52 protein-coding genes and 1 pseudogene (2 of these 53 running past the window's edge) are annotated in these 57,671 nt (G+C 37.9%); 25 read left to right on the top strand and 28 right to left on the bottom strand.

Annotation, left to right across the window (positions count from 1 at the left end):
• The 6 genes from lptF to rsmA all read left to right on the top strand — a co-directional run.
• Window positions 1–582: the 3' portion of an LPS export ABC transporter permease LptF gene (gene lptF / locus ACFINH_RS01160; protein ID WP_375631736.1), read on the top strand. The gene continues 609 nt to the left of window position 1, outside the view; 582 of the gene's 1,191 nt are visible here — the last part of the coding sequence; the start codon falls outside the window, past its left edge; it ends in the stop codon at window positions 580–582.
• The gene (gene lptG / locus ACFINH_RS01155; RefSeq protein WP_375631734.1) at window positions 579–1,670 is read left to right on the top strand and encodes an LPS export ABC transporter permease LptG; all 1,092 of its coding nucleotides are present in this window, start codon (window positions 579–581) and stop codon (window positions 1,668–1,670) included. Before lptF ends, lptG begins: the two co-directional genes overlap by 4 nt.
• On the top strand, window positions 1,671–4,031 hold the full coding sequence (locus ACFINH_RS01150; RefSeq protein ID WP_375631732.1) for an LPS-assembly protein LptD: 2,361 nt from the start codon (window positions 1,671–1,673) through the stop codon (window positions 4,029–4,031). It begins immediately after the preceding gene.
• 109 nt (window positions 4,032–4,140) lie between these two features.
• Window positions 4,141–5,097 carry a SurA N-terminal domain-containing protein gene (locus ACFINH_RS01145; RefSeq protein WP_375631730.1) on the top strand — a complete coding sequence of 319 codons (957 nt, stop codon included), beginning with the start codon at window positions 4,141–4,143 and terminating at the stop codon, window positions 5,095–5,097.
• Window positions 5,097–6,110: a 4-hydroxythreonine-4-phosphate dehydrogenase PdxA gene (gene pdxA / locus ACFINH_RS01140; RefSeq protein WP_375631728.1), complete on the top strand. Its 1,014-nt coding sequence runs from the start codon at window positions 5,097–5,099 to the stop codon at window positions 6,108–6,110. Before ACFINH_RS01145 ends, pdxA begins: the two co-directional genes overlap by 1 nt.
• Window positions 6,101–6,931 (top strand): 16S rRNA (adenine(1518)-N(6)/adenine(1519)-N(6))-dimethyltransferase RsmA, encoded by an 831-nt coding sequence (rsmA, locus tag ACFINH_RS01135; protein WP_375631726.1) that lies wholly within the window; start codon window positions 6,101–6,103, stop codon window positions 6,929–6,931. Before pdxA ends, rsmA begins: the two co-directional genes overlap by 10 nt.
• 29 nt (window positions 6,932–6,960) lie before the next feature.
• On the opposite strand, the gene gmk is transcribed toward rsmA, so the two are convergent.
• The 7 genes and pseudogenes from gmk to ACFINH_RS01100 form a co-directional block, all read right to left on the bottom strand.
• A complete protein-coding gene (gene gmk / locus ACFINH_RS01130) occupies window positions 6,961–7,638 on the bottom strand; it encodes a guanylate kinase (RefSeq protein WP_375631724.1) in 678 nt (225 codons plus the stop codon).
• A 299-nt stretch (window positions 7,639–7,937) separates the two neighbouring features.
• A pseudogene (mltG, locus tag ACFINH_RS01125) lies at window positions 7,938–9,046 on the bottom strand (endolytic transglycosylase MltG).
• Between the two features lie 96 nt (window positions 9,047–9,142).
• Complete coding sequence (gene fabF / locus ACFINH_RS01120; protein WP_375631722.1) at window positions 9,143–10,405, bottom strand: beta-ketoacyl-ACP synthase II; 1,263 nt, start codon at window positions 10,403–10,405, stop codon at window positions 9,143–9,145.
• A gap of 101 nt (window positions 10,406–10,506) precedes the next feature.
• Complete coding sequence (locus ACFINH_RS01115) at window positions 10,507–10,743, bottom strand: acyl carrier protein (RefSeq protein WP_004860281.1); 237 nt, start codon at window positions 10,741–10,743, stop codon at window positions 10,507–10,509.
• 260 nt (window positions 10,744–11,003) lie between these two features.
• Window positions 11,004–11,741 carry a 3-oxoacyl-[acyl-carrier-protein] reductase gene (gene fabG / locus ACFINH_RS01110; protein ID WP_375631720.1) on the bottom strand — a complete coding sequence of 246 codons (738 nt, stop codon included), beginning with the start codon at window positions 11,739–11,741 and terminating at the stop codon, window positions 11,004–11,006.
• 18 nt (window positions 11,742–11,759) lie between these two features.
• Window positions 11,760–12,704, bottom strand: coding sequence for an ACP S-malonyltransferase (fabD, locus tag ACFINH_RS01105; protein ID WP_375612933.1), 945 nt, complete (start codon window positions 12,702–12,704; stop codon window positions 11,760–11,762).
• A gap of 77 nt (window positions 12,705–12,781) precedes the next feature.
• Window positions 12,782–13,369, bottom strand: a complete 588-nt coding sequence (locus ACFINH_RS01100) for an undecaprenyl-diphosphatase (RefSeq protein ID WP_375631718.1) — start codon at window positions 13,367–13,369, stop codon at window positions 12,782–12,784.
• A 335-nt stretch (window positions 13,370–13,704) separates the two neighbouring features.
• On the opposite strand from ACFINH_RS01100, the gene rpsF reads away from it, so the two are divergent.
• The 9 genes from rpsF to ACFINH_RS01055 all read left to right on the top strand — a co-directional run bounded on the left by rpsF (window position 13,705) and on the right by ACFINH_RS01055 (window position 22,626).
• Complete coding sequence (gene rpsF, locus ACFINH_RS01095) at window positions 13,705–14,112, top strand: 30S ribosomal protein S6 (RefSeq protein ID WP_375612935.1); 408 nt, start codon at window positions 13,705–13,707, stop codon at window positions 14,110–14,112.
• Window positions 14,112–14,360 carry a 30S ribosomal protein S18 gene (rpsR, locus tag ACFINH_RS01090; RefSeq protein ID WP_012754957.1) on the top strand — a complete coding sequence of 83 codons (249 nt, stop codon included), beginning with the start codon at window positions 14,112–14,114 and terminating at the stop codon, window positions 14,358–14,360. The genes rpsF and rpsR overlap by 1 nt, the downstream gene beginning before the upstream one ends.
• A gap of 149 nt (window positions 14,361–14,509) precedes the next feature.
• On the top strand, window positions 14,510–15,490 hold the full coding sequence (locus ACFINH_RS01085) for a hypothetical protein (protein ID WP_375631716.1): 981 nt from the start codon (window positions 14,510–14,512) through the stop codon (window positions 15,488–15,490).
• 25 nt (window positions 15,491–15,515) lie between these two features.
• Complete coding sequence (rplI, locus tag ACFINH_RS01080; RefSeq protein ID WP_273791080.1) at window positions 15,516–16,112, top strand: 50S ribosomal protein L9; 597 nt, start codon at window positions 15,516–15,518, stop codon at window positions 16,110–16,112.
• Window positions 16,113–16,706: 594 nt separating this feature from the next.
• The gene (locus ACFINH_RS01075; RefSeq protein ID WP_375610161.1) at window positions 16,707–18,197 is read left to right on the top strand and encodes a replicative DNA helicase; all 1,491 of its coding nucleotides are present in this window, start codon (window positions 16,707–16,709) and stop codon (window positions 18,195–18,197) included.
• Between the two features lie 6 nt (window positions 18,198–18,203).
• The gene (radA, locus tag ACFINH_RS01070) at window positions 18,204–19,580 is read left to right on the top strand and encodes a DNA repair protein RadA (protein WP_375612937.1); all 1,377 of its coding nucleotides are present in this window, start codon (window positions 18,204–18,206) and stop codon (window positions 19,578–19,580) included.
• 142 nt (window positions 19,581–19,722) lie between these two features.
• Complete coding sequence (locus ACFINH_RS01065) at window positions 19,723–20,298, top strand: CvpA family protein (protein ID WP_375629260.1); 576 nt, start codon at window positions 19,723–19,725, stop codon at window positions 20,296–20,298.
• A gap of 82 nt (window positions 20,299–20,380) precedes the next feature.
• Complete coding sequence (gene purF, locus ACFINH_RS01060) at window positions 20,381–21,874, top strand: amidophosphoribosyltransferase (RefSeq protein ID WP_375631714.1); 1,494 nt, start codon at window positions 20,381–20,383, stop codon at window positions 21,872–21,874.
• Window positions 21,875–21,876: 2 nt separating this feature from the next.
• A complete protein-coding gene (locus tag ACFINH_RS01055; RefSeq protein WP_375620812.1) occupies window positions 21,877–22,626 on the top strand; it encodes an SDR family NAD(P)-dependent oxidoreductase in 750 nt (249 codons plus the stop codon).
• A gap of 70 nt (window positions 22,627–22,696) precedes the next feature.
• Here ACFINH_RS01055 and pssA read toward each other — a convergent pair whose 3' ends face one another.
• From pssA to cysS, 5 genes are all read right to left on the bottom strand, one after another.
• Window positions 22,697–23,536: a CDP-diacylglycerol--serine O-phosphatidyltransferase gene (pssA, locus tag ACFINH_RS01050; protein ID WP_375611225.1), complete on the bottom strand. Its 840-nt coding sequence runs from the start codon at window positions 23,534–23,536 to the stop codon at window positions 22,697–22,699.
• Window positions 23,537–23,544: 8 nt separating this feature from the next.
• Entirely contained in the window at window positions 23,545–24,243 is a 699-nt protein-coding gene (locus ACFINH_RS01045; RefSeq protein ID WP_375612939.1) for a phosphatidylserine decarboxylase, read from the bottom strand.
• A gap of 117 nt (window positions 24,244–24,360) precedes the next feature.
• Window positions 24,361–26,244 carry an ABCB family ABC transporter ATP-binding protein/permease gene (locus ACFINH_RS01040; RefSeq protein ID WP_375612940.1) on the bottom strand — a complete coding sequence of 628 codons (1,884 nt, stop codon included), beginning with the start codon at window positions 26,242–26,244 and terminating at the stop codon, window positions 24,361–24,363.
• A gap of 115 nt (window positions 26,245–26,359) precedes the next feature.
• Window positions 26,360–27,031 carry a DUF421 domain-containing protein gene (locus ACFINH_RS01035; protein WP_375631812.1) on the bottom strand — a complete coding sequence of 224 codons (672 nt, stop codon included), beginning with the start codon at window positions 27,029–27,031 and terminating at the stop codon, window positions 26,360–26,362.
• Between the two features lie 39 nt (window positions 27,032–27,070).
• Window positions 27,071–28,579, bottom strand: coding sequence for a cysteine--tRNA ligase (gene cysS, locus ACFINH_RS01030; RefSeq protein WP_375612941.1), 1,509 nt, complete (start codon window positions 28,577–28,579; stop codon window positions 27,071–27,073).
• 499 nt (window positions 28,580–29,078) lie between these two features.
• On the opposite strand from cysS, the gene ACFINH_RS01025 reads away from it, so the two are divergent.
• Window positions 29,079–29,447 (top strand): TIGR02301 family protein, encoded by a 369-nt coding sequence (locus ACFINH_RS01025; RefSeq protein ID WP_375612942.1) that lies wholly within the window; start codon window positions 29,079–29,081, stop codon window positions 29,445–29,447.
• A gap of 417 nt (window positions 29,448–29,864) precedes the next feature.
• Here the strand turns inward: ACFINH_RS01025 and ACFINH_RS01020 are convergent, their stop codons facing one another.
• Entirely contained in the window at window positions 29,865–31,193 is a 1,329-nt protein-coding gene (locus tag ACFINH_RS01020) for a dihydroorotase (protein WP_375612943.1), read from the bottom strand.
• Window positions 31,194–31,257: 64 nt separating this feature from the next.
• Here ACFINH_RS01020 and ACFINH_RS01015 point away from each other — a divergent pair, with 64 nt between their 5' ends.
• Both ACFINH_RS01015 and ACFINH_RS01010 read left to right on the top strand, forming a co-directional pair.
• Window positions 31,258–32,130, top strand: coding sequence for a YgfZ/GcvT domain-containing protein (locus ACFINH_RS01015; protein WP_375631711.1), 873 nt, complete (start codon window positions 31,258–31,260; stop codon window positions 32,128–32,130).
• Window positions 32,123–32,740, top strand: a complete 618-nt coding sequence (locus ACFINH_RS01010; protein WP_375610152.1) for a YfbR-like 5'-deoxynucleotidase — start codon at window positions 32,123–32,125, stop codon at window positions 32,738–32,740. Before ACFINH_RS01015 ends, ACFINH_RS01010 begins: the two co-directional genes overlap by 8 nt.
• A gap of 591 nt (window positions 32,741–33,331) precedes the next feature.
• On the opposite strand, the gene panB is transcribed toward ACFINH_RS01010, so the two are convergent.
• From panB to rpoZ, 11 genes are all read right to left on the bottom strand, one after another.
• On the bottom strand, window positions 33,332–34,147 hold the full coding sequence (gene panB, locus ACFINH_RS01005) for a 3-methyl-2-oxobutanoate hydroxymethyltransferase (protein ID WP_375612945.1): 816 nt from the start codon (window positions 34,145–34,147) through the stop codon (window positions 33,332–33,334).
• Complete coding sequence (gene panC, locus ACFINH_RS01000; protein ID WP_375631709.1) at window positions 34,144–35,004, bottom strand: pantoate--beta-alanine ligase; 861 nt, start codon at window positions 35,002–35,004, stop codon at window positions 34,144–34,146. The genes panB and panC overlap by 4 nt, the downstream gene beginning before the upstream one ends.
• A gap of 23 nt (window positions 35,005–35,027) precedes the next feature.
• A complete protein-coding gene (recO, locus tag ACFINH_RS00995) occupies window positions 35,028–35,774 on the bottom strand; it encodes a DNA repair protein RecO (RefSeq protein ID WP_375631707.1) in 747 nt (248 codons plus the stop codon).
• A gap of 28 nt (window positions 35,775–35,802) precedes the next feature.
• Window positions 35,803–36,705 carry a GTPase Era gene (gene era / locus ACFINH_RS00990; protein ID WP_375631705.1) on the bottom strand — a complete coding sequence of 301 codons (903 nt, stop codon included), beginning with the start codon at window positions 36,703–36,705 and terminating at the stop codon, window positions 35,803–35,805.
• Entirely contained in the window at window positions 36,698–37,405 is a 708-nt protein-coding gene (rnc, locus tag ACFINH_RS00985; RefSeq protein ID WP_375631703.1) for a ribonuclease III, read from the bottom strand. The genes era and rnc overlap by 8 nt, the downstream gene beginning before the upstream one ends.
• Window positions 37,386–38,198, bottom strand: a complete 813-nt coding sequence (lepB, locus tag ACFINH_RS00980) for a signal peptidase I (RefSeq protein ID WP_375611213.1) — start codon at window positions 38,196–38,198, stop codon at window positions 37,386–37,388. Before lepB ends, rnc begins: the two co-directional genes overlap by 20 nt.
• Before the next feature lie 79 nt (window positions 38,199–38,277).
• A complete protein-coding gene (gene acpS, locus ACFINH_RS00975; RefSeq protein WP_375612950.1) occupies window positions 38,278–38,679 on the bottom strand; it encodes a holo-ACP synthase in 402 nt (133 codons plus the stop codon).
• Window positions 38,680–38,705: 26 nt separating this feature from the next.
• A complete protein-coding gene (locus ACFINH_RS00970; RefSeq protein ID WP_375631701.1) occupies window positions 38,706–39,314 on the bottom strand; it encodes a DUF2062 domain-containing protein in 609 nt (202 codons plus the stop codon).
• 93 nt (window positions 39,315–39,407) lie between these two features.
• Window positions 39,408–39,986 (bottom strand): orotate phosphoribosyltransferase, encoded by a 579-nt coding sequence (pyrE, locus tag ACFINH_RS00965; protein ID WP_375631810.1) that lies wholly within the window; start codon window positions 39,984–39,986, stop codon window positions 39,408–39,410.
• 16 nt (window positions 39,987–40,002) lie between these two features.
• Window positions 40,003–42,228, bottom strand: a complete 2,226-nt coding sequence (locus ACFINH_RS00960; protein WP_375631699.1) for a RelA/SpoT family protein — start codon at window positions 42,226–42,228, stop codon at window positions 40,003–40,005.
• A gap of 128 nt (window positions 42,229–42,356) precedes the next feature.
• Window positions 42,357–42,755, bottom strand: coding sequence for a DNA-directed RNA polymerase subunit omega (gene rpoZ / locus ACFINH_RS00955; protein WP_273791104.1), 399 nt, complete (start codon window positions 42,753–42,755; stop codon window positions 42,357–42,359).
• 572 nt (window positions 42,756–43,327) lie between these two features.
• Between rpoZ and ACFINH_RS00950 the strand changes: the two genes are divergently transcribed.
• Window positions 43,328–43,996: a uracil-DNA glycosylase gene (locus ACFINH_RS00950; RefSeq protein WP_375620809.1), complete on the top strand. Its 669-nt coding sequence runs from the start codon at window positions 43,328–43,330 to the stop codon at window positions 43,994–43,996.
• Window positions 43,997–44,044: 48 nt separating this feature from the next.
• Here the strand turns inward: ACFINH_RS00950 and smpB are convergent, their stop codons facing one another.
• Window positions 44,045–44,521 (bottom strand): SsrA-binding protein SmpB, encoded by a 477-nt coding sequence (smpB, locus tag ACFINH_RS00945; RefSeq protein WP_012231306.1) that lies wholly within the window; start codon window positions 44,519–44,521, stop codon window positions 44,045–44,047.
• An 18-nt stretch (window positions 44,522–44,539) separates the two neighbouring features.
• A complete protein-coding gene (dapA, locus tag ACFINH_RS00940; RefSeq protein WP_375612952.1) occupies window positions 44,540–45,424 on the bottom strand; it encodes a 4-hydroxy-tetrahydrodipicolinate synthase in 885 nt (294 codons plus the stop codon).
• A 250-nt stretch (window positions 45,425–45,674) separates the two neighbouring features.
• On the opposite strand from dapA, the gene ACFINH_RS00935 reads away from it, so the two are divergent.
• Window positions 45,675–47,765 (top strand): lytic transglycosylase domain-containing protein, encoded by a 2,091-nt coding sequence (locus ACFINH_RS00935; RefSeq protein ID WP_375631697.1) that lies wholly within the window; start codon window positions 45,675–45,677, stop codon window positions 47,763–47,765.
• A gap of 1,000 nt (window positions 47,766–48,765) precedes the next feature.
• Here the strand turns inward: ACFINH_RS00935 and ACFINH_RS00930 are convergent.
• Window positions 48,766–49,536 (bottom strand): energy transducer TonB, encoded by a 771-nt coding sequence (locus tag ACFINH_RS00930; protein WP_375631808.1) that lies wholly within the window; start codon window positions 49,534–49,536, stop codon window positions 48,766–48,768.
• Window positions 49,537–49,778: 242 nt separating this feature from the next.
• Here ACFINH_RS00930 and ACFINH_RS00925 point away from each other — a divergent pair, with 242 nt between their 5' ends.
• The 5 genes from ACFINH_RS00925 (at window position 49,779) to ACFINH_RS00905 (ending at window position 56,117) form a co-directional block, all read left to right on the top strand.
• Window positions 49,779–51,956: a TonB-dependent hemoglobin/transferrin/lactoferrin family receptor gene (locus tag ACFINH_RS00925; RefSeq protein WP_375631695.1), complete on the top strand. Its 2,178-nt coding sequence runs from the start codon at window positions 49,779–49,781 to the stop codon at window positions 51,954–51,956.
• A gap of 263 nt (window positions 51,957–52,219) precedes the next feature.
• A complete protein-coding gene (locus ACFINH_RS00920) occupies window positions 52,220–53,263 on the top strand; it encodes a hemin-degrading factor (RefSeq protein WP_375631693.1) in 1,044 nt (347 codons plus the stop codon).
• An 18-nt stretch (window positions 53,264–53,281) separates the two neighbouring features.
• Window positions 53,282–54,184, top strand: a complete 903-nt coding sequence (locus tag ACFINH_RS00915; protein WP_375631691.1) for a hemin ABC transporter substrate-binding protein — start codon at window positions 53,282–53,284, stop codon at window positions 54,182–54,184.
• 5 nt (window positions 54,185–54,189) lie between these two features.
• Window positions 54,190–55,287, top strand: coding sequence for a FecCD family ABC transporter permease (locus ACFINH_RS00910; RefSeq protein ID WP_375617630.1), 1,098 nt, complete (start codon window positions 54,190–54,192; stop codon window positions 55,285–55,287).
• Window positions 55,284–56,117, top strand: coding sequence for a heme ABC transporter ATP-binding protein (locus tag ACFINH_RS00905; RefSeq protein ID WP_375611204.1), 834 nt, complete (start codon window positions 55,284–55,286; stop codon window positions 56,115–56,117). The genes ACFINH_RS00910 and ACFINH_RS00905 overlap by 4 nt, the downstream gene beginning before the upstream one ends.
• 1,121 nt (window positions 56,118–57,238) lie before the next feature.
• On the opposite strand, the gene ACFINH_RS00900 is transcribed toward ACFINH_RS00905, so the two are convergent.
• Window positions 57,239–57,671, bottom strand: the end of a protein-coding gene (locus ACFINH_RS00900) for a tail fiber protein (RefSeq protein WP_375631689.1). It continues 542 nt past the right edge of the window; 433 of the gene's 975 nt are visible here — the last part of the coding sequence; its start codon lies off the right edge, out of view; its stop codon occupies window positions 57,239–57,241.

Below are 57,671 nucleotides of genomic sequence, written 5' to 3'. Positions count from 1 at the left end.
GTTCTCAATAACGGTGAAATAGAAAGAGTCAATCATCAAAATAACAGTGTTTCAATCGTGCAATTTAGCTCATATACTTTTAGCCTAGGAGAGTTTATCCCCAGTGATAAAACACCTACTCTTTATCCAAAAGATCGGTCTCTTTCTTATTTACAAAACCCTGACCCAAAAGATCCCTACTATCAACGAAAACCACTCCAATATAAAGCTGAATTTCACCGCAGATTAACACAATGGCTCTACCCTATTGTTTTTTCACTTATTGCATTAGCAGCGGCAGGGGATGTACGCTCCCATCGACAAGCTCATCATTCCGCAAATCTCTCGGCAATTGCCCTCTCTTTTCTGGTGTATTGGATAGGATATTTTTTCGCAGAAAAAGCAAAAAGCGATCTTGCATACGTTCCTCTCCTTTATATTATACCTATAGGAACAAGTGCATTTGTCTTTTTTATGCTTTTAACGAATCATAAAATTGGGCTTCCCACAAAAGTTAATGAGATACTTCAAATCGCTTTTCAAAAAATAATGAACAAATTTGAACATCGAAAATCTCAAGATTCCTCGGATGAAATATCATGATTGGGTGGACACTTGGACGATATTTTTTTATACGGTATCTTAAAATAACTTGTTATTTCTGGGGAAGCATTTTTGTTCTTGCTCTTTTAATCGATTTCACAGAGAATTCTGGTAGGCTATCTTCCCTTCCGCATTATACAGCAAAAGATGCATTTTTCCTCTCTGCTTTACGCATCCCTTTTATCATGCAACAACTTATCCCTTTCATTGCACTCTTTTCTGCAATGGCAACGCTTATCTCGCTCAACAAAAAACTTGAACTTGTAGTGACTCGTTCAATCGGTGTTTCTGCATGGCAATTTCTTATGCCAGCTTGTTTTGGAGCTTTTCTTTTGGGATTATTTTCAATTCTTCTCATTAATCCACTTGCTGCATGGGGATTTTCTCAAGCAGAAAAAAAGATGACTGAATGGCGCAATCACAATGTACTAACACCTCTTCACAATACAAGTATCCACTGGTTAACACAACATACAAATTTAGGCAGAACAACCATTGGTGCTAAATCTATCACCGATCAAGGACTTTCTCTTCTCGATGCCACCTTTGTACAATACAATGACAATGCAACCGTTAAAAATTGGATTAACGCCCCAAAAGCAACCTTGACTAATGGATTTTGGCTATTAACAAATGGAACAATCTATAAAATAGGGCATCCTCCTGAAAAATTTACCGTGTTGCAAATAAAAACCAATCTAAAACCTGAATTTTTAACGGAACGTTTAGTGAATCCCGCAACTATTCCATTTTACCAATTGCCAAAAAAAATTATGATTGCACGTTCATTTGGCTATTCTGCTCATAATTTTGATATGTATTTTCAATCTTTGATTGCATTACCGGCATTGCTTGTGGCAATGACCCTCATTGCAGCAACTGTATCTTTAAATTTTACACGTTTTGGGCAATCTAGAATGTTGATTCTTGGTGGCGTAATAGCTGGGTTTATGCTTTATGTTATTTCCGTACTTGTTCAAGCTTTCGGTAATGCTGGATATATTCCACCAATTATTGCAGCTTGGACACCCGTTGTTATTGCGTTATTCTTAGGAATCTCTTTTTTACTTCATAAAGAGGATGGCTAAGTGAAAGCATTAACACTTAAAAAAACTATTTTAACAAAATTAAGTGCTCTCGCTTTTAAAAGTGTTGTGGGGGTTATTTTAGGAAGTGCTTTGTCTTATTGTGCGCACGCTCAAAGCCTTCAATCTCCTTCTCAAAGTCGCATTCAAAATCTGGAACCTCCTCTTTTGCTCTCTGCGGATGAACTCATCTACAATCGTGATGAAAACACTGTTTCTGCACACGGTAATGTCCAAATCGAATATGATGGCAATAAAGTTGTCGCTCAAAAAATTATTTACAATCAAAAAACAGGACGGCTTATAGCACAAGGGAACGTTGAAATTACTCAAAAGGATGGTAATAAAATTTATTCCAACCAAATTGATATGACCAAAGATCTTGGCGAGGGTTTTGTAAACGCCTTACGTATTGATACAGCCAACAATGTTCACTTTTCAGCCCAAAATGCTACACGCAAACACAACCACATAACAGTCTTTGAAAATGCAACCTATACAGCCTGTGAACCTTGCTCTTATAAACCAGATCGAGATGTCCTATGGAAAATTAAAGCAAGAAAGATCATATGGAATAATAGCGTCAAAAAAATTCGGTTTGAAAATAGCAGTTTTGAAGTTTTTGGTGTACCGATTATAAAATTTCCAAATTTTGAGATCTATGATCCAACTGTCAGGCGTGCTAGCGGTCTGCTTACTCCTCATTTTTTTTATACTGATTATCTCGGTATGGGGATAAAGAATTCTTATTTCTGGAATCTCGCCCCCCATTATGATTTTACCCTTTCTTCTACGGTTTATACCCAACAAGGGCTTTTAACCGAAGGGGAATGGCGTCAGCGTTTAAAAACGGGACGTTATAACATTCGCTTTGCTCATATATATCAAATGAAACCGCATAGATTTGATAATGATACGATTGATGCCCAACATAAAAACCGTTATATGCTGGCGACAAAGGGGGATTTTCGTATTAACTCACACTGGACTTATGGATGGGATATTCTTGCACAATCGGATCGGCATTTTAGTCGTGCCTATAAACTTGAAAACTATAACAATCCTACACAACTTTCTCAGATCTATTTGAATGGTCTTGCAGGAAAAAATTATTTTGATATGCGTTTTTATCATTTTAAAGTTCAAGATTCAATACTGAATGATCCTCATTATGAACGTCACTCTCGGCAAGCGTGGGTCTTACCACGCATCGATTATTTTTTCACACCAGATGAACCCATTTATAATGGAGAGCTTACCTTCCATAGTAATATGCAATCAGTTTATCGTCGCCATGCTGACTTCAGTTCACCCGACCAGAACGGAAACCCTCTCAACACAGTAAAACTTTCTGGTATGGCTGGAAATAGTTTGCGTTTAACAAACGAGCTTCAGTGGAAAAAGCGCTTCAACACGCACAACGGACTCATCTTAACCCCTCTTCTCTCTCTACGAGCTGATATCATTACAACCAATGCAAGCGAAAATCACACAGATTCTATAGAAAACAATGCCTTATCCGCAATTCATGGTTCAGCAATTCGTGGCATGGCAACAGCAGGGTTGGAACTACGTTATCCCTTCCTCATTACAGCTGATCATTCTACACATATTATAGAACCAACTGCACAAATTTTTATACGCAATAATGAACAATCTATTGGACAAATTCCTAATGAAGATGCTCAAAGCTTTGTCTTTGATGCAACCACTCTCTTTCAACGAGACAAATTTTCTGGTTATGATCGTGTAGAAGGTGGTACAAGAGCCAATATAGGTATAAGATATTCTGGAAGCCTTAATGATAATTGGTCTCTTTATGGTCTCATTGGACAATCCTTCCATCTAGCAGGAAAGAATTCTTTTGCAGAAAAGGACTTTATCAATGTCGGTACTCATTCTAGCTTAGAGGCAAAACGTTCAGACTATGTTGCAATGTTTGGTACAACCCATAAAAGTGGTTTTTCCTTAGAAACGCGTGGACGCTTTGACAAAAAAACAGGAAAAATCCGCCGTAGTGAAATCGAAGCATCACAAAAATGGCAAAATTTTTGGGCGGCTCTACAATATGCCTATATCGCAAAGCAACCAGATTATGAATATTCTCAAGAGCGCCAAGAAATTTCTTTTCAAACAGGACTTAAATTAGCAGATTATTGGTCCATTAATAGCAACGCCGGTTATGATTTAGTATCTGGTACATTTATAAAGCGAGGAATTAGCTTGAGTTATATGGATGAATGTTTCGGGTTAACATTCGGTTATCAACAGGTAACGAATCCAGGCAGGAAAGCACCCTTGCAAAACTTTAATTTCTCTCTTTCATTGCGTACGATTGCAGATATCGGAAAAAAGATAGATTAATTTATAAAGGGAATGTATCAGTCATTTAACTTATCATTGTTTTTATGAAAGAAAGCGTGTATTTTAAGTTGTTGATGAGAATTAATAAACAATGCGAAAGCCTATTTACATGAATAAATTGAAAAAGCGTTTTCTTGCTTTATTTTATATTGCATCTTTGAGCGTAAGTAGCCTGCTAATAAATGGATTTTTGATTCCGACAGTCTTTGCGCAGACTTCTATTGTTGTTACAGTTAATGGCAACCCCATCACAAATTATGATATACAAAGACGCCTTGCTTTTCTCAGGCTACAACAAAAGCAAGGCAATTTGGTGGCACAGGCTAAAAAAGAGCTTATTGATGAAAAGCTAAAAAATATTGAAATAAAACGTCGTAATATTGAAGTAAGCAATGATGAAGTTGATAAAGCTTTTGAGAATTTTGCGACACAAAATAATATGACGATTGATCAGCTCAACCAGATTCTGATCCAAACTGAGATCACAGTGCAACACTTTAAAGATTACATCCGTGGACAAATAGGATGGGGGCGTCTTGTTAGCGCACGCTATCAAGCTGAAACAGGTATGATTAGCGAACAAGAAGCTGTACGCAGAATATTAAAAAATGGTGGTGTAAAACCTTCAACCAACGAATATACATTACAGCGAATTGTTTTTGTCATTCCTGCACATCGTCGTTCAGAGATCTTTGAAAGACGTCAAAGAGAAGCAAGTAATTTTCGCGCACATTTCCGTGGATGTGCCAATGCTCACAATCAAGCAAGAGGTATTTTAGACGTTACTATCCGCCACTTAGGAAAGTTTCTGGAGCCACAACTTCCTAATGCATGGGAACAAGCTATTCTTGAAACGCCTGCTGGAAAAATGACAAAATTACAAGAAACATCTGATGGAATCGAAGCAATTGCTGTCTGCAAAATAAAAAGAGTTTCTGATGATTATGTCGCTCGACTGATATTTTCTCTTCAAGATAGTAAAAAAAGAAGCCCGCAAAAACTTGAAGAATTAAGCGACAAATATTTAGGAGAACTGCGCCGAGTGGCACGCATTCAAAATTCATAATGGCTGCTCTTATTGTTAGCGGTGGTGATCCTGCCGGAATTGGTCCTGAAATAGTACTAAAAGCGTGGAATTTGCGTGTTACACGCCAAATTCCACCTTTTGTACTTCTTGCTGATCCAGATGTTATTCGTTCGCGCGCTCGTTTTTTACAGATTGATGTTGAGGTGCAATCTGTTTTAATCAATAATCCTGCAAAAAATTTTCAAAACGCTCTTCCTATCATACCGTTAAAAAACAAACAAAGTGATCAATTAGGTATACCTTCATCGAAAAATACAGCTGGAATTATTGAAGCAATTAAACGCTGTGTTCAATTGATTCAAAATGGCCATGCATGTGCACTTATCACTTGTCCTATTGCAAAAAAGAGTCTTTATGATGCCGGTTTTCAATTTCCAGGTCATACAGAATTTTTAGCCGATTTAGCCCATAAAGCTTTTCATAAATGTTATCATCCAGTTATGATGTTAGCAGGACCTCGATTAAAAACAGTACCAATAACTGTTCATATTCCATTTAAAAATGTTCCTTCACAGCTTACCCGTGATTTAATTATTCAAACGGTACTTATTACTGAATATGACTTAAAAACAAGGTTTAAAATAACATCACCCCGACTAGCTGTTGCTGGTCTTAATCCTCATGCTGGAGAAGGAGGTGCGATGGGAAAAGAAGATATTGAAGTTATCACTCCTGTTATTGAATATCTTAAAAAGAAAGGACTCAATATTGCAGGCCCGCTGCCTGCCGACACAATGTTCCATGAATGCGCAAGAAAAGCATATGACGTTGCCATTTGTATGTATCATGATCAAGCCCTTATCCCTGTTAAGACATTAGACTTTGATAGCACTGTTAATGTCACGTTAGGTCTACCTTTTATTCGCACGTCTCCAGATCACGGAACTGCTTTTGACATTGCTGATAAAGGGATAGCCTCTCCCGAAAGCTTTATTGCTGCTCTTAAACTTGCAAATCAACTTGCAAAAAATAGTTTAAACCCATGCCAATAGATAATCTCCCTCCTCTGCGTGAGGTCATTGATATATATGGATTACAAGCGCATAAATCTTTGGGGCAGAATTTTCTTTTTGATCTTAATTTAACATCTAAAATTGCTCATCAAGCAGGCAATATAGAAGGAAAACCTGTTCTTGAAATTGGTCCTGGTCCTGGAGGTCTCACACGTGCCTTGCTAGCAAAGGGTGCCATTGTAACAGCAATAGAACGCGATGAGCGCTGCATACCGGCTCTCTTAGAAATAGAAAAACACTATCCTAAAAAATTAAAAGTTATTTGTAATGATGCACTGAAGCAAGACTTCTCAAAACTCTTTGAAACAAGCCCTGTAAAACCGCGCATTATTGCAAATCTTCCCTATAATATTGGGACACAACTCTTATTAAATTGGCTTTTAACTGAACCATGGCCTCCTTTTTATGAATCAATGACATTGATGTTTCAACGTGAAGTTGCCAAACGGATTACAGCTAAACCTCAATCTACTCATTATGGACGTCTTAGTGTCTTAACTGGCTGGCGTACCACTGCTAAAATTGCTTTTGATGTCCCCCCTCAAGCCTTCATACCAATACCTAAAGTAACGTCTTCTGTTGTTCATATTATTCCGCGAACACAACCTCTTGCCTGCTCTGCACAAAAACTAAGCCTCGTTACAAAAACCGCCTTTGGGCAAAGACGAAAAATGCTTCGTCAAAATCTCAAAATACTTGGAGGTGAAGAGCTATTAGAAAAAGCTGGAATTGATGGAACGCGCCGTGCTGAAACGCTCTCGATTTCTGAATTTGTAACTTTAGCGCATCTAGTGCTCTAAAAAATGCACTTTGTGTTATAAAACCTTTTTTAATCACAACATTTATCGATTTTTTCAGCAATAAGCCCATCAACAAAAGAGCCAAGATAAGAACAACGCTCACGTTTTACGGTTTCAGCTAAATAAATTGATTTAATAAAAGATAAAGACTGATCTAAATCTTCGTTAATCACAACATAATCATAAGAAAGCCAATGCTTTAACTCCGTTCGTGCATTTTCCAATCGCAAATTGATGATATCTTGACTATCTTCTGCTCGACGATGTAAACGCGAAACAAGCTCTTTCATTGATGGTGGAAGAATAAAAACAGATACAGTGTCTCCTAGCATCTTTTTTTGCAGCTGCTCGGTACCTTGATAATCAATATCAAATAACATATCTTGGCCAGCATTCAATGCGCTTTCAACAGTTTCACGTAAAGTGCCATAATAATTTCCGTGAACTTCTGCCCACTCAATAAATTCATCCCTATCACGCTTATATTCAAACTCTTCTTTTGAAATAAAGTAATAATGCAGCCCATCTACTTCACTAGGACGCCTTTTCCTTGTAGTCATACTTACGGAAAGCTCTAATTGTCCCTCTTTTAGAAGTAATCGAGAAATTGTTGATTTACCAGCACCTGAAGGCGAAGAGAGAATAAATAAAAAACCGCGGCGTTGATTCATTTTTATAGTACTCAATTTACTTTCAAAGACTGTCATTACATCACTCTACTTTGTTCATAAATGTTTCTCCAAAATTTGAATTATACATTATCTCAACCTCTCTCCTAATCAATGTGTTTTCTTAGCAATTCTCAATGTTATTCTGCTCTTTTTTGAGATAAGGTATTAGCAGTATATTCACTTCTTTCTTAAATATTTTTATCCATACGCCAACCCCACTTGTGACAGACAAGAAAATGATTTTTTATCATTCTCATAAAAAGTTTAAATAGAAAAATTTTACTATATTTGGGATTCTCATTTACGATGCAAAAAGATGTGTTATCACTATAAATTCAATGTTTTGCCTTTAATTCTCGCCACTTGCGAACATTCATATTATGTTCCTCTAAAGTTCGAGAAAAAACATGCCCTCCTGAACCATCAGCAACAAAATAAAGTGCATCACTGCTTGGTGGATGTGCCACCGCTTTTAAAGAATCTCGACCTGGATTTGCAATAGCCGTTGGGGGCAAACCATTAATTTTATAAGTATTATATGGTGTTTCCTTCTCAAGATCTGAACGATAAATTGCACGACCGGATGGTTTTCCTTTTCCTCCGAAGAGACCATAAATTACTGTTGGATCCGATTGAAGACGCATATGCTTTGTAAGGCGGTTATAAAATACCGCAGCAACCATTGGTCTTTCTGCTGCAATTCCCGTTTCTTTCTCAACAATTGAGGCTAATATAACAAATTCATCAATTGATTTAATGGGTAAATCAGGTGAACGCGTAGCCCATATAGCATGAATTAATTTTGTCTGTCCTTCACGCAACCTGTTTACAATCTCTTTACGCGTTGTTCCCCGAATAAAACGAACAGTATCCGTCATTAAATAACCTTCTGGAGGCAAAATTTTTGGAAGGTCTCCAATCAAAATTTCATTCGCAGCTAATCGATCGAAAACTTGCTGAACCGTTAAACCTTCAGGTACTGTAAATGTATACTCTATAGATTTTCCTTTCACAAGAATATCCATAATATCCTGCATCGAAGCATGAGCTGGAATTAAATATTCACCAGCCTTCAGATGCGTTGTTTTTTGGTGATAACCAACCCCATAAACAAAAATATCTGATGATCGAATGAAACCACGTTTTTCTAGCAATGAAGCAATTTCACGAATTCCGGTACCAGGATGGATAAGAACAATTTGTTCTTCCTCAATTTTTCCCTTTTCTTCAAAAATACTTTTTCCAATATAAAGAGGAATACTTATGGCAAAAAGAATAATCACAATCAGCATAAGAAAAAAATGACCGAGAATGACCAACGGATTACGGACGATAGATGATTTCTTTCGTTTTTTATGTATTAACATGTCATAACTATCTGCTAAATGATTCGAAGAGGAATCACTTACGTCCTTTAATGATTTCCATTTTTCACATCGGACATAACCCCTCAATAGCGATTAAGGATAATATTATAATTTCTTATTCACCTTATAATAAAGTAGAAAACTCAAAAGCAAAAATTAAATAAAAATACTTATTATCCCCTAAAACGTCGCATCACCAACGATGCATTTGTCCCACCAAATCCAAAAGAATTAGAAAGAATCGTATCAATCTTTCGTTCACGCGGTTTGTGTGGTACAAGATCGATTTTTGTTTCAATCGATGGATTGTCAAGATTAAGTGTCGCTGGGGCTATATTATCCCGTATAGCTAAAATAGAAAAAATAGCCTCAGCAGCACCGGCTGCACCAAGTAAATGCCCGATAGATGATTTCGTTGATGACATAGAAACTTGTGGTGCATAACTCCCTAAAACACGCTCAACAGCCGCTAGCTCTATGGAATCAGCCATCGTAGATGTACCATGAGCATTAATATAATCAAGTTCACTTACATTCACTTGTGCACGCTTAAGAGCAGCTATCATACTACGCTGAGCCCCTTCACCACTTTCTGAAGGCGCTGTAATGTGGTAAGCGTCACCAGATAAACCATAGCCAATAACCTCAGCATAAATACGCGCTCCTCGTTTTTTGGCATGTTCCAGCTCTTCTAAAACAACAACAGCTGCTCCTTCCCCCATCACAAAACCATCACGATCAGTATCATAAGGACGTGACGCCCGTTCAGGATCATCATTGCGACAAGTGGAAAGAGCTCTACAAGCTGCAAAACCTGCAAGAGATATCCGATTTATTGGAGATTCGGTTCCCCCTGCCACCATGACATCTGCATCACCAAACATAATCAAACGTGCCGCATCACCAATCGCATGCGCCCCTGTTGAACAAGCCGTTACAACAGAATGATTAGGCCCCCGTAAACCATATTGAATAGACACATAACCAGAAGCAAGATTAATCAAACGACCTGGAATAAAAAAAGGAGAAACACGACGTGGGCCCTTATCACGAAGCGTATAACCAGCTTCAACAATACCCTCAACTCCCCCAATTCCCGAACCAATTAACACGCCTGTACAAATCTGATCTTCATCACTCTTAGGAAACCATTCGGCATCTGCAAGCGCTTGGTTAGCAGCAGCCATTGCATAAACAATAAATGCATCAACTTTACGTTGCTCTTTAGGTTCCATATACAAATCAGCATTATAAGTCCCCTCTGTTCCATCCCCTAAGGGGATACGCGCAGCAATCTGGCATGGCAAATCTGACACATCAAACTCTGTGATACGTCGGACACCACTTCTTCCTTCAAGAAGTCGCTTCCAACTATATTCAATATTACCAGCTAATGGAGATACCAATCCTAAACCAGTAACAACAACACGTCTCATAACTTCTAACCTTGAACTAAACTTCACCTCTCAAAGCTCTCTTTTCAAAAGAGCTCCGAAGAATATAGGCAAAAGCAATTTATGCCTTTGCCCTTTAGTAATCACGCAGAAGCTTTATCAATGAACTTGACTGCATCGCCAACTGTGAAAATCGTTTCAGCAGCTTCATCTGGAATTTCTACCCCAAACTCTTCTTCAAAAGCCATAACGAGTTCAACCGTATCAAGGCTATCAGCCCCTAGATCATCGATAAAGCTTGCATTTTCTACAACTTTATCAGCATTAACCCCAAGATGTTCCACGATAATTTTCTTAACGCGCTCTACTGTATCACTCATGTTGAAATCCTCGAATTTATATTTCCTATAATTTGGTTAACTATATCGGTTCATCTAATCAAGCAATAGATGCATTACTTTAAAAGATTTTAGTAATGATTTAAAACATCCTGTGGATATCCCCTACAAAATGAACCAATCTGACATTCCGACATCAATTGATCAACGACCATATTAAAGAAATAGATGCATCTATCCATTTCAATCGTTACTATCTAAAATAATACAACTCATAAATCAATGTGGAATAAAATAAATACTCAAATCATTGCCATTCCACCATTGATATGGAGTGTTTGACCTGTCGTATAGGCTGCTTCATCGCTTGCTAAATAAACAGCAGTAGCGGCTATTTCTTGCCCACTTCCCATACGTTTCATCGGAATCGCAGCCATAATGGCTTCTTTTTGCTTTTCATTAAGCTTGTCTGTCATTGCGGATTTAATAAATCCAGGAGCAATACAATTGACAGTGATGTTTCGCGAAGCAATTTCTTGTGCCAATGCTTTAGAAAAACCTATCAAGCCTGCTTTTGCAGCACAATAATTCGTTTGTCCAGGGTTTCCCACAACACCAACAACAGATGTAATGTTAATAATCCTTCCATAACGGCGGCGCATCATAGAATGTATTAATTCACGCGTCAAAAGAGAAGCAGCTGTTAGGTTAACTTCTAAAACATCATCCCAGTCTTTATCTTGCATACGCACAAAAAGACCATCCCTAGTGATTCCCGCATTGTTAACCAAAATATCGACGCCATCCATTTTTCTCTCTGCAACTTCAGCCAATTGTTTAATCGATTGGCGTTCAGAAAGATTAGCGGGAAATACAAAAACATTCTGCCCTAATTCTGCCGCCACTTCTCTGAGCTTTTCTTCACGTGTTCCATGAAGTCCAACAATAGCTCCTTGTGCATGAAAGCAGCGTGCAATTGCCTCACCAATTTCTCCCGAAGCCCCCGTTACAAGAGCTTTACGTCCTGTTAATCTAAACATTTTTAAACTCCTTATAGATTAAACGCCGAGCATACCTAGCGCTGATTCTATTTCATCAACTGTTCCAATGGTTACCCCCTTTATATCTTTGTTAATACGACGCGTTAAACCTGTTAATACTTTTCCAGAACCAACTTCAAAAAGCGTATCAACTCCATTAGCAGCGATCCATTCTATTGTTTCACGCCATCGCACCCTCCCAGTCACTTGTTGGACAAGAAGAGTAGTAATACGCTCTGGATTGCTCTCAGGTGCAACAGAAACATTGGCAATCAAAGGAACAATAGGGGACATTTTGTTAACAGTCAAAAGTGCTTTCTTCATGGCATCAGCAGCAGGTTGCATTAAAGATGAATGAAAAGGTGCAGAAACAGGAAGAAGAAGTGCACGTTTTGCACCTTTTGTTGATGCAATCTCTACCGCTGCCTCAACTGCTTTTGCTTTACCGGAAATAACAATTTGCCCACCACCATTATCATTAGCAATCTGACATAGTCCTTCTCCAGAAACAGTTTCACAAATTTCTTCCACAATGTGCTCTTCTAAACCAATTAATGCAGCCATAGAACCTTCACCAACCGCGACAGCAGCCTGCATAGCATTGCCACGAATACGCAAAAGTCTTGCCGTATCTGTGAGAGTAAATGTACCAGCAGCACAAAGAGCCGAATATTCGCCTAAAGAATGACCAGCAACAAACCTTACCTTTTCTTCTATACGAAGCCCTAATTGTTTCATCACACGAATGACAGCCATAGATACAGCCATTAATGCCGGTTGTGCATTTGCTGTTAACGTTAAAACATCTGCTGGTCCTTCAAAAATGATCTTTGATAATTTCTCACCCAAAGCATCATCAACTTCCTCGAAAACCATCCGTGCGACAATAAATTGCTCTGCAAGCGCTTTCCCCATACCAACAAGTTGACTCCCCTGCCCTGGAAAAATAAAAGCTGCACCCATTTATCAACTCCTAAAACTGTACAATTAAATTATTTTCTTTTGACCTTATTCATCCGCACAAATCAAGATAAAGCCCTTTATTTAAAACGAATACCACACTTAAAATTATATTTTAAAGGCGGAATTTGATATAAAAACTTAGGAAAATAAGGTGCTATAAACTGAATAACACCCAAACTTATGAGACTTCCTAAAATTGCCCCTGCTAAAATATCAAAGGGATAATGTACACCCACAAAGATGCGCGCCCAACAGATCAAACACAAAAATACGGTGGCAAATTTAAAAGTAACTTTGTATCGGTAAAAATAAAAGTTAGCTGCATAAGATGCAATGGTCAAGGCATGATTACTAGGAAAAGAAGCTGTTGCACGATGTTGAATAAGCGGTGTCGTCAGCCCTACCACGAATGGGCGAGGATGAAAATAAAAAAGAGAAATGAGATAACCTATGAAAAGAGATGCACAAATACTCATGCAAATGCTTAGCACAACACACCGTTCCCTCTCCCCACCACAAAACCACAACGCACAAAGATGGAGAGGAATAATATAAATTAAAAACTTTGCACAAAAAATACTAAACAAAACTACAATCGACCAAGCTTGATGATTGCCGACAAACATTTCAAAGAGTGTAACATCAATCTGGTTTAAAAAGTCCATTTTTCCCTCCTTTGCCTTTATATTACAGTATTATCTTTTTGTAGAAGAAGGAAATATATCAAGATTTAACAAATCAATTTTTTTATGTGCATAAACTTGCTATTTTAAAAGATAACCTGTAGATATGAAATATTCGTTGCCGGCACTTTAGCTGGAGGTTGAACGGAGGGCTGTAAAATATCAGTAGGAAATATAATGTTTCCGGCCTCCCGTATCTCCGCTCTGAGATGTCTCGAATTGTAAACGCGTCCTTTCTTCTTTGGATTTCCAAAAAAGACAAGTCGCAGAGGCTTTGCGCTAAAACCGGTGAAATTTAATTGAAGAAAGGCAAAACAATGGCTCTTTATGAACATATGTTCCTTGCCCGACAAGACATTGCACCGCAGCAAGTTGATGAACTTTTGAGTCTCTACAAAGGTGTCATTGAAGCGCATGGTGGAAAAGTTGGGCGTATAGAAAATTGGGGACTTCGTCCTCTTGCTTACCGTATTCGTAAAAACCGTAAAGCTTATTATGTCTTAGTCAATATTGATGCACCAGCTTCAGCAATTGCTGAAGTGGAGCGTCAGATGCGCATCAATGAGGATATTTTGCGTTATATGACCATTCGCGTAGAAAAACACGAAAAAGAAAAATCTGCTATGCTCTCACACCTTGATCGCAATAGTCACATTGGACATGATGAAGAGCGTCCCCGTTTTCCACGTCGTCAACGTGAAAATACTATAGAAGGGGTAGAATGATGACTGATACTAATCAAAACTCTGCACGTCGCCCCTTTCATCGTCGTCGTAAAACATGTCCTTTTTCAGGGACCAATGCTCCCAAAATTGATTATAAAGACATCAAGTTGTTACAACGTTATATTTCCGAACGTGGGAAAATTGTTCCTTCACGGATTACTGCTGTTAGTCAGAAAAAACAGCGTGAATTAGCTAATGCTATCAAACGTGCTCGCTTTTTAGGCTTACTTCCGTACGTTATAAAGTAAGCAATCAATACGCTATGCAACTGGAGAGTTTCTCCAGTTGCTTTTCTTATATGGTTAAAAAATAGCTTGTTGTATCCTATGTTAAGCTATTAAATGTCAAAGTTGGGGTATTGACACGCCTCTAACTGCAGAAAGCAGGACAGCAATAAATGAAAAAAAATCGTACTTATGAGATATTAACCGGTATTTTGGCAGGATTATTTGCTGTTGTGATAGGACTGGCAATCATCAGTGTTGCAAATATCGCGCCCTTTTTTTCTCTTCTTCTTGGCTGCTTTCTTTCATTGCCAATTTTTATTGTTGCGTTCGGTCAAGGAACATTAGCCAGTCTCATCGCCCTCATAAGTGCCACTGTTGTTCTTAGCATAACCACTAATACCTATATTGCTCTTGGCTTTATGTTCTTATTTTTCCTTCCTGCTGTCTATGCTTCTTGGCTTCTTGGGCTTGCACGACCAGCGCAAAAAGAAAACGAACTGATATGGTATCCATTATCATCGGTTATTTTTCATTTAACTAATTTTATCGCTCTTATAGCAACTTTCATTGGGCTCTATGTTCAAACACGTCCTTCCACACCCATCGTTGCAAAAAAAATCACCGAAAACATAGCACAAACTCTGCAACAAACACAGTCAATAAAAGAAGCCGATATACGCGCTTTTAATGAGCTTTTAATGACGCATACAGCAACTTTTACTGCTTTTTCTTTGACTATTTATAGTTTGGTTTTTCTCATTGGTAACCTTTACTTTTCCATGATAGCAGCACAACATATGAAATGGCTGAAAAGACCCCGTGATGATTGGAGCCAAACTCTCCGCCTTCCAATTTCTGGAATTATTATTTTTATTATTGTTTGCATAGCATCGATGATTGAGTTGAGCGCTTCTCTTAACTTGAGTACCCTTGCCTTTAGTACTGCATACACTGTCATCATATTAATTAGCGGTCTAGCATATCTTCACAATATTACAAAAGGGGTAAACGGTCGGATTATTATACTTTCTCTTGTTTATATTGCTATTTTTACAGTCGTTTTTACTCCACCTATTGTTTTCATGATGCTTTTGATGGGAATTTGGGCTGCTATTCAATACAATTTTCAATCACGCAAAAAACTCCACTAAATTTATTTGTTCGAAAGGAAAAACTATGGATATTATTTTACTTGAGCGCATTCCTCGTCTTGGTCAGATGGGTGATATTGTCTCAGTTAAAGATGGTTATGCGCGTAATTTTCTCTTGCCTCAAGGTAAAGCTTTACGCGCAAATGAAGCTAATAAAAAACATTTTGAGGTACAACGTGCACAACTTGAAGCACGTAATCTTGAACGCAAAAGCGAAGCGCAAAAAATTGCTGAAAAACTTGATGGACAATCATTCATTGTTGTTCGTTCTGCTGGTGAAACAGGACAACTTTATGGTTCTGTGTCAACACGTGATATTGCTGAAATTATAACAGATGAAGGCTTTTCTATTGGGAGAAATCAAATCGAACTTAATCATCCAATAAAAATGATCGGTCTTCACACTATCACTCTTAGTTTACATCCAGAGGTTCAAATTTCTGTGATTATTAATGTTGCGCGTTCTACCAGTGAAGCACAACGCCAAGCAGAAGGTGAAACTCTCACTTCGGCTAAAGAAATATATAATATTCAAGAAGAATTATTAGAAGAAAGTCAGGAAGAATTATTGGCAGAAGAAATTAATGACAACGATATAAACAGTTCTCATCAAGAAGCTTAATTTCTATTTTTTCTTTCTGTTTTATATTTTTTATTCCATTTTAAATATCGATCATAAAATACTCACACTTTAAAAGTGAGTATTTTATGGCTATCGTACATAAAGAACCTAATTTTTATGAAAGAATTAGAAATATACTATTTAAAGGCGTTACATGCCGAGAATAATAATATCACTAAGAGGAAATGTCTTTTGTTTTCCAGCATATAAAGCAAAAATAATTTAAAGTTCTACCCTTAAGGCTAAAGTTTGTATGAGCGTTAAGTTGATTATATCCTCACATGATCTGAAATAATTTCAGTTATAAAAAAATAATTCTACTTACACAGATATTGGAATTTTAAGGTTAAGTAACTTAAAAATACTTAAATTTAGAGTAGTAAAACTTCCACTTTAAAATCACATATTATAAAATAAAATAGATAGATGTTATATAAATAATACACAAATGATAAATGAGGAACGAAAAGAGAGTTTTAAAAAATTATATAATTTTAACTTAAAATGAAGATTTGTCGCTCTATTCTTTTAATTATACGATTTTCAATTTATCGCCTAAAGTAGCTAGACTTAGAATTTTAGTGGAAAAATATTATGGAAGAAACTAACGTTGTTAATGTCAGCTCTTCAAAGAAAGAGGATTCTCCTTCTTTTCGGCAACTTCCGCATAATATTGAAGCTGAACAGGCATTGCTTGGTGCCATCTTTATCAACAATGATTCTCTTGACCGCGTTTCAGATTTTTTAAAACCAGAACATTTTTTTGAACCATTGCATCAAAAAATTTATCATGTTTTATCTCACCTTATTAAAATAGGAAAACGTGTAGATCCAGTTACAATCAAGCCCTATATCCAAATGGAAGAAAAAATTGGAGATATTACTGTATACCAATATGTTGTTCGCTTAGCCACAGAGGCAGTCACTATTATTAACGCTGAAGATTATGGACGCGTCATTTACGATCTTTTTATCCGCCGGTCTTTGATTAACCTTGGAACTCAAGTCGTCAATACAGCCTTTGATGCTCCTGTAGAACTCACGCCTACCCAACAAATTGAAACTGTTGAAAATCAGTTATTTGAGCTAGCAGAAAAAGGGAAATATGGAGGTGGATTTGAAAATTTTAATGAGGCTATTAAAAAAGCTATCGATATGGCAAGTGCTGCGAAAAAGCGCTCTTCACAATTATCAGGGATAGCCACCCATATTAAAACACTTGATGAAAAAATGGGAGGATTACAAGCATCTGACTTAATTATCCTTGCGGGCCGCCCTGGTATGGGTAAAACCTCACTGGCTACCAATATTGCCTTTAATATTGCTAATGCTTATAATCGTAATGCCAATATCCAAGAAAATGAAGGCGGCATTGTGGGATTCTTCTCACTTGAGATGTCATCCGAACAGCTTGCAACCCGTATTATTTCTGAACAAACAGAAGTCTCTTCTTCTGATATTCGGCGTGGCAATATTTCAGATGAACAATTTTCAAAAATTATTCGTGCGGTGAACCAACTACAAAAGGCACCACTTTATATTGATCAAACTGGGGGAATATCAATTACGCAATTAGCTGCTCGTGCGCGGCGTCTCAAGCGGCAACATGGTTTAGATATCTTGTTTATTGACTATATCCAACTCATGACAAGCAGTTCAAAGCGTTCATCAGAAAATCGTGTTCAAGAGATCACAGAAATTACCACAGGATTAAAAGCATTAGCAAAAGAATTGAATATTCCTATTATCGCTCTCTCTCAACTTTCTCGTCAAGTAGAAAATAGAACAGATAAACGTCCACAGCTCTCAGATTTACGTGAATCTGGTTCAATTGAGCAAGATGCCGATATCGTTCTGTTTGTCTATCGCGAAGAATATTATCTCAAAAATGAAGAACCAAAACTAGGTAGCTTGGAACATACGAAATGGCAAGAAATAATGGATAAAGCTTTTGGAAAAGCTGACGTTATTATTGCAAAACAGCGCCATGGGCCGACAGGAATCGTGCCCCTTGCCTTTCAATCTGATTTCACACGCTTTAGTGATCTGGCCGATAGCAATTACCTTCCAGAGCAAATTGGTTAAATCGACATGGCGCGTAATCGTATTCAATTTATCTGTCAAAATTGCGGAACCATCCATTCCCGTTGGGCAGGAAAATGTAGCGCTTGTGGGGAATGGAATTCCCTTATCGAAGAAACTATAAATAGCGGCATAGGAAGTGGTCCTAAGCAAAATGCTCGTAAAGGACGCATTGTCACACTCACATCTCTTTCTGGAAATATCGAAGATGCTCCACGTATTCATTCTGGTATTGCTGAACTTGATCGTGTTACCGGTGGGGGCTTTGTCCGTGGATCAGCACTCCTTGTTGGAGGTGATCCGGGTATTGGTAAATCAACATTGCTGACACAAACAGCCGCTGCTTTATCACGTAAAGGATATAATGTCATCTATGTTTCAGGTGAAGAGGCTATTGCGCAAATTTGTCTGCGCGCACAAAGGCTTGAAGCTAACAATACAGAAGTGAAACTTGCTGCTGAAACCAATGTTGAAGATATCCTGGCAACCTTAAGCGAACATAAAAACCTTGATATGGTGATTATCGATTCGATTCAAACCCTATGGTCAGATACAGCAGATTCAGCACCTGGCACTGTCACACAAGTACGTATCGGTGCTCAGGCAATGATCCGCTTTGCCAAGAAAACAGGAGCCGCCGTTGTTCTTGTTGGGCATGTTACAAAAGATGGACAAATTGCTGGTCCTCGAGTCGTTGAACATATGGTTGATGGCGTTCTCTATTTTGAGGGTGAAGGAGGACATCATTATCGCATTCTTAGAACTGTAAAAAATCGCTTCGGACCAACAGATGAAATTGGTGTCTTTGAAATGTCTGATAAAGGATTACGCGAAGTGATAAATCCATCTGAATTATTTTTAGGGGAACGTAATGAAAAAGCACCAGGCGCTGCTGTTTTTGCAGGAATGGAAGGGACACGCCCGATACTCGTAGAAATTCAAGCGCTTGTTGCTCCTTCTTCCCTTGGGACACCAAGACGTGCGGTTGTCGGATGGGATGGAAATCGCCTTTCTATGATTCTTGCCGTTTTAGAAGCTCATTGTGGCATTCGTTTTGGACAGCATGATGTCTATCTGAACGTGGCAGGTGGATATCGCATATCAGAACCTGCTGCTGATTTAGCTGTAGCCGCTGCTTTGGTATCTTCTCTTGCCAATATCGCATTGCCAACGGATTATGTATATTTTGGTGAAGTCAGTCTTTCAGGAGCTACCCGCGCTGTTGCACATTCAGCACAGCGCATCAATGAAGCAAAAAAACTCGGCTTTCAAGGAGCCTTTCACCCCACAACAACAACCGAAATGATGAAGTCGCTCAACTTTCAACAAAAAACTTTCTCCGACCTTCCCGAACTCGTTGCTACTCTTACCGTAAGTAAAAAATGATCTGCACCACAGATATGATAATATAGAAAAAACTCTATAAAATACAAAAGATCCTTGCTATAAGAACAAAAAATGGCATAACAAAAAATATATTTGCACACAGACTTAAAAGAACACAACTTTATGTATAAGGAACAAACAAATGATCATAACAATCCTTGATGGAATTGTCGTAGTAATCATCCTGTTGTCCGCTTTTCTTGCTATGCTTCGAGGATTTTCACGTGAAGTGTTATCGTTGATTTCTTGGGCAGTTGCAGCTGTTACGACACTGTTTTTATTCAAACCTGTCTTACCTTTCTTTGAACAATATCTCTCTAATAAAATGATTGCATTGATCACAACATTGGTCACAATTTTTATTATTGTTCTCATTATTACTTCAATTATTACAATGAAGATCTCTGATTTTATTATTGATAGTCGAATTGGTATCCTTGACCGTGCTATTGGTTTTATTTTTGGAGCACTTCGTGGTTTACTTATCATGGTCATCGGTATGTTACTGCTTAATGCACTGATTAAACCCGAGCTTCAAGCGAATTGGTTAAAAAATGCAAAAACAAGGCCTATTTTAGATTCATTAGGACAAAAAGTTTGGGAAATACTCCCCAAAGATATTGGATCTGTTCTCGAAAAGACGGAAAATTTGTTTAAAGACAGCAATAAACATACGTATGAGCAACACTCTCATGAAAAGATAATTTTCAAAAAATAGAGAATAGTTTTTCATGAGGAAAGAGAACTAAATGATGTAAAATGTGATATTAATGATTCCTCCATATCACAACTGAAAGAATATGATGATAAAAAGCGATGTTTTCTGTCAAGAATTTTCATTAGATGATGATACCCTTCATGAAGAATGTGGAGTTTTTGGTATTCTTGGGCATGAAGATGCTGCAACATTAACAGCTCTTGGACTCCACGCACTTCAGCATCGTGGGCAAGAAGCAGCTGGGATTGTTTCTTACCATAATAAAATATTTCATCAAGAAAAGCATTTAGGTCTTGTTGGCGATCACTATACAAACCCTGCAACACTTGCCCGCTTACCAGGAAATCGTGCTATTGGACATACCCGTTATTCAACAACTGGAGAAGTGGCATTACGCAATGTTCAACCCCTTTTTGCTGAATTGAAAGTTGGAGGTATTGCTATTGCGCATAATGGTAATCTTACCAATGGTCTCACATTACGCCGTGAACTCATCGCTTCTGGTGCTATCTGTCAATCAACGTCAGATTCAGAAGTTTTTCTCCATCTTATCGCCCGCTCACGTTATGAATCGTCCTCTGATCGTTTTGTTGATGCGATTCGGCAAGTAGAAGGTGGGTATGCTATGTTAGCGCTCACACGTACAAAGCTTATTGCGGCACGCGATCCAACAGGAATTAGACCTCTCGTGATGGGGGAACTTGATGGTAAGCCTATCTTTTGTTCTGAAACTTGTGCTCTTGATATTATTGGAGCAAAATATGTCCGTGATGTTAAAAATGGAGAAATCATCATATGTGAAATACAAAAAAATGGGGAAATTACGAAAAAAATTATAAAACCAGAAAATGAGACACCAGAAAAGCTTTGTTTATTTGAATATGTTTATTTTGCCCGCCCGGACTCAATCGTTGGAGGGCGTAGTGTTTATACAACACGTAAAAATATGGGAATTCGTTTAGCACAAGAAGCCCCCTGTAAGGGTGATGTTGTGGTTCCTGTTCCTGACGGAGGAACACCTGCCGCAATTGGCTATGCACAAGAAATTGGAATTCCCTTCGAGCTTGGTATTATTCGTAATCACTATGTTGGCCGCACTTTTATCGAACCAACACAACAAATTCGCGCTTTTGGCGTCAAGTTAAAACATTCGGCAAACCGTCCTGTGATTGAAGGAAAACGTGTTATTCTGGTTGATGACTCTATTGTGCGTGGAACAACATCCCTTAAAATTGTACGAATGCTTCGCGATGCAGGAGCAAAAGAAGTTCATATGCGCATTTCTAGCCCTATGATTTTTTATCCTGACTTTTATGGTATTGATACACCTAAAGCTGAAAACCTTTTAGCAAATCAATATCCAGATTTAAAATCTATGTGTGATTTTATTGGAGCGGATTCATTAGAATTTCTTTCAACGGATGGATTATATCTTGCTGTAGCAGGGGAAAAACGGAATAACGCCGATCCACAATTTACTGACCATTATTTTACTGGATATTATCCTACGCATCTGGTTGATCAAGAAAATCTCTCCAAAATTCATCAATCATCTGTTCTTAAAACAAGAGATTAATGATGACAAAACGTGACTTTAGTCTCCATGGGCGTGTTGCACTTGTTACTGGCGCATCAAGAGGGATTGGCTATTATTTGGCACTCGAGCTTGCTGCACGCGGCGCTCATATTATTGCTCTTGCACGAACAGTCAGTGGACTTACTGAATTAGATAATCAAATCCGAGAAAAAGGAGCTCATGCAACCCTTGTTCCCCTTGACTTGCATCATATGGAAAACATCGATACCCTTGCTATCTCAATTGCCAAACGCTGGAAAAAACTTGATATTATCGTTGCAAACGCAGGAATTCTTGGAACACTCTCACCAATAGCGCATATAGAAAACACGGTATTTGAAGATGTTTTTCAAATAAATCTTTTCAGCCAATGGCGCTTAATGAAAGCCGTTGAGCCTTTATTACGTGAATCTGATGCTGGACGAGCCATCCTGTTATCCTCAAGCGTTGCGCATGCTGCGCGCCCTTTCTGGGGAGCTTATGCAGCCTCTAAAGCGGCTTTAGAGGTGATTGCCCGCTGTTGGGCAGAAGAACTCAAACAAACCCCTATTAAGATTAATTGTGTCAACCCGGGTGCCACACGCACTGCCATGCGCGCTGAAGCTATGCCCGGTGAAGATCCACAAACTCTTCCTTCACCACAAGAGGTTGCAAAAAAGATAGTCCATTTGTTATCACCTGATTTAAAGGAAACTGGAAAACTCTTTAATGTCCATAAAAATCGGTTTGTAGATTATCATGTACCTGATTGATCATCATATGAGAAGTAAATCGTTTGACTCTCTCTTTTTCCTGTGCTTTTCGACAGAAGAATGAAGCACTTTATAATTCTTGGATAGCTTTAGCATCAGCCTTTTTCTCTTCTAAAGTAGCACGTTTATTATAAGCGATAAAACTACAAGGGAGAAAAATCATATAGCTAACAGCTGTAATCAATAAAGTTTCCCATGTGTAAGTCGCAAGAAAACCGACATAAATAACAATGACCAACATGCAAGGTATAACGATATCGCGCCTTAAATTTTGATCAATTGTTTTTGCATTCCATACCGGTAAACGACTAATCAAAAGAAAAGCAATAATTACAGTATAAAGACTAAAAAATAATGCCCACCCCCAATTGGGGACCAAACCAAGAGTGCCTAAATAGGTAGGCAATAAAAGTAATAATGCTCCTGCTGGTGCTGGAACACCAACAAAATAACTTCTCTGCCACTTAGGTATATTGGGGTTATCTAACATCACATTAAAACGTGCTAATCGCAAACAACAAGCAACACAATAAACAAGGGCAGCAACCCACCCAATATGATTCGCTTGATTCAAGATAAAAGAATAAACAATGAGTGCAGGGGTAACACCAAAATTTATAACATCAGCAAGAGAATCCATCTGTGCCCCAAAAGATGAACTACCATCTATTAAACGGGCAATGCGACCATCAGCACCATCTAAAACTGCGGCCAAAAGCACCATTAAAATAGCAGCTTCATAGCGATGTTCAAAAGCCAAACGAATGCTGCTCATCCCTGCACAAATTGCTAAAATAGTAATGATATTAGGAATGACATACCGCATTGATGTAGGTGAACGCCGCCGATTTGCAACATCATCATGCTGCCCCTCAGGATTGAATGAAGAAAATGGCGAAAAATTTTTCATTGTGAGTCCTAATCGTATCTGAAGTCCGTTGTGGCACTCTTATCATCAAAAGAACCCAAAACTGTTTCTCCAGCAATTGCTGTCTGTCCAACTGCAACACGCAATTTCATTTCAGTTGGTATATAAACATCAAGGCGAGAACCAAAACGAATCAATCCAAATCGCTCACCAGTCATAACGGCATCGTTTTCTTTTGACCAGCAAACAATCCGGCGCGCAACCATTCCCGCTATTTGTACGACACCAATTTTACCATGTTTGCTATCAATTACCACCCCATTACGCTCATTAAACTGACTAGCTTTATCAAAGTCAGCATTGGTAAATCGACCTGGATGATAAACGATAGACTCTACTGTACCACTGATAGGAATACGATTAATATGGCATGAAAAAACATCCATAAAAATGGAAATACGGATCATTTCATCTTTCCCTAATCCTAATTCTTCAGGTGGAACACATGATTCCACAAATGAAATACGCCCATCTGCAGGCGACATAACCCAATTTGAATTCAAAGGGATCACACGATCTGGATCACGGAAAAAGTATACACACCACACCGTGAGAACGAGACCAAACCAAAACAACGGACTCCATATCCAACCAAGAATGAGCGAAATAACAAAAAACGCTACAATAAAAGGATAACCTTCTTTATGAACCGTTACAAAGCTATTATGGAAAGATTGCAGAATACTCATATAATTTCCTATTCATCGTAAACTTAAACAAGCAACAAAGCTTTTTGTTCCTCTTGTGTCTTTTTATGTATTTAATCAATCACTCCATATAAAGATATAGATTACATTTTGCTCTATTTATTTTTTACGATTAACAACACTCGTCTCATCTTCTTCACGCATTTTACGTAATTTTTCTTCTGCTTGCGATGCTTCAAGCTGCTTATTCCACATTGAAGCATAGAGACCTTTCTTGCGTAAAAGCTCTGTATGCGTCCCATTTTCAATAATACGACCACTTTTAAGAACTAAAATTTCATCCGCATTGATAACAGTAGAAAGACGGTGCGCAATAATCAATGTTGTACGTCCACGGCTTACAATATCCAATGCTTGTTGAATTTCCTGTTCCGTCGCCGTATCAAGAGCCGCCGTTGCTTCATCTAGAATAAGAAGTGGAGGAGCTTTTAAAAGTGTCCGTGCAATAGCCACGCGTTGTTTTTCACCACCTGATAATTTGAGACCTCGCTCTCCTACCATAGACTGAAAACCTTCCGGTAAAATTTCAATAAATTTTGATATTTGTGCCATTTCAGCAGCTTTGCGCATCTCTTCATCTGTAGCACTTGGACGCCCATAGCAAATATTATAGGCAATTGTATCATTAAATAACACCGTATCTTGTGGGACCATGCCAATCGCTTCACGCAAACTCTTTTGTGTTACGTCACGAATATCCTGCCCATCAATTGTGATAGAGCCTGCATCAACATCATAAAACCGAAAAAGCAACCGAGAAATAGTAGATTTACCGGCACCTGATGGACCGACAATAGCGACTGTTTTTCCTCCAGGAACTTCAAAATCAATATCTCTGAGAATCTGACGTCTCGAATCATAGGAAAACTTTACCTGATGAAAACAAATGGTCCCATCGCTTATCTCTAACGGTTTAGCATCCGATTTATCAACGATCTCTTTCTGAACATCTAAAAGATCAAACATTGCTTCAATATCCGTTAAACCTTGTCGAATATCACGATACATTGAACCAATAAAATTTAGTGGAATGGAAAGTTGCATTAAAAGCGCATTAATAAAAACAAAATCTCCTAAAGTTTGTGTCTTATAAAAAACTTCATAAGCTGACATCAGCATCATGATCGTCATTCCAATACCAAAGATAAGAGTCTGACCAAAATTAAGCCAGCTTAAAGATGTCCAAATCTTTGTTGCGGCTTTTTCATAACCTACCATAGAAGCATCAAAACGATCGGCTTCTAGAGTTTCATTACCAAAATATTTGACCGTTTCAAAATTCAAAAGAGAATCAACAGCGCGAGTATTCGCCTCAGTATCCGCTGTATTCATTTTTTGCCGAATACGAATACGCCAATCACTCGCCTTAATGGTAAACAAGATATATAATCCAACCGTTGCAACAACGATGAGAAGATAATGCCACCCATAACTTATGTAAAATACCAGTGCCGTTAATATAAATTCTAAAACTGTCGGTACTGTACTAAGAATTGAAAATCTTACGATCGCTTCAATTCCTTTTGTTCCACGCTCAATCACACGAGAAAGCCCACCTGTTCGGCGTTCCAAATGAAATCGCAAAGATAACTCATGCATATGTACAAAGGTTTTATAAGCTAATTGACGAACAGCATATTGACCAACAGTGGCAAACAGGGAATCGCGTAATTGATTTAATCCAGCCTGCATAATACGCGCGACATTGTATGCCAAAACGAGCATGATGGGAATAATCCAACTGGATGGGAACCATTCAGGTAGCTGAAAGCTTGAATCAAGCACATTCGTAGAATATTTAAATAAATACGGTACAGATATGAGAACGAGCTTAGCCAAAACAAGATAAAATATTGCCCATAGCACACGCATTTTTAGATCACGCCGACCTACCGGCCACATATAGGGCCATAAATTGTAAAGTGTGTGCAGAGTCTTCCCTGTATCTGATGATACAGTTTTTGTCATTTCATTGCGTTTCATAAAGTCCTTACTTCTCTATCATCCGCACAAACAGGCAAAATACCCTCTGTGGTTATTTATAGATTCATCTCTTCATTACGGCTTCCAATAAGCTATACCTACCCGTTTTTTGAAGTTAGACTGTTTTTGAAAAAGGAACAAGAAATAATCCACTATACAATTTATTATTTGGATCTGTATTTTCATACCACTCTGCCGCAAATAAATTCTCAGACTTTACACGCTTTTTTTTCAGTTCTGCATGAAGCCACTTTCTTGTTTTACCAATCTCTTTCAGCCCCTTATCAAGAATTTCACCATTTTGTATTAAAATGATAGACTTCTTTCCTTCTTCCTTTTTAATAACGGAACAATCGCCATTGGTTTCTAAACGAACGAAAGCAGCTTCATGTAAACTACAGCCTTTAATGCGCAACATTGTAATCAGATCATTCACACTGATACCTAATTTTTTAATCTTGTCCACTTGAAATACTCCATCTAAAACCAATGCAATATGTCGTCCTGCAATGAGACGACGAAAAAAAACTGAATAGCGCATCAGAAAATTAAGAGATGTGACTAAAGTCTGCCAAATAAATAAGACGATCAACAATTGAATACTGCTAACATCCGGACTATAAATAACGCCTCCAATAATACTTCCCATGACAAAATTACTTACCAAATCAACTGGCGTCATTTGACTAAGACTACCACGACCTGTGGTTCTTAAAATCAAGAGAAAAGCGATAAGTCCTACAACTAGTTTTAGTGCAACATACCCATAATGATATAAAAATTCCATCATATTCTCCTTTTTTATGGAGCTGCTGGAATAGAGACATTAGTGTCGCTTTATTTCCCACACAGTTATGCGCTCACCACTCTGCGGATCCTTACTGTCTTTTAAAAGAACCCCCTCGGCTGCAAGCTCATCACGAATTGTATCCGCAGCTTCCCACTCTTTATTATGGATAAGTCTTAGTCTTTCGGCAATGCGCTGATCAATAAATTTTGTATCAAGGAAAGTTTTTCTCATAAATAATGGGCAATCTATTTCTTTAATCCATTCTTGTCTTAACAGTCCTAATAAATTCATCCCATTCAGAAGAGCCAAAGCATTTCCTTCTTTATAAAATTTTCGCAAAAGAGTCAGTGCTTTTGGAGTATTAAGATCATCACTAAGTGCATCTATCAAAGTATCATCAATTGCTTCATTGTTTTTCATCTCACTCTTTTTGCTGCGAAGCCATTCATACCAACGATACAGTTCGCTGCTCGATTGTATTAAACGCTGTGCTGTCCAATTTAATGGTTCACGATAATGCGTTTGCAACATCGAAAAACGCGCAGACAAACCAGCCCAATTTTGCTTCATTTCATCGGTTAAAATACCATTAAACTCCCCCAAATTATTCTCTAAAACAGAACGAATAGTTATGAAATTGCCAAAGCTTTTCGACATCTTTTTGCCTTCAACTTGTAAAAAACCATTATGCATCCAAAAATTAGCCATTCGCTCCGTCCCAAAAGCTGAACAACTTTGTGCAATCTCATTTTCATGATGAGGAAAAATTAAATCAATTCCACCACCATGGATATCAAAAACATTGGCGGTCGGATCATCACAGGTTAAACCACCGCCATAGGGCGCTAATAACTTTGCCATTGACATTGCAGAACATTCAATATGCCAACCTGGACGACCTAAAACAGGAATTCCGCCCGGTGATTTCCAACCTGGTTCTCCTTCCACAGAAGGCTTCCACAAAACAAAATCCATCTCTTCCCTTTTATAAGCAGCAACATCGATACGCGCCCCCGCCCTCATTTCATCTAAAGAACGATTTGCAAATGCCCCATAATGGGGAGGATTTTTTATGCTACTTACAGAAAATAATATATGATTTTCCGCTTCATAAGCGTGCCCCTTTTCAAGCAACCTTTCAATTAAAGAGCGCATCTCCTCTAAATGCTCAGTGGCGCGTGGCTGACTGGTTGGCAACAGACAACCAAGTGCTATGGTATCTTGTTGAAACTGAGAATATGTACGTTCTGTTAAGTGACGAATAGCCTCATTCAATGATACGTTTGGATATTCGCTAGCTGCTCGTGCATTAATTTTATCATCGACATCTGTAATATTACGTGCATATAGAACATGCTCATTGCCATAAACATGACGCAATAAGCGAAATAAAATATCAAAAACAATAACAGGACGTGCATTTCCTATATGCGCATAATCATAAATTGTCGGTCCACAAACATAAAGGCGTACTCTTGTCGCATCTATTGGTGTAAATTTTTCTTTTTTACGTGTTAGCGTATTATAAAATCGCAACTCTTTCATTTATTGACTCCATGGACGATATTATGCACCGATCCTTTTAGATGTATCTTATCCCAAATCATTGTATTACGCGGTTTAAGCTAAAAACTTGTATCTTATAGTAAATTCTTCTTACCATTTTCCCATTGTATTTACGGCTGTATTCATCGTTTATCATAAAAACAATCTATTTTATTTGATTGGACAAAAGCGTTCTATCATTAGAGATGCGTTCTCTCCTTAAAGAAAATGAGCTTAGAAAAAAATCTATAGGCAATACAATATAAATCTATGTGAAAAATAGATAGCTTGCAGGCAGAAAATCTTAAATTTTTAACCACACAAAGCTTCGTCAGTATTTTCAATATTCCACAATGGGTTCCTTACTGCCTCTTACGCCCTATATTTTATAATCAATAATTGAGAATAATGTAGCAATTAACTTTATTTTTTTACACCGTTCTCATGACAAAATTATTTTATCTTTACAGAGTTTTATTCAAAGAAAGCAATAAAAATAATGCGGTATAGATTGATGAACATCATTATTTTAATATTTCTTGTCATTTCAATGCCAACCTTTGCACAACAATCTCCACCTTATGAAAAAAAATTACTCCGACTAGCAGAAATTTTGGGATCATTGCATTCTCTCCAAAATCTTTGCGAGCCTCCAACAAACCAATGGTATGACTATATGAATGCACTGATTGAAGCAGAACGCCCCATTCCACAAAGACGTGCTTATTTTTATGAAGCGTTTAATGAAGCGTATCGTGCTTTCTCAGAAAATTATCATCATTGTACACAAGCAGCCATTGAAGCCAACCAAAGATACATTGAGGAAGGAAGAATTTTATCTGAAAACCTCCTCATGCATTATAAATAATTAATCTATACAAAAAGTAGCTCTCTCAATCTTAGCGATATCAATGATACTCCTTTCACAAATGCGGGGAGCAATAAACCAGCTCTGAAAATAGAGAGACGTTTAAAGAATAATGTCTTGATACGCTTTTATTCATATGCGCCTTTTTCCCCATACAAAACTGTTCTTTGGCTTCCTCCCCACACTTTAACGGACAAAGATTTTTAACTAAATTTGCTCTGTAAATAATCTAGGTTCTTGTTGAACAAGGTTTCTCTTGGCTTCTAACACATGTAATTTGCTGCATAGTTTCTACAAACAAGCCTAAGAATATTCACCACGCATAAAAAAAACACTTATGTATCAAAGAGGCTGACATACCCTATATCACCACTCTAAAGGATGGTATTTTACGGCATACTTATAATTTTAATCTGTTTACACCAAAGTTTCCATAAATTTAACAGGCTCTCCTTGTGAAGGTGTGACAATTTCACCTTCCCACATAACGCGCATACCACGGATAATAGTCCCAACAGGCCAACCTTTAACTTTTTGACCATCATAAGGTGTCCAACCGGCGCGAGAACCAATTAAGCTATTCGTAATAATTTCCTCTCGCTTAAGATCAACAATGGTTAAATCAGCATCAAACCCAACAGCAATGCGCCCTTTACAACTTATACCAAAAATACGACTAGGGCCATGTGAAGTGAGATCAACAAAACGTTCAAGAGATATTTTTCCTGCATTCACATGTGTCAACATAATTGCTGCTGTTGTTTGCACGCCTGTCATACCTGAAGGTGAAGAGGGATAAGGTTGAAGTTTTTCTTCAAGAGTATGAGGCGCATGATCTGAACCTAAGACATCAATAATTCCTTGTTGAACACCGTACCAAAGAGCGTCACGGTGGCGCGGCTCACGAATAGGTGGATTCATCTGAATTAATGTACCAAACTTCTTATAATCATCAGCCGTGAGCGTCAAATGATGTTGTGTCACTTCAATTGTTGCAACATCCTTATGTTTTTTTAGAAAATCAATTTCTTCTTCTGTCGAAAGATGTAACACATGAATCCGAGCCTTCGTCTCATGAGCAATTTTTACCAAACGCTGCGTACATTTTAATGCCGCAACTTCATCACGCCAAATCGGATGTGACGATGCATCCCCTTCAATACGCAATATTTTACGCTCTTTGAGCCTCGCCTCATCTTCAGAATGAAAAGCCGCACGACGGCGTGTATTCTTCAAAATAAGGCGTACACTTTCATCATCATCAACCAAAAGATCACCGGTAGAGGACCCCATAAAGACTTTAATTCCAGCCGCACCAGGAAGTCTTTCTAATTCAGATAGTTCATGAGCATTTTCACGCGTTCCTCCAACCCAAAATGCAAAATCACAATGCATTCGATGAAATGCGCGTTGAACCTTATCGCTTAATGTTTCTTCTGATGTTGTCAATGGATTGGTATTAGGCATTTCAAAAACTGCCGTAACACCCCCTAACACAGCAGAATACGAGCCACTTTCCAAATCCTCCTTATATTCATTTCCTGGCTCACGAAAATGCACTTGGCTATCAATAATTCCTGGTAAAATATGAAGCCCCGTACAATCAATGACCTCACTAGCCGATGCACATGTAAGGTCGCCTATTTCAGCAATACGACCATTTGTAATACCAATATCACGCTTGCTTCTTCCATCATGATTCACAAGTGTTGCACCTTTAAAAATTGTATCAAATGTTTTAAACATAACCACGCTCCTTACATATTGCTCACTTATCGATTATGTAACTTTGAGCAGAAAGGCAAGAACCATGATTGAAAAACAAAATGCCATTTGCTTAAAAAACCGCGGACTTATTCAAATTACAGGCGAAGAAGCAACAGATTTTCTACAATCCCTGATCACGACAGATGTAAAAAAAATCAGTCCACAGGAACTTTTCCCTGGAGCCCTTTTATCCCCACAAGGAAAGGTTCTTGCTGATTTTCTTATCGGAAAAAAAGAAGATGGTTACCTGATTGATATCAGGATGCCTTTAGCTGATACGCTCCATAAGCATCTGTTGCTCTATAAGCTGCGCAAAAAAGTAGAAATTACACAACCATTCCAAGAGCTTGTTACAGTTTCTTTGAATAATGAATCAGATGCTTTAAATTTTGATTCAAGTTTTGTTGATAAACGCTTCCCACAAAAAGAAAAAATAATACGAATCTATGGCAAAAAACCTTTTTTAACTTCAGAATATCATGACACATGGAATCAATTGCGTATCCGTTATGCAATTGCGGAAAGTGATCAAGACTATGAAATTGGCAAAGTCTTTCCTCATGATATTAATTACGATCAAATCAATGGACTTGCATTCAATAAAGGATGTTATATTGGACAAGAAATTGTTTCACGAATGCACCACCGCCGTGCAGCACGTCGCCGTATTTTTATTGTAAAAGGCCAGTGTAAATTAACCCCTCAATCTAGCATTGAAGCAGGAACAAAAGTGCTTGGCTACTTGGGAACATGTGTAGAAAATGAGGCTCTTGCTTTAATGCGTATTGACCACGTCAAAGATGCTATGGATCATAACATCCCCTTTACTGTAAAAAACATTCCTGTCACTATAAGCATTGCTGAAAATATGAATTTTACCTTTCCTGAAAATACTATAGAAAACACTCATGGCTAAAGCTGAATTATTAAAAAATGGAGAAGCCCGCGCTTGGCAAAGAATGCTCTCTGGAAGGCGACTTGATCTTCTCAACCCTTCTCCTTTTGATGTTGAAATTGAAGATATTGCCCATGGACTTGCTCGCGTAGCACGTTGGAACGGTCAAACACGAGGAGAGCATGCCTATTCTGTTGCACAACATTCACTTTTGGTTGAACAAATATTTCAAAAACTTTTTCCACAATCGGGAAGCAACGAATGTCTTTATGCCCTTCTTCATGATGCTCCAGAATATGTCATCGGCGATATGATTTCCCCTTTTAAAGCTGTTATAGGAAAACAATATGAACGCGTTGAAAAGCGCATCCAAGATGCTATCCACATGCGCTTTTCTCTTCCCGTTGATCTTTCTCAAAAACTTTTAAAAAAAATTAAACAAGCCGACCGTATCGCTGCCTATTATGAAGCGATTACGCTTGCTGGATTTAATACAGAAGAAGCCCTTCACTATTTTGGCTCTCCCAATAATATTTTACCCGATGATCTGAATTTATCCCCCTATTCTACCCAACACATTGAAAACGCATTTTTAACGCGCTTTAATGACTTGGATGTCCAAAGATTATAGCCCCTTCGCATTGTTGATTCCTTGTCATTACAGAATCATCACACTGACTTATAATAATAATTCATTGTTTTTTCATTTTGAATGAGAGCTCCTAATATCGTAAGCTTCACTCATTTCAAATCTGTTTATATTGAATCAATCAAAATCATTCTCTTGCACACCACAAGCGGGTCTGGCGTGTGGGTAAAATTTTTTAAAGAAAGAGTTAAAATGCTTCTTATGAACCATCTCAAGTGCTAAGCGCTGTCGCAGCATTGAAAATTGGCAAAGTGTGTGATGATGCCGGCTTGCTCTCTTATGAAGCGTAAAGACGCGAGTACTCTATAAATTTTATACACTTCATAAGGGACTTACCACTATACTATTCACGAACGCCGTCGCGAAATAGGTTGGGTACCTTAAGAAAGCTTTCTTTAAAAAAGCATGTGAATTAGCGACCCAATGGCGTTCTGTTTTGCATGAGAGGCGTGACTTCATTAAAGAAATGGAAAAAATCACAGTTCAAATTGCATACAAAATATATTAAAAATGCACATTCATTATCAAAATAACAAATGTTCTCTTGTCAAACCTTTCATCTTAAACTGAAGTTTATTTTAGTTTATAAACTTCATTATCCGCTGGGAAAGCACGAGATGTGACATCCTCTGCATAATTCTTTATTGCAGTTTCCATGGCTTGTTCAAGGTCTCCATAACGGCGTACAAATTTTGGCACATGAGAACCATAGCCCAACATATCTTCCATAACCAATACTTGCCCATCACATTGATTGGACGCCCCTATACCGATCGTAGGGATAGAAAGCTTATCTGTCAGTTTCACCGCTAAAGGTTCAACCATTGCTTCTAAAACAACAGCAAAAGCACCTGCCTCTTCAATCGCTGCTCCATCTGCTTCAATTCTTTGCCAATCATTCTCCTTGCGTCCTTGTGTTTTAAAACCACCAAAACGATTCATTGCTTGGGGTGTAAGACCAATGTGCCCCATCACTGGAATGCCACGTTTACACAAAAAATCTACTGTTTCGGCTATATAAACGCCCCCTTCAAGCTTAACTGCACCACACCCCGTTTGTGCAAGAATGCGCGATGCATTTAAAAAAGCTTGCTCTGGACTTTCCTCATAAGAACCAAAAGGCATATCAATAACAACAAGAGCTTTTTGAGATCCACGCACCACGGCTTTCCCGTGTGAAATCATCATATCTAAATTAACAGGAAGCGTTGTCTCAAACCCATACACAACCATCCCAACGCTATCACCAACCAAAAGGATATCGCAATATGGATCAGCAATCCGCGCAGTATAAGCTTGATAAGCTGTTAAAGAAACAATTGGCTGTTGTCCCTTTCGTGCACGTATTTCGGAAGATGTTATACGCTTTACGGTTTTATGTACACTCATTTTCCACCCTTCTCTTGCAATATATATTGATCAATCAGCCTTATCTCACCAAAGCGGACAGTAAGAAGTAAAACTGCTGGTTTATTCAATGTTCCTTTAACCACGCATAAAGTTTCCATATCCCGTAAATCTATCGCTTCAATGATTGCACGCGTTTCTTGTTGTAAAATATCACGAACAGTTTTGCATAATTTATCAACCGACCGTTCACCTTCATGATAAAGCTTTTCAGCAGCTTTTCCACTTTCAGGAATAATTTTGGCAGCTTTACGATCTTCTAATGTTAAAAGCTGATTGCGTGAAGAACACGCTACACCATCTGACTCCCGTAGAATAGGAACTCCAACGATTTCAATAGGAAAAGCCAAATCTTCAACCATACGCCGAATAATTAAAATTTGTTGAAAATCCTTTTCCCCAAAAAAAGCCTTATCTGCTTGGACAATGTTAAAAAGTTTAGCAACAACGCTTGTTACACCACAAAAATGCCCTGGACGTAATTTTCCCATCAAAATACGTGATAATTTTTTCACTTGTACAATTGTATCATTCCCCAGTGGCCACATTTCATCGACAGAAGGAGCAAAAACACATTCAACACCTGCTTCTTTTAACAAAGCACAATCGCCCTTCAAATCTCTTGGATATTGAGAAAAATCTTCTTGAGGTCCAAATTGCTTTGGATTGACAAAAATAGAAACCACTACGCGATCACACATTGCTCTTGCATACTGTACTAATGCAAGATGTCCATCATGCAATGCCCCCATTGTTGGAACAAAACCAATCGAAAAACCTAAACGTCGTTCCTCTGAAGTATATTGGCGGACTTCAGCAATTGTCTTTAAAATTCTCATTTTCCCATTCAATTATCATCAGATCAACCAATTAATGCCTGTACACCAAATTGACGCTCAAACAATTGTATCAAATTCATGCGCACTGACGGCTGCTTTATATCTCGTGGCTCCCAGACATGACGCATAAGAAAAAAACCCGTCAGTATAAAACCATTTATTATGTCACTAAAATCAGCAGGACGGGTCGTTCTTTGTACAAGAAACTGTGGTAGAATGAGAAGCTTTTTTTTCCAAGGTTCCCCTGCTTCTTCACAGACAGCCCGTCCAGATTTTGGTGATACGTAATGAAGCCTTTCCTGACGACCTGTTGCAGCACAACAAGATAAATCAAGACCAAAACCAAGTTCTTCAAGAAGCCGCATTTCAAAACGTACAAGCAATTCTGCATTTACAAATGGTTCATCAAAATTCTGCATAAAAAGGTGTAAAATATCATATAAAATGGGGTGCGGATCACGTTCGGGAAGAAGCCGCAAATGAAAAGCTATCAATTGCAAAGCATAAAGTGCTTCTGGTAGACAGATTAATCGTGCCGCATGTAAATCAAGAGCTTCAAGCCGAAAAAGTCCCAAATGTTCGTCTAAACGAGCCCACCATTCAGCCTCCACAAAATTTCCAGGTTGAAGAAGAGCTGCCATGCGACGCGAGCGCCCCCCTTTTACCACTCCCATATAACGACCATGTTCACGTGTCATAATCTCAAGAATAACACTTGTTTCACCATATTGGCGTGTACCAAGTATAACGGCTTGTTCTTTCCACTTCATTTTACTTTAATTATTTTTAACAATCTTATTAAAAAAAATCCAATCCCATTTCACGATAACGTTCTGGATCGGTATCCCAATTATCGCGCACTTTCACAAAGAGAAAAAGATGCACCTTTTGATCCATAATTTCCATGAGTTCTTTACGTGCTGCTTGACCAATCGCTTTAATTGTATCTCCTTTTGCTCCTAAGACAATTTTTTTCTGACTCTCACGCTCGACATAAATAACTTGATTAATTTTAACGGAACCATCTGAACGCTCTTCCCAGTTTTCTGTTTCAACCGTTGAGGAATAAGGAAGTTCATCATGAAGACGAAGAAAAAGTTTTTCACGCGTAATTTCAGCAGCAAGATGACGCATAGGCATATCAGAAATTTGATCTTCCGGATAATACCATGGCCCTTCCTGCATCATGTTACTCAACGCATGAAGTAAATCCTTGCAACCAGAACCGTTTAGAGCAGAAATCATAAATGTTTGCGCAAACTTTACACGTTCATTTATTTTAGTGGTTAACGCTAGAAGAGATGATTTAACAACTGTATCAACCTTATTAAGAACAAGAACTTTTTCTTGTTTCATATTGTTTACAATATCTAACATCATATCAACTTCATCCGAAAGACCACTTTGAGCGTCAATTAAAACAAGTAGAACATCAGCGCTCTTAGCCCCTCCCCAAGCAGCAGAGACCATGGCTCGTTCTAAGCGCTTATGGGGACGAAAAACACCCGGTGTATCGACCAACACAATTTGCACATCATCATGAATGACAATACCGCGGATTAAAGTTCGTGTTGTTTGTACCTTATGTGTTACAATTGAAACCTTTGTTCCAACCAATTGATTAACCAATGTCGATTTACCGGCATTAGGCATCCCAATAAGCACAACAAACCCAGAACGCGTTTTCATAACGTCACTCATGATCATTTTTTCCCACTGTTTTCCATACACCCTCTCGTCGCAAAATTTTTTCAGCTGCCATTCTTTCAGCATATCTTTTGGAGCTTCCCTGCCCAATCTCTGAAGCAAACCCAGAAATACTGACCTCTACAATAAAAACAGGATCGTGATCTGGACCTGAACGTTTTATAACCTGATAATGTGGTTGTGCATTGCCTTGGATATGCGCCCATTCCTGTAATTCTGTCTTGGCATCACGTCGACCAGCATCCATTTTCTTTGCCCGACTTTGCCAATATTTTTGAATAAAAGGGCGAACGCTTTCCAATCCTCCATCGAGATATATTACTGCAATCAAAGCTTCCACGACATCTGCATGCATGTTGATAAGTCGACGTCCCTCAAAATTTTTCATCTCAAAACCAACACGGATCATATCAGGAAGTCTCATTTCACGCGCAATATCAGCACATGTCTGTGCATTGACCAGATGATTTAAACGGACTGATAATTCACCTTCACTTGCCTGAGGAAAAAGTTGATACAGCATCTCTGCAATCAAAAGCCCTAAAACCCGATCCCCTAGAAACTCTAGTCGTTCATAATTCCCCTGTTCCGAATCTTGTACACTCGAGTGTGTTAATGCCTTCTTTAACCTCTCTTCATCTTTAAAACGATGCCCCGTCAGCTTGAAAAGCTGATCAATCATGAGACGTTTCATCGTTGTTTCCTTGCTTGATAAGCGGCAAATCATGAACCGTATTTATGAAAGAAAACAAACGTTTCCAACGCACATCAAATGGCCAGCGCCAAATCTGCCAAGCACTTGAACCATTACTGATAGAAAAGAAAATCACGCTCGCGCGACCAATAAGATTTTCTTCTGGAACATAGCCTACATCTAAACGACTATCATCTGAATTGTCGCGGTTATCTCCCATCATAAAGTAATGTCCTTGAGGAACTTCAAAGACTTCTGTATCATCAACTTTCGGGATGAAAGCTAAATCAAGTGTATCATAACTGACACCGTTAGGCATTGTCTCGCGATAAACCTCAACAGGATAGTTAACCTCTGTTATATCAGAATTATCAATCTCCCCCATAAAGTGACGTGAAACAGCCTCATCATTAATATAAAGGACACTTTGACGAACTTGTATACGATCACCTGGTAGCCCAACAACGCGTTTTATATAATCAATCTTCGGATTACTTGGTAAGCGAAAAACGACCACATCTCCACGTTGAGGTTGAGATGCCCAAATCCGTCCAGAAAAAAGAGGAGGAGAAAAGGGGATGGAAAAACGAGAATACCCATATGCATACTTAGAAACAAACAGATAATCTCCCACCAACAAAGTAGGACGCATTGAACCGGAAGGAATACTAAACGGCTGGAAAAAAAGTGTCCGAATAAACGCTGCTAAAAGCAAAGCCTGTATTAAAACAGAAATAAATTCACGAAGCCCACCTTTTTTTTCTTTTTTATGCACTTTATCTTTTTGGATCATCACCAACTGCCTTCTCATCACAGATATAATTTTTTTCATCATAATATTCAAATAACAAAAGCACAATCTCTCACGCCATCTATCCACGTGGAAGTGCTTCGATAATAATAAATGCCTGTGCCCAAGGAAAATCATCTGTTATACTAAGATGAATAACTGCATCATGATGAGGAGGTAATAACTTTTGAAGTTGCACTTGCGCACGATTTGTTAATTGCATTATTGGTTTACCAGATGGCAAATTAACTACCCCCATGTCTTTCCAATTGATACCACAAGCGATTCCCGTTCCTAAGGCTTTAGCACATGCTTCTTTAGCAGCAAATCTTTTTGCATAGGACGAGGAGCTTTTTTTGAGATTTTCAGATCTATTTCTTTCAATATCCGTAAAAATACGTTGGATAAAACGCTCACCATAACGAACCAACATTTTCTCAATACGTCGTATATCAACCAGATCATTTCCAAGACCAATAATCATAAGATATTACCCGATCTTTCTTAAATTTATTTCTGTTTTAATACAGGCGATGAGCGCTTCTTTAAACGCCTTTTTTTTATAATCTTTTGATATCGCTTTTGTTTAAAACGAACCGTTGCTCTGTAAACACCTATATAAGATAAACCACCAAAAACAACACCTAAAAGAGTTCCCCCTAAAATCATAGGACTCATAATTGTGTCCCATGCGCCTTTAAAGAGGAGAGAGAGATTTGACAATGTCAAACCATTAAATAGAGCACGAATTTGCGAAAGAGAAATCTCTTTGACATCGCTAAAAAGTGATAAACAAAAATACCCTACTTTATAATCAGCCATGACAATCAATAAAAATGTGAGTGGATTAGAAAAAATTGTCCCAATGATTGCGGCAGCAAAGTTTGCACGCAAAAGCCAAGAAAAAAATATTGCCAAAATAATATGCAGCCCAAAGAAAGGTGAACAAGCTAAAAAAACGCCAACAGCAACCCCTAATGCTACTTCATGCGGTGTTGCTGATATACGCAAAATACGTTTATGTATGTAGCAAAATGAGCGAGAAAATGAACGACGTGGCCATAACCAAAGTCGAATACGCGTTACAAAATCTATTGGTTCTCGACGACGAAAAAGCATATGACTCTCAATATACATCTTTTGATGATGAAATAATCTATATCATCCAAATTAATCTTTTTAAGCTTTTGCACAAAAAAAATAGAACGACAATTAAATATTTCGACTGCCTGGTTTAATCGCGGGAAGAACAGAAAGCTCTGCAGGAAGTGCATTACTAGCATAAGAGGTTATCTCGTATTCAGCAAGCGCAATCAATGGAACTCCAACATTGACCTTACCACCAGAACGATCAAGGATACATGCACTAGCCAATACCTCTGCTCCTGCTGCAACAAGCGCTTCAATAGTCTCACGAATGGAAAGACCCGTTGTTACAATATCTTCAACAATAACAACCCGTGCACCCTTCTTGATTTCAAAACGACGCAATTCAAAGATGCCATTTACACGCTCTACCCAAAGAGAAGGAACACCAAGGTGACGTGAAGTTTCATAGGAAGGAATAAGACCACCAATTGCGGGACCAACAACATAGTCAATTTTTCCCTCGATAGATTTTTTGATTTTTTCAGCCAATCCACGACATAACTTTTCCGTCAAGTTAGCATGCATGAATACTTTCGCTTTTTGCATATAAGTCGCACTATGGCGCCCCGATGTTAAAATAAAATGCCCTTCTAGAATAGCATCTGCTTGTTTAAAAATATCAATGACATCTTGTGTATTCATTGCAAAATCTTTCTTTTTATCCATGAACCCGCCGTACTGTACTTACTGAACCTGCCTTTTTTAACTGAGAAAAAATACGATTCAAATGTTTTAAATCCCACACTTCCAAATCAATCATAATTTCTGTAAAATCTGGTGCTGTACGGATAAAAGATAAATTTTGGATATTGGCATCGTTAGCAGAAATTATTTGTGTAATTTCAGCCAAAGAACCAGGACTATTTACAACCAAAATATTCATCCGTGCAGGAAAACGTTCATTCATTTGGGCATCAATATCCCAGCGAACATCAATCCATCGTTCTGGCTGATCATCATACGCCATCAAAGCTGAAGACTGTATTGGATAAATAACGATCCCAGCTCCTGGCTGCATAATACCAACAATCCGATCTCCAGGTACTGCTCCTTCCGGTGAAAAACGTACGGGTATATCTCCACGGGTTCCTCTAATAGGCAATGCTTTAGATTGATGATTCTCGACCTTTGCATTCTTTTCATTTTCTGGAACTTTAAAAATCATACCTTGAGCATTTTCAATATTAAACCAACCTTCTTCCCCAGGCCTAAAAGATGACTTTTGTACCACACGGTGATCTTGATAATCAGGATAAACCGCTTTAATCACATCAGCGGAAAACAGCTCTCCACGCCCAACAGCAGCCAATACATCCTCTACATCTTTACGTGCTAAACGTGGCAAAACTTTCTTCAAAAGGTCTTTTGAAAATTGCTTTCCCATATATTCAAATGAACGCTCGAGAATACGATATCCTAAACCCGAATATTGTTTACGTACCGCTGCACGACTTGCTCGTCGAATAGCTGAACGTGCTTTACCCGTGACAACAAGAAATTCCCATGCTGCTGGCGGAATTTGAGCGTGTGAGCGAATAATATCAACCTCATCACCATTTTTTAATTTGGTCATTAAAGGCATAATACGACCATTGATTTTTACACCCACACAAGAATCACCGATGTCTGTATGGACGGCATAAGCAAAATCAATAGGCGTAGCTCCTTTAGGAAAAGCAATTAATCGACCTTTCGGCGTAAAACAAAAAACTTGGTCTTGAAAAAGCTCAAGTTTTGTATGTTCTAAAAACTCTTCTGGATTATCTCCATCAGACAAAGATTGTATCGTTTGACGCAACCATGCATAGGCATTCGTTTCACTTGATAACTTCACAGTCGAATAATTGGAACCATGCTCTTTATAGATGGAATGAGCAGCAACCCCATATTCAGCAACTTCATCCATAGCAGCCGTTCTAATTTGCAACTCAACACGTTGTCTTGAAGGGCCAACAATTGTTGTATGAATAGAACGATAATCATTTTGCTTTGGTATAGAGATATAATCTTTGAAACGACCAGGAACCATTGGCCATGTCGTATGAATGACACCAAGAGCACGATAACAATCATTCACGGACTCAACAATCACACGAAATCCAAAAATATCCGATAATTGTTCAAAAGATAATGCTTTACTTTCCATTTTGCGAAAAACTGAATAAGATTTTTTCTGACGGCTTTTAACATCTGCTTTAATGCCATGCTCGAAAAAAAGTTTTGTCAATTCATTTTCAATTGTGGAAAGCAAATCACGGTTGTGTTTCAATAATTCAGAAAGTCGATTGGTAATCGTACGATAACCTTCTGGATTTAAATAAAAGAAAGAGAGATCCTCTAATTCCTCACGCATATCCTGCATACCCATACGACCTGCAAGTGGCGCATAGATATCCATCGTCTCTTCAGCAATTCGCCGACGTTTATCATCACGCATAACACCAAGGGTACGCATATTATGAAGACGATCAGCAAGTTTGACTAAAAGAACACGAACATCATCAGAAATAGCAATAAGAAGTTTACGAAGATTTTCTGCTTGTACGGCTTTCTTTGATACAAGATCAAGCTTATTAAGCTTTGTAAGCCCTTCAACCAACTTCCCAATTTCAGAACCAAAAAGCTGATCAATTTCTGCTCGTGTAGCGCTTGTATCTTCAATTGTATCATGCAAAAGAGCAACAGCAATCGTTGCCTCGTCCAACCGCATATCTGTCAAAATAGCAGCAACTTCTAAAGGATGAGAAAAATAAAGATCACCTGATGCACGCTTTTGATGTGCATGCTTTTTCATTGCATAATCATAGGCCCTGTTTAAAAGAGCCTCATCTACGTCAGACTTGTAACGTTGAACACGTCCAACAAGCTCACACTGACGCATCATACGAGCATATCCTTTATCTTTTCACACCTCTAATCTTTATTGAACATGTCCTATCAATAAAAGACAAGAAAAATAATTGCTCCTTACATGACAAGGTATCTTTACTCCTGTAACATAAATTGCTGCAATTAATAATCGTCACTTTTTTCTGGAACAACCAAACCTTCAATACCCGCTAAAAGCTCTTCTTCTGACATATGATCAAATGAAGTACCTTCTTCTTGCGACGACGTATTAAAAACACTTTCAGCTTCACCTGAATGGGTAATAAATTCACTTGCCATTTCTGGCTCATCTACTTCCACATGCTTTTGCAACGAATGAATAAGGTCTTCCTTTAAATCAGCAGGCGACAATGTTTCTTCTGCTATTTCACGCAAAGCAACAACTGGATTTTTATCATTATCACGATCAACCGTAATCTGCGCTCCTTGTGAAATCTGACGCGCCCGATGACCTGCTAAAAGTACCAATTCAAAGCGGTTGTCAACTTTATCAATACAATCTTCTACCGTTACGCGGGCCATTTATGCCTCTTTCTCAAATAAAAAAAATTTAATAGCGGATAAAGGAGTATATACAATAATCAAAATAAAACACAAGAAAAACAACACAAACTTTTATATTTTTTGATTAAAGAACTTATTTAAAAAAATTCTTGGAAAATTTATAAAAATGTATGACCTATTCATGCTCGTTATCAAAATTTCTTTTAAAAGCATTCCAATAGATTGACTTCAAACGAAGGGAGGTCTTTCTTGACAAAATACTTGTCTGGAGTCCTTATCCTTTTAAAAGGAATACCTGCTGTTTAAACCCTTTGCAATAACAGCAGCCTTATACATACTTTTTATGATAATATCTTTATCTAAAGAGACAACTTTTTTTCTTTGAACATCATGTGTATTGCACTCTTATTCATCGAATAAATTACTGAAAGATGACCTCTCTTTACACAATAATGAGCAATAAGTTTATATTAAACTTTCTTCTAAAAAAGTTTATTTATATTCATTATAGATTGTTTATCAAAACATAACCCGTCATATACGCTATATAAAGACTCAAAAAAATAGAAAAACGATTGATGCCTAACACCATGAATAGCCAATTAACATCACTTTGCCCAGAACCACCCCAAAATTGCAATTTATGTCCTAGGCTTCATCAATTTATCGCTGGCTGGCGTGTAAAAGAACCAAGTTGGTATAACGCACCGGTGCGCCCATTCTTTCCTTATAAAGGGCCAGATACAACACGCCTTCTTATTGTTGGGCTTGCTCCTGGATTACGCGGAGCAAATCGAACTGGACGTCCATTTACTGGTGATTATGCTGGGCACTTACTTTATTCAACTTTAAAAAAGTTTGGTTTTGCCCAAGGAACCTTTGAAGAAAGAGCAGACGATACTCTTGAACTTATTGATGCAGCAATTGTTAACTCTGTTCGTTGTGTTCCACCAGAAAATAAACCCACCGGTGCAGAAATTAACACGTGCCGCTATTTCTTCTCACCTCTTTTAACAAATCTTCCCAAACTTAAAGCCGTTATTACCTTAGGCACCATTGCGCACCATTCAACGATACGTGCCCTTAATGCAAAAGTTTTAGCTCACCCTTTTGGACACGGCGAAATCAATAACATCGGCAGATTACGCATCTTTTCGAGCTATCACTGTTCTCGTTATAATACAAATACTGGACGTTTGACAGACGCCATGTTTCATCAAATCTTTCAAGCAGCAAAAACATACTTAGATCAATGCTAAAACTGTTTTAAACAGCGCTATGAATAAAGAATATCTAGATCGCATCCATTAGCCATACCTTTTTAAAAGTCTTGCTTTCTCACGTCCCCAATCACGTTTTTTTTCCGTTTCACGCTTATCATGAAGCTTTTTCCCCCGCGCTAGAGCGATCTCCAACTTAACGCGCCCTCGTTCATTAAAATAAAGTTTGAGAGGAACAAGTGTCATTCCTTCACGAGACGTTGCATTAAAAAAACGTGCCATCTCACGTTTTGAAAGTAATAATTTGCGCAAACGTCGTGGTTCATGATTAAAACGATTAGCCTGCGTATATTCAGGAATATAGCTGTTTACTAACCATAATTCCCCATTCTCAAAACTCGCATAGCTTTCAGCAATATTGGCATGATTAGAACGTAAGGACTTCACTTCCGCTCCCTGAAGGACAAGACCAGCCTCGAGATTATTAAGGATTTCAAAATTAAAACGTGCTTTACGATTGTCAGCAATTATTTTCCGTACGGGCGCGTTCTTTTTTTTATTCATGGCTTTGTCAATATCATTTTATGCTTTTAAAAGACCAGCATGACTGAGGGCTGCATCAATAATCTTCTTTGTTCTTTCTGTTAATGGAACAATAGGAGAACGCACAGTATCACCACAAAATCCTAATTTTGCAGCAGCATATTTAATACCTGCTGGACTAGGTTCAATAAACACAGCACGATTAAGAGGCATCAAGCGATCATTTAATTCTCGTGCTGTTTTATAATCACCACGAAAACAAGCGGCTTGAAGCTCTGCACAAAGCTTTGGAGCAACATTAGAGGAAACTGAAATACACCCCATACCTCCATGTGCATTAAAACCTAACGCCGTACAATCATCACCGGAAAGCTGCACAAAATCTTTTCCACACTTTTCACCTTGTTCACTAACGCGCTCAATTCTGCTCGTTGCATCCTTAACACCAATGATATTGTTAAAATCTTGATAAAGGTCTTTCATCGTTTCTACAGCCATATCGATAATAGAACGACCAGGAATATTATAAATTATAATCGGAATAGAAACAGCTTTGGCAATGGAAGAAAAATGCTTGTATAAACCAGATTGATTTGGTCTATTATAATAGGGAGTGACAACCAAAACTGCATCTGCACCAGCTTTTTGCGCGTATTGTGCAAGCTCTACAGCCTCGCTTGTGCTATTTGATCCCGCTCCAGCAACAACAGGAACACGCTTTGCAACCTGCTCAACACACAATTCTATAATCCGCTTATGTTCTTCATGACTTAACGTTGCTGATTCACCTGTTGTCCCAACAGGGCTTACACCGTTAATCCCTTGTGTGATCTGCCATTCAACAAAATCACAAAACGCCTTCTCATCAATCGCGCCCTTGTTATCAAACGGTGTGATAAGCGCAGTTATAGCTCCCTTGAGCATGATAAACTCCCTATAATGTTTGCTTTTATTTTTTTATAATCGCCTTTTATAAATTTTAAATAGAGCATAATCTTGCTCTATCATTGAAGCAAGATGAATTTCAAAAAAAGCCCCCATAAGATGAAAATGTCCCTCCTTAAATGTTGAACATTTCTTTAAAATAAGCCGTCTATATTAACGCGTTTTTCATGCTTGTGTTCTATAAATCCTTAAGTTTTTACAAAAAGCAAGGTCTCAAGGTCTTTTCTCTATGCGTGTATTTTCCACCTCTCTTTTCGTATCAACCTTTACTACACTTATACTGGCAATAAGAATTTTATTTTCAAGTGCATACGCGCAAACACCCCTTTTGCAAGGGAAAGTACCAATCCCTTTGGTTCGCCCTACTCCCTTTACCGCAAAAGAAGCTCAAGAATCTCTTCAACAGATACACACTACATCACACAATACTGCTACACTTCAGCAACTGAAAACTGGGCTAGATGCACTAGCAAACAACAATATTGCAAAAACAATAAATCTTCGTAATTCAATGGAAAAACATAGCCTTGATCGTCATATTTTGACATGGGCGCTGGGGGTGTCAAACCAAGCTAATATACCCAGTTCTGAAATATTTAATGCAATCAACATGCTAAAAGGATGGCCAGGTATAGAAACGATGCAACGCAATGCTGAACGTGCTTTTCTTAACGAAACCAACGTCACACGCGCAATCATCCAAAAATTTTCTCATCACCCGCCCCAAACAGCACAAGGGATGGCTCTCTTCGCTAAAGCACTTATCGCAACGGGACAAACCACTCGTGCTCAACACGTTATTGCGCCATGGTGGCATAAAACACAGCTTAATGCAAAAGAAGAAGTATTTGTTCTTAAAAATGCAAACGCTGCATTAAAACCTATTGATCATTTGAAACGCATGCAGTTTATGCTGTATGCACATCGTTTTGATTCAGCAGCACGCGTTGCAAAATTAGCCCATGCTCAATCTCTTTTTAATGCTTTTGTGGCCGTTGAAAAAAATGATCCTAGAGCTACACAAAAATTAAAAGCTGTAGAGAGATCATGGCAAAAAGATCCTCTTTTTCAGTTTGCTCGAATACGCCATCTTCGACGAACAGAGCAATATGATGCGGCCGCAGCACTCATGATGAAAACATCAAAAGATGCATTTCGCCTTATGAACCCTCATTCATTGTGGAAAGAACAACGCGCCCTTTCTCGTGAAATGCTCGATTTAAACAAACCAAAAATTGCTTATCAACTCGTTGCAATGCACACTGGTATAACATCTGCATTAGCCGTCGATGCTGAGTTTCATGCAGGATGGTATGCACTACGGTTTCTTCATAACCCTAAATTGGCAATGCAGCATTTTTCACGTATTCCTCAACTCTCTTCTTTACCTTTTTATGCATCACGTGGATATTACTGGATGGGACGAACAGCAGAAGCGCTAAAAGAGCATCAAAATGCCCAGCAATACTTTCATCGCGCAGCTCATTTTGGTGCAACTTACTATGGTCAATTAGCCGCTGCACGACTCAACCAAAAAAAGCTTAAAGTTTTCTTTCCCAAACCAACAACCGCTGAGCGACAACATTTTAGTGCACGAAAAGCGATCAAAGCAATTCAACGTCTTGAAGCAGCCGGCTATGCTGATTTTGCTAAAATTTTTTATAGAGAGCTCGGAAAAAAAATAGAAAGCCCCGGTGAATTAGCTCTTCTGGCTGTTATGGCAGAAAAAAATGGAGACTATTATACCAGCCTCAAAATTGGAAAAATGGCTGTTTTTCAGGGGAAAAATGTCGGTGCACTCTCTCATCCTCTGGGAGCTATACCAGCTTCTGCTCATATTTCTGTAGAAGAAAAATCGCTTATCTATGCCATTGCACGCCAAGAAAGCGAATTTAATCCAACAGCCATATCAAAAGCAGGTGCACAAGGTATACTCCAATTGCTTCCTACAACAGCAAAAGCACTGGCAAAAAAATACTCAATCGCATGGTCTCCTAAAAAATTTAGCAGTGATGCTCATTATAATGCAACATTAGGTGCTCATTTTCTCAATGAACAATTAGAACGTTTTAATGGATCCTATATACTAACTCTTATTGGCTATAATGCGGGTCCCCGTCGAGTCAATGAATGGATAAAACGTTATGGCGATCCTCGAGGTCAATCTCTCGATAACGTCATTGATTGGATTGAACGTATTCCTTATACAGAAACACGTAATTACGTGATGCGTGTCATGGAAAATTATGGTGTCTACAAAGCAAGACTCACTGGGAAAATAGATATAAAAACCGACTTGCTTTCTGGTCGACGGAAATAATATGCCTTAACTTCCCAAATAGCATTTGAAAGCGTTGATAAGAAGTATTTTTATTCCTTTTTAAATAGTACCATACCCACTTTCTTAGGACGTATAAGAAAGTAATTTTAATTGATTCAGTATTAATAAATTCGAAATGAGAAAACCCTACGCTATTTGGGTCTTTTATTTTAAATACAAAATGATGAATTATCATTATAAATCAACAGGTAGTACAAATAATTCCTTTCTTCTCAACATAGACGACAATATCATAGAGATTACAAATATAAGAGAAGAGTGAAACAAATAGCTCATCCTTTTACTGTTGCTTATTAGTCAATATTCAAATCTTGTGAAACAGCATCTTTTAAGACTATTTTTTCCTGCTTATAACATTTCTATAACAAATAAGAGTACGTTATTATATATATCGTTTGGATTATCTCTGATAACAGAAAGACAGACTCATTGAGTTAGAAAGCCTTAAAGACAAACAATTCTCTTCTGCCCCTTCCCTTTTCATTCGGTTCTACGACTTTTAAATATGTCAATATCTTTTAATGATGAAGATGAAGCTTTGCTTTTTTCTTATTTTTACATATAAGCTCACATCCTTCACACAAAACAGAGCATCCCAAAATAGTATGTTTTTCTTATTTATATTATTGTTTTATTTTAATGTTTCTAAGTCCATTTCACAACGGTGTATCTGAAAAGTACTTACGAAAATCCTCTCATGAATGGTATAAAAATCGATTAGACCTTTAATTAATAAAAGCTATAGCTCTATCATCCCTTAACTCCCAATGTTGCAAAAGCCCTTTCATTTAGAGCACTCATAAGAAGTATATTCACTGCTTTTTAGAAGTTTTTTATCCATGCTCCTCCTCAACTTGTATCATAAGTAAGCGGATGGTTTTGATTGATTCAACATCAAAAAAATTCGAATAAATTATATTTGAACTTTCATTAAAATTATAAATCAATATATTATAAGAAAAGCGCCCCGCATAAAAAATCAGCTAAATATTAGGGATACTCTAATTGTTTTATTCACTTTTGATGGTGGTGGTGGTGGAAAAGAACCAACGCGTCGAAGGGCTGCCATCGCTAATCGATCAAGTTCCGGGTCACCAGCAGAGACTGCTACACGACTAGAAAAAATACTCCCCTGCTCATGCACCATAAATTCTAACTTCACCGTTCCTTTTGTACGATTGGTGCGCTGTCCCACAATATAATTTTTTTGCCTTTCTAATTGTGACTGTACCTTTGCTAACCACTCCATTAACAACATATCTTCAAGCCCTGCTGTCCCGCCGCCCTTGTTGATGGAAGAAGAACGTACCGCCTTTGCATTGGAGCGCTTTACTACAGCCTTTGGCATCGGTATTGTTTTTTTGATAAACGCTTTATGCTCCACTTTTTGAGGTAGGGGTTCTTCCAAAGGCTTTAAGTCATCTTGTTCTACTATATGCTGAGGTTCTTCCGATTGAATTTCATCCACGGATTCCAATCCTTCTGACTCCTGCTCTAGGAGATCAGACTGTAATACTTCTTGCTCTGTATTAATATCCGACTCTCTATGAATATCTGGCAAGTCTGTATCAACATCCGGATATACAGTTTCTTGCATAAAAGTCAGCATAATCTCCGACGAGAGCAAACCATTACTTATACCAGTACTTTGAAAATAAAACTGTGCTGCCAATAATACATGCAAAAAGAAAGCCCCAATAAATGCACCAATCCAAAGAGTTAATAATTGTTTCGTATTTGCAAAATTCATCGTTTCTTCTGCCACTATTTTAAGCTTAATATTGGTGTTCAATCTCATTAAAACAGGCTATTTTGAAATTGCAACTTTTTTCTTGACTGATTTTGTCATGTTTAATATGGTCTTCTAATGATTTTGTGCCGTTGTCAAAATCATTCCTACTTGGCTGGCAAGTTTTAATCAGTGAGTCCAGCCTTTTTGTATTAAAAAATTTCAAAACAGAGAGGGGATGTTTAAAAGGGTTATGATGTGTTATGCAAATAAGACGAAAAAATATCTATAAAAGCTGTGTAATTTTAAGTGCATTATCGGTCTGTATACCTTCATTTGTTTTTGCACAAAATAAAGATGGAAGTGCTGTCACTGAACTCAAACCAATCCTTATTAAAGGAAAAAAAATAGAAGATGCTTCAAATTCAATAACCATTCTGACTGATCGTAAGACCAACAAGAATATTGATGAAAGACAAATAACTGATGTTTATGATGTGAGTCGTCTTAATCCTTCCGTATCCTATAACTCAGAAAATAACAGTTTCGTTATTCGGGGTTTAGATGCAAACCGTGTTCTTACGACAATGGATGGTATTTCTCTTCCATGGTTTAATGATATATTCCGTGGTGGAGGTGGAAACACAACTTTTGATTTCAATGCTCTTTCTACGTTTGATACTATTCAGGGATCAGATTCTAGTCTTTATGGTTCTGGTGCCTTAGGGGGAATCATTGCGTTGCGTACCCTTGATCCTGAAGACCTGATCGTGGAAGAAAAGAATTGGGGAAGCCTTATAAAAGGTGGTTATAATTCTGTTGATAACAGCTGGCGCATCGATCAAGCTTTTGCTGTGCGTAATTACCGGACATTTTTACTTTTTCAAGGATCTTATGTAGAAGGTCATGAGCGCAAAAATATGGGAACAGTAGAAGGGTATGAGGAACGCACGCGCAAAAACCCTTCTCACTTTGATAAAAATAACTTGCTTTTTAAAATTCATCAATATTTGAGTGATAATCACCGCCTTGGTTTTACCGCAGAGCGTTTTGGTCATAATAGTAACACACATGAATTAAATTCGTCTAAAAGATACGCTCCAGGTTCCGTTTATGAGCAGGATAATAAACTTCGTGAGCGCTTTTCTCTTTCTTATAATTATAATGGCAATGGTGATGCAGTTCTTGATGCGTTTAATGGGCAGCTTTATTGGCAAAGGCAATCAAGTCGTTACGTTATGACAGGTGTTCGTGTTTCAGCTCCCAAAGGGGATTATTTGAGAGATAATTTCTTACGTAATATCAATTATGGTTTCAATGCTGATGCCCTTAAAAAAGTGGATTTTGGCACTATAAACCATACGTTAAAGTTTGTAATGAATGTTTCGTCATCTAAATTTCATCACTATTTGTTAGGTAAAGACAATTGTCATATAAAAGAATACGCTCGGGGATGTCTTTTTGTTCCTGCTAATCGATCAGATTCACCAGACACAAATGGTTACAATTTAGGTTTTGTTTTTGAAGATGAAATTGGGTTGGCTGATGATCGTTTTCGTGTAACACCGGGAATCCGGTATGATTGGTACAAATATGTTCCTCAGAAAACACCTTCTTATGAGAAAGCACTGATTTCTGATAAATTCCCTCCAGAAAGAAGTGGTTCACGCTTTTCTCCTAAATTACGCGTGGAGTGGGATGTTCGTAATCAAGTAACGCTCTATGCTCAGTGGGCACAGGCTTTTCGTGCACCACGTATTTCAGAACTTTACGTCTCTTATATCAAACCTTCTGCTTATTACGTGAAAGGGAATCCTGATCTTCAACCAGAAACAAGCAATGGGTATGATGTTGGTCTACGGTATGGAAATGTAAATTTCGGTGGTTCCTTCAATGCCTTTTTCAATCAATATAAGAATTTCATAGATACTGAGGATAGGGGGCCATCAGAGGAATTTAGATTTGCGCGTCGGCATTACATGAATCGTTTTCACGTGCAAATTTTTGGTGTTGAGACAAAAGCTCATTTAGTTCTTAAAAATGGTTTTCATAGCAATGTTGCTCTTGCTTATTCACAAGGAAAAGATCTTGATAAAAAGGAGTATCTTAACTCGATTCCTCCTTTGAAAGCAGTTATCGGATTAGGATATGCAAAAGAGGTTTGGGGAAGCGATATTATCCTTACTTTGGCAGCTAAACGTGACAAAGTAGCCGGAGAATCTGATTACCAAAAAATTCCAGGATATCATGTCGTTGATATGACAGGGTGGTGGAAACCATTCGGTGAAACGGGACCTATTCTAAGAGCCGGTGTTTATAATCTTTTCAATACAAAATATTGGAATGTATCTGAACTTCCTTCAGGTAAAAGTTCAACACCAAAAGATTATTATAGCCAGCCTGGTCGTAACTTTAAGGTGTCGTTTGTACAAAAGTTTTAGTCACTTCTGTTAATTATTCGGTCAATAAAATCGTATTGATAAAAGGATTAATTATTGTGTTTCTATTTTCAACATCTTTAAAATTACAAAGATTTGGTAGAAAAGTTTTAATTCTTTCTGTTTTATCGTTTTTTGATTGCTCAGCTGTTGGCGATAGAGTGTTATTTTGTGATAGATTGAACTCTTAAAAGAATTTAATTTATTGCCTTGGAATTGTAAAATTTGAAAGTTAGTTTTTGAGTTAAGTAACATAAGGTAAATTCATGGCACATACAGCTGAAATGATTCTTCGTTTGCGTGAAGAAAAAAAAGAAATGCGAAACCGCGATTTTGCGGTTTCGATTGGTATATCTGAAGCGGAGCTTATTGCGGCTTATTGTACCATTGGAAAAGCAAAAAGGCTACAAACCGATGTTGCTACTCTCTTGGAAAATGCACCTCGACTTGGAACCGTCATGGTCTTAACTCGCAATGAATATGCTGTTCACGAAATAACGGGACGCTTTGAAAAAATTGTTCAAAACGAACATATTCCTATCACACTTGGTGAAATTGATTTGCGTATTTTTACAAAACAATGGAAGTTCGGTTTTGAATATGATGTCGTTATTCTTGGAAAACCTACAAAAAGTCTGCAATTCTTTGATCAACATGGCGTTGCTATTTTAAAGGTCTATTCTAAAGATATGACAAATATGGACGAGTGGAATAAGCTTGTTGAAAAGCTCCTTCTTGAAGATCAGTCTCCTGTTCTTAACATTCTTCCCGTTTCTCTCCCAGCCCAATGTGACATAACAGAATTGGATATTGAGAGTTTTCGGGATCGTTGGCGGAAAATGACAGATGTACACCAACTTCACAAAATTATTTCCGAATTTAAAATTAATCGACATCATGCTGTAAAATATGTTGGTAATGAATTTGCCGATGAATTACAGGTAAATGCTGTTGAAATAATGCTTAACCAAGTCGCACAACAAGAACTGCCAATCATGTGTTTTGTTGGGAATAAAGGGTGTATTCAAATTTTTAGTGGGACTGTAAAAAATATTAAGCAAATGGGACCTTGGCTTAATGTTCTTGATCCAAGATTTGACCTTCATTTACTCACGTCCGGGATTGCTAGAGTATGGCATGTTCGCAAACCTACCCGTGATGGTTATGTCAGTTCACTTGAAGTTTTCGATAAAGATGATGAGATGGTTATTCAATTTTTTGGCGTACGCAAGGAGGGTCAAAAAGAACGTGAAGATTGGCGTTCTTTATTGAATAGTTTGCCATCATGCCAAGAAAACAGCAGTAACTAAGATAAGATAAGGTTAGACATGTTCATATCTCTTTTACATAGGTTATCAAACCTTTTTCTTACGTGTTTACTGCTCTCTCTTACTTGTTTTTCTAAACAAGTAATTGCTGAACCTGCAACGCGTTTTCCTGAAAATGCTCGAATTGTTTCTATCGGCGGAGCACTTACAGAAATTGTCTATGCATTGGGAGCCCAAGATCAACTTGTCGCCCGTGATAGTACAAGCGTCTACCCACAAGAAGCGCTCAAGCTTCCTGTGCTTGGATATATGCGTGCTCTTTCACCTGAGGGGGTTTTATCACTTGCTCCAGAGGGTATATTGCTTGTTGAAGGAAGTGGTCCCGCTTCAACAATTGATATTCTCAAAAAAACATCAATACCTCTGGTGATCATACCAGAAGACTACTCCCGTGAAAATGTGATAGAAAAGATTCGCCTCGTTGGTCAAGCCATTCATCGCGAAGTGCAAGCGGCGGCGTTAATTGAGAAATTGAAGCGTAATTTTTTAGACAACGATGCGCTTTTGGCGAAAGTAACAACACCAAAGCGTGTTCTTTTTGTTTTCTCTGTGCAAAATGGACGCGTCATGGCATCTGGAACAGGTACTGCAGCTGATAGTATGATCAAACTTTCAGGTGCTATCAATGCTATCACCGATTATAAAGGATATAAACTTCTCAACGGCGAAGCATTATTGAAATCAGATCCTGATGTTATTTTGCTTGTAAAACATGGTGCAAGATCAATCAGCATTGATAAGATTTTAGCCATACCGGCAATTCAAGCAACAACTGCAGCGAAAAATCATGCCATAAAACAGATGGATGCTATGTATTTTTTGGGATTTGGTCCACGTACTGCAGACGCATCAAGAGAGCTTATTGAGATACTTTATGGTGCACATCAAAACGGTAAGAGCTGATAAAAATGGTAGACGGTACATCCAGGATGCATTTACCTAAAGAAAAAGAAGGTAAAAAAATAAACCGTTCAAAACAGGGGAAGATTTTATTATTAAGCTTAATAATATTCCTTATTTTCAGTATTTTTGGTGGGCTCTTGAATGGTGCAGCAAAGGTTTCTTTCGTTGATCTCCTCCATGTGATGCTTACACAAGATTTTTCGGTAAGTAGTAAAACGCGTGATTACCTCGTGCTCATCGACATAAGGCTTCCCCGTGTTATCTTGGGATTATTGATTGGAGCAGCCTTAGCTGTCTCCGGTGTTCTTATGCAAGGGCTTTTTCGTAATCCTCTTGCAGATCCCGGAATTGTAGGTGTATCAGCAGGTGCTGGACTTGGAGCAGTCTTAGCAATTGTTGTCGGCATTGCTTTTCCTGTTTCTTTTGCACCTTTTCTAGAGCCTTATAAAGTTATCATAGGTGCTTTTTTTGGTGGACTTTTATCAACGATTATTCTCTACATAATAGCAACGCATAACAGCTTTACCTCTATTGCAACCATGCTGCTTGCTGGTATTGCTCTTGGTGCATTAAGCAGTGCTGTTGTCGGAACATTGATTTTTGTCGCAAATGACCAACAACTGCGTGATATCACTTTTTGGAGTCTGGGCTCTCTTGCGGGCGCTACATGGTTGAAAGTATGGCTCGTTCTCCCTTTTATCGTTATTGGTCTTCTTTTCTCTCCCTTTTTATCACGAGCACTTAATGCCCTTGCTCTTGGAGAAGCTGTTGCTGGCCATATTGGTTTCCATATTCAACGCGTCAAAAATATTGCTATTCCCCTTGTTGCTCTTATGTGCGGTAGTGCTGTTGCTGTCAGTGGTGGTATTGGTTTTATTGGTATTATTGTTCCTCATATTTTACGTCAACTCATAGGTCCTGATCATCGCTATCTCATTCCTTGCTCTGCTCTCTTGGGAGCAGCATTACTTATTTTTGCTGATATGTTTGCACGCTTAATTGTTGCCCCAGCAGAATTGCCGATTGGGATTGTAACAGCACTTTTTGGTGCACCTTTCTTTCTATGGATCCTTATATGCAAACGAGGAACAGACTTTTCATGATTGAAGCGACAAATATTTGTGTTCAGCGCGGAAAGAAGCAGATTCTTAAACACATTAATCTTCAAGCTAAAAGTGGTGCTTTTACCATTATTATTGGTCCTAATGGATCAGGAAAAAGTACTTTTATCAAAGCTCTGAGTGGTGAAATTCCTTACAGTGGAAAAATAACCTTAAATGGTTATAATGTATGCCAAACAAAAACTCATGTAATGGCAAAAATGCGCGCTGTACTACCACAATCAACAACGCTCGTATTTCCATTCTTAGTCCATGAAGTTGTAGGGCTTGGCCTTTCTGTAAACCAATTTAGCATTGCCAAAGCCGAATTGCAAAATCTTATCCAGAAAGCTTTAGAGTGCGTTGACCTTTCTGATTATGGCAACCTGTATTATCACCAATTATCAGGTGGAGAACAAGCTAGAGTACAACTTGCCCGTGTACTTTGCCAAGTCTGGAAACCTGTTCATAATGGGATTCCTCGCTGGATGATATTAGATGAACCTATTGCTAGCCTCGATATTCAACATCAAATCATCGTTATGGATATTGCTAAACAATTTGCTCATTCTGGTGGCGGCGTTCTTGCTGTTCTTCATGACCTCAATCTCGCGGCACATTATGCAGATAACATGATCTTGCTCAAGGAAGGTGAGATTTATTGCGAAGGAAATGCAACTAATGTGTTGACAACACAAAATCTCCGCGATGTTTATCATTGTTCTTTAAACGTTTCTGAATTACCTAAAGAAGATATCCCTTTTATACTCCCTCAAACGACATCCTCCTATGAAATTAGATCTCTAGGCTATCGGCTTCAATCTAAAAACTAAAGTCCATAGCAAAATAAAACACGCAAATATTCAAGAATCTTTTTTATTTTCATATGAACTCCTTTTTGTCATCTGTCATTAAAAAAGAAGACCAATTACCCTAAAGATATTTTTGGAAAAAAATACCAGTTTAAAATCTTTTAAGATTTTACGTAACTAAAAACATGTGAAATTTTATTTGCTATCAAACTGTTATATCATACAAATTTATACAACATAAACATGCGTTTTCCCACTCTTTCTATCACTTTTATCTTTATAAAAATGATTCAAGAAATGCGTATAAATGCCTTTGTTATAATAACGGGTGTATTATTATATCTTCTAAGGACCATATAGAAATCAAGTACCTTTCTCCCCTGCATAAAAGATTTATTTGTAGCTTTAATGGTAATGTTTTCTTTATAATACATATACTTTAGCTTATTTGTATAAATAAATATTGATTTACAATGATATTTTTACTTTTCTCTCTCTATTAAAAAATTGTTTATTGGCATATCACAAAGAATTAACCTATTGAATAAAAACTTTAAAATAAACTCAATAACGCTTTTTGTAAGCCCCCTAATGCAAAAACAATGCGGAATATAGGGATGAGGAGAGAGTATAGAAATAGCGTTTGTCTTCTGCTTCATAAGCATAATGATGTTTCCACTCAAAGGGGAACTATCATTTACAGATAAAGCCTCCTACCATGGCAATGCAAAGAAATGAAATCGACAACAAGGTGAGAAATATCTTTATAAGATGAATTAACTCATACAGGGGTATGCTATTTTTGCACAAAAAACGCTAAAAATATTGTACTTTTTTATGCCTCAGGTTGAATAATTTTATTACCTTCCCCTATCAAAACACCTTATGAAAAAATATATCTCCAGATCTCTTCACGGCACAGTTTAAATGATTTTTACACATTTTCCCTATGTTATCATATAATTATAAAATAAATTATATCCTTAACTCTTTCTTTCAATCATTTTAAAATTGTTTTTTGACGCTCTCAAGTATTCTATTAACAATATAGATTTCCTTTTCATATGCATAGAAAATAACGCGGAATTGCTCCGCGTTAACAAAATTATCAAGGTGTATAGATTATTATTACTTAAACATACTCATGATTTTATAGCATAGACAACGGTTGTATTAACAGGGCGCGTTTCTGCCTCACCCGTATGGGAAAGAGTTACCTTGTGTGTATGTGCACCAGCAGAAGCTGTTCTCCCTTTCAGGGTCGTATTATAAGTATAATGATTCGGGAGTCTCCCAATATCACCAACGGGCCATCCTACCCCTTGATACTCAAAATTATGCGCATGCTCGCCTGCGTTTTCAATACTCCCAATATGCGTATGTGATTTTATGCTATCTTGTTGTTCATCTGCAAACTTTCTACCACCATCTAAACCCCGACCATTATCAAAGCCGCGTAAAAACATGCCTCTAAAATCAGGAACTTTAAAAGTTTTATTGCTGTCTTTTCCCCATTTATCACCTATTGCCTCGAATAACTGCGGATAATCTTCACGCTTATAGGCCTTACCATCA

This window comes from Bartonella sp. AA74HLJMH, assembly GCF_042197045.1.
Taxonomy (GTDB): Bacteria; Pseudomonadota; Alphaproteobacteria; order Rhizobiales; family Rhizobiaceae; genus Bartonella.
This window is presented reverse-complemented; position numbering and strand designations above follow the sequence as displayed.

What these genes read in the sequence shown, in the direction of transcription:
- lptG (WP_375631734.1), top strand. Translation starts at nt 579, where the DNA reads ATGATTGGGTGGACACTTGGACGATATTTTTTTATACGGTATCTTAAA.
- ACFINH_RS01145 (WP_375631730.1), top strand. Translation starts at nt 4,141, where the DNA reads ATGAATAAATTGAAAAAGCGTTTTCTTGCTTTATTTTATATTGCATCT.
- pdxA (WP_375631728.1), top strand. Translation starts at nt 5,097, where the DNA reads ATGGCTGCTCTTATTGTTAGCGGTGGTGATCCTGCCGGAATTGGTCCT.
- rsmA (WP_375631726.1), top strand. Translation starts at nt 6,101, where the DNA reads ATGCCAATAGATAATCTCCCTCCTCTGCGTGAGGTCATTGATATATAT.
- gmk (WP_375631724.1), bottom strand. Translation starts at nt 7,638, where the DNA reads ATGACAGTCTTTGAAAGTAAATTGAGTACTATAAAAATGAATCAACGC.
- fabF (WP_375631722.1), bottom strand. Translation starts at nt 10,405, where the DNA reads ATGAGACGTGTTGTTGTTACTGGTTTAGGATTGGTATCTCCATTAGCT.
- ACFINH_RS01115 (WP_004860281.1), bottom strand. Translation starts at nt 10,743, where the DNA reads ATGAGTGATACAGTAGAGCGCGTTAAGAAAATTATCGTGGAACATCTT.
- fabG (WP_375631720.1), bottom strand. Translation starts at nt 11,741, where the DNA reads ATGTTTAGATTAACAGGACGTAAAGCTCTTGTAACGGGGGCTTCGGGA.
- fabD (WP_375612933.1), bottom strand. Translation starts at nt 12,704, where the DNA reads ATGGGTGCAGCTTTTATTTTTCCAGGGCAGGGGAGTCAACTTGTTGGT.
- ACFINH_RS01100 (WP_375631718.1), bottom strand. Translation starts at nt 13,369, where the DNA reads ATGGACTTTTTAAACCAGATTGATGTTACACTCTTTGAAATGTTTGTC.
- rpsF (WP_375612935.1), top strand. Translation starts at nt 13,705, where the DNA reads ATGGCTCTTTATGAACATATGTTCCTTGCCCGACAAGACATTGCACCG.
- rpsR (WP_012754957.1), top strand. Translation starts at nt 14,112, where the DNA reads ATGACTGATACTAATCAAAACTCTGCACGTCGCCCCTTTCATCGTCGT.
- ACFINH_RS01085 (WP_375631716.1), top strand. Translation starts at nt 14,510, where the DNA reads ATGAAAAAAAATCGTACTTATGAGATATTAACCGGTATTTTGGCAGGA.
- rplI (WP_273791080.1), top strand. Translation starts at nt 15,516, where the DNA reads ATGGATATTATTTTACTTGAGCGCATTCCTCGTCTTGGTCAGATGGGT.
- ACFINH_RS01075 (WP_375610161.1), top strand. Translation starts at nt 16,707, where the DNA reads ATGGAAGAAACTAACGTTGTTAATGTCAGCTCTTCAAAGAAAGAGGAT.
- radA (WP_375612937.1), top strand. Translation starts at nt 18,204, where the DNA reads ATGGCGCGTAATCGTATTCAATTTATCTGTCAAAATTGCGGAACCATC.
- ACFINH_RS01065 (WP_375629260.1), top strand. Translation starts at nt 19,723, where the DNA reads ATGATCATAACAATCCTTGATGGAATTGTCGTAGTAATCATCCTGTTG.
- purF (WP_375631714.1), top strand. Translation starts at nt 20,381, where the DNA reads ATGATGATAAAAAGCGATGTTTTCTGTCAAGAATTTTCATTAGATGAT.
- ACFINH_RS01055 (WP_375620812.1), top strand. Translation starts at nt 21,877, where the DNA reads ATGACAAAACGTGACTTTAGTCTCCATGGGCGTGTTGCACTTGTTACT.
- pssA (WP_375611225.1), bottom strand. Translation starts at nt 23,536, where the DNA reads ATGAAAAATTTTTCGCCATTTTCTTCATTCAATCCTGAGGGGCAGCAT.
- ACFINH_RS01045 (WP_375612939.1), bottom strand. Translation starts at nt 24,243, where the DNA reads ATGAGTATTCTGCAATCTTTCCATAATAGCTTTGTAACGGTTCATAAA.
- ACFINH_RS01040 (WP_375612940.1), bottom strand. Translation starts at nt 26,244, where the DNA reads ATGAAACGCAATGAAATGACAAAAACTGTATCATCAGATACAGGGAAG.
- ACFINH_RS01035 (WP_375631812.1), bottom strand. Translation starts at nt 27,031, where the DNA reads ATGGAATTTTTATATCATTATGGGTATGTTGCACTAAAACTAGTTGTA.
- cysS (WP_375612941.1), bottom strand. Translation starts at nt 28,579, where the DNA reads ATGAAAGAGTTGCGATTTTATAATACGCTAACACGTAAAAAAGAAAAA.
- ACFINH_RS01025 (WP_375612942.1), top strand. Translation starts at nt 29,079, where the DNA reads ATGCGGTATAGATTGATGAACATCATTATTTTAATATTTCTTGTCATT.
- ACFINH_RS01020 (WP_375612943.1), bottom strand. Translation starts at nt 31,193, where the DNA reads ATGTTTAAAACATTTGATACAATTTTTAAAGGTGCAACACTTGTGAAT.
- ACFINH_RS01015 (WP_375631711.1), top strand. Translation starts at nt 31,258, where the DNA reads ATGATTGAAAAACAAAATGCCATTTGCTTAAAAAACCGCGGACTTATT.
- ACFINH_RS01010 (WP_375610152.1), top strand. Translation starts at nt 32,123, where the DNA reads ATGGCTAAAGCTGAATTATTAAAAAATGGAGAAGCCCGCGCTTGGCAA.
- panB (WP_375612945.1), bottom strand. Translation starts at nt 34,147, where the DNA reads ATGAGTGTACATAAAACCGTAAAGCGTATAACATCTTCCGAAATACGT.
- panC (WP_375631709.1), bottom strand. Translation starts at nt 35,004, where the DNA reads ATGAGAATTTTAAAGACAATTGCTGAAGTCCGCCAATATACTTCAGAG.
- recO (WP_375631707.1), bottom strand. Translation starts at nt 35,774, where the DNA reads ATGAAGTGGAAAGAACAAGCCGTTATACTTGGTACACGCCAATATGGT.
- era (WP_375631705.1), bottom strand. Translation starts at nt 36,705, where the DNA reads ATGAGTGACGTTATGAAAACGCGTTCTGGGTTTGTTGTGCTTATTGGG.
- rnc (WP_375631703.1), bottom strand. Translation starts at nt 37,405, where the DNA reads ATGAAACGTCTCATGATTGATCAGCTTTTCAAGCTGACGGGGCATCGT.
- lepB (WP_375611213.1), bottom strand. Translation starts at nt 38,198, where the DNA reads ATGATCCAAAAAGATAAAGTGCATAAAAAAGAAAAAAAAGGTGGGCTT.
- acpS (WP_375612950.1), bottom strand. Translation starts at nt 38,679, where the DNA reads ATGATTATTGGTCTTGGAAATGATCTGGTTGATATACGACGTATTGAG.
- ACFINH_RS00970 (WP_375631701.1), bottom strand. Translation starts at nt 39,314, where the DNA reads ATGCTTTTTCGTCGTCGAGAACCAATAGATTTTGTAACGCGTATTCGA.
- pyrE (WP_375631810.1), bottom strand. Translation starts at nt 39,986, where the DNA reads ATGAATACACAAGATGTCATTGATATTTTTAAACAAGCAGATGCTATT.
- ACFINH_RS00960 (WP_375631699.1), bottom strand. Translation starts at nt 42,228, where the DNA reads ATGATGCGTCAGTGTGAGCTTGTTGGACGTGTTCAACGTTACAAGTCT.
- rpoZ (WP_273791104.1), bottom strand. Translation starts at nt 42,755, where the DNA reads ATGGCCCGCGTAACGGTAGAAGATTGTATTGATAAAGTTGACAACCGC.
- ACFINH_RS00950 (WP_375620809.1), top strand. Translation starts at nt 43,328, where the DNA reads ATGAATAGCCAATTAACATCACTTTGCCCAGAACCACCCCAAAATTGC.
- smpB (WP_012231306.1), bottom strand. Translation starts at nt 44,521, where the DNA reads ATGAATAAAAAAAAGAACGCGCCCGTACGGAAAATAATTGCTGACAAT.
- dapA (WP_375612952.1), bottom strand. Translation starts at nt 45,424, where the DNA reads ATGCTCAAGGGAGCTATAACTGCGCTTATCACACCGTTTGATAACAAG.
- ACFINH_RS00935 (WP_375631697.1), top strand. Translation starts at nt 45,675, where the DNA reads ATGCGTGTATTTTCCACCTCTCTTTTCGTATCAACCTTTACTACACTT.
- ACFINH_RS00930 (WP_375631808.1), bottom strand. Translation starts at nt 49,536, where the DNA reads ATGAATTTTGCAAATACGAAACAATTATTAACTCTTTGGATTGGTGCA.
- ACFINH_RS00925 (WP_375631695.1), top strand. Translation starts at nt 49,779, where the DNA reads ATGCAAATAAGACGAAAAAATATCTATAAAAGCTGTGTAATTTTAAGT.
- ACFINH_RS00920 (WP_375631693.1), top strand. Translation starts at nt 52,220, where the DNA reads ATGGCACATACAGCTGAAATGATTCTTCGTTTGCGTGAAGAAAAAAAA.
- ACFINH_RS00915 (WP_375631691.1), top strand. Translation starts at nt 53,282, where the DNA reads ATGTTCATATCTCTTTTACATAGGTTATCAAACCTTTTTCTTACGTGT.
- ACFINH_RS00910 (WP_375617630.1), top strand. Translation starts at nt 54,190, where the DNA reads ATGGTAGACGGTACATCCAGGATGCATTTACCTAAAGAAAAAGAAGGT.
- ACFINH_RS00905 (WP_375611204.1), top strand. Translation starts at nt 55,284, where the DNA reads ATGATTGAAGCGACAAATATTTGTGTTCAGCGCGGAAAGAAGCAGATT.